The sequence below is a fragment of the Providencia sp. SP181 genome (assembly GCF_050446505.1).
GTDB classification, from domain to species: Bacteria; Pseudomonadota; Gammaproteobacteria; order Enterobacterales; family Enterobacteriaceae; genus Providencia; species Providencia vermicola.
On the sequence record NZ_JBBPXM010000007.1, the window covers coordinates 230685 to 288355 of the forward strand.

Sequence of the window (57671 nt, forward strand, 5' to 3'; positions counted from 1 at the left end):
CAATCAATCCCATTATGGCTAAAAGGTTTAGGTATCCCCTTACCGAAAATGAAAATTGAGCAAATTATAGCGCTAGAGGGCCTTTATAACAGTTCTGAAATTGAACGCTTAAAGCTAACCCAAAAGCAAAATGAAAAGTTAGAAAAATGGTTAGCTGAGCCTGAAGTTCAATCTGCGTTACAAGCCATACAGAAATTTAAAGCAAATGAGCCATTAACTGAATAAATTAATGGCTCAATAGAATAGAGGTTAATCTTGGTTTTCGTAGTTAAATATCGGTAATCCAAGTCGGTAGCGAATTGCGATTAAGCGTGCACTTAACCCGACAACAAGGGTAATAATAACGACGATATCTTGGGGGAGTGGGGTTTGTAACAAACCGATATAAATCCATGCGGCTGCGAAAGAGACCCCAGCATAGACTTCTTTTTGGAAAACCAAAGGAATGGTATTACACAGCATATCCCTGAGAACGCCACCAAATACACCAGTGATAACGGCAGCAATTGCGGCAATAATAGGGCTATAATTCATATCGAGCGCAATTTGAGCACCGAGAATAGAGAAAACGATTAGCCCAATGGCATCCAAAATAAGAAATAGGCGGCGCAAGTGTTTCATCATTGGCGCTATCCAAATGGTGACAACAGCTGCGCCAGCAACAGTTAGGATATATTCTGGGTGTGCGACCCAGCCTAATGGGTAGTGTCCAAGTAAGATATCACGCACAGAACCACCGCCTATAGCGGTTGCAGAGGCAATAATAATGACACCGAAGACATCCATTTTACGTCTACCAGCTGCCAGAGCGCCTGTCATTGCTTCAGCGGTGATACCTATAATATAAAGCACACTTAATAACATAATGGTTTTATTCAATATTAAAGTTATTGCTAAAGGGTAATATTACTTTTGAAATTTCTCGACTGAGATTTTCTAGTACCATGCAAATTAGATTAGTTAAAGTAATCCGATAGCTATATTAAATGATGTGAAAGGATAACAGATTGAATAGTAAATTGCCTTATAAAGAAACACGTTTAACAAACGATAATCGGAGCCACCAACTTACGAACATTAATGTATGGACACCTGATAGCTTGTGGATAGCTTATGACATTCGACCAAATGGCAGTTCATTTACGGGTTTATCGATAGAAAAAATTCATGTAAATACATTGGAAGAAGTCGAAATTTATCGAGCTAACTATGGGGCGCATGTTGGTGTCGTGACAGTAAGTTCACAACACCCCCCTCAATATGCATTCATTCATGGCCCAGAATACCCTGATGAGCAATGGTATTATGACTTTCATCATCGCCGTGGTGTATATGTCCATGACATTCAACTGAATGTGGCTTGTCCTATTGATGCGATGTGTATTTCACCGCCTTATATTGCAGGTGCACTGAGAGGGGGGACTCATGTCCATGTGTATAGTCCTGATGGTAAATGGTTAAGTTTTACGTATAACGACCATGTGATGCATGAGTTAGATGTGACGTTGGATCAACGGAATGTGGCTATTGCTGTACCCGCAGGGGCTGTTAATGTTGAGCCAAAAAAACATAAACGTGAGTATAATGGGGACTACTTTTGTTGTGTTGTGAGCCAGACGATTGCAGAACCTAAGCCTGATAGTGATGAAATTAGCCGTGCCTATGAAGAAGGTTGGGTTGGGCAACGAGGTTACCAAAAGCAAGATGGTCAATGGCAAGAAAGGGCACTTGTTTTTATTGGGGATACACATACTCAGGATGGTGAGGTCATTCCTGAAATTTTCATTGTGGATTTACCTTCACAGCCTCAATGTTGTATGGTTGCAGGGGAAAAACCACTTCAGGGGACGGAGTTGAGTCTGCCTGCACCACCAAAAGGTGTACATCAAAAGCGGCTTACTTATACGCATCAGCGTAAGTATCCAGGTTTAGCAAAACAGCCGAGGCATTGGCTTCGTACTTCACCAGATGGTAAATCAATAGCTTGTTTGATGCATGATGATTTTGGCAACGTGCAGTTATGGTTAGTTAATAGTGTAACGGGGGAGCTAAATCAAATCACTCATGGTGATTCTTCAATACAATCTGCATTTAATTGGGATAGTAAAGGTGAGCATATTTGCTTCGTGTACGACAACAGTGTGACCATTTGCCATGTTGCGACACAAACGTTAATTAGATTAACTGAGCGTACTGAACAAGCGCCTAGCGCTGATGCGGTCGTTTTTTCTCCGAATGATAAACTTATCGCATTCATGCGAGACATAGAAGGTTTTAGACAACTTTATATCGTAGAAACGGGTTTACATTGTTAGAATAATATCAGTAGGTCACTATAATTATGAATAAAAGAGAAGTAGTAAGCTATTTTATTCATAAATGACTTTATTTTATTCTGAATTATGCTCTAATTATTTTATATTTTAATAAGGTAATTTTTTAAGTTGGATATTCAACACGAAAATATTTCAGATAAGTGTCGTTAAATATTGCATTTTCGAAAATATAACAAGAAAAATTGGTGTCACTAATAAATAGAAAATAACGCACTATATATCCCATTTTTAATTAGGGATTAAGATAGATTTCCAACCTGAATGAGTATTATTCTTTATTTTCTTTATTATTCAGACCTTCTAATCGCTTCTTAGGTGAGTCCTCTTTTCCATCATCGCCTGATCTTGCATAGTCTAAAGGGATTAGAAGTGTATCCATAACAATAGAAAATGGGAGGTCAATCGCAAGTAGAGGCCTAACTACCCAGCCAGTTTCATCATCGTTCATCATTTTAATGCTATTTTTAGAGCCTGGGTAGTAACCATCAGAGGGACCTGCATGAGTCATAATACTTGAGCAGCCGCTTAAAAACAGCGGTGTGATAAGAGCAATTAATCGTGCTGCATGTAAACTCGGCATATGGTGGTTAACCTATATTTTGCTGATTATTCCTGATTTTCATTCATCATATCGAAAAACAAAAAATTCACAATCGCAGTGTTGTATTATTATTTAATTAAATGGCATACATTTTCTTAATTAATATTTAATTATATCTTATTGATGAAGATTGTTTCTTTTTTGTATTTATTTTATGAATTGTGAAGAACTTAGAAAAAGAAAGAATGATTATTTTGATATTTGTTATCAATCTGAAAATTCAAAGACATAGAGATTTTAATTCATTCTAAAGTGTGCTCTATGACACATCTTACTCTTTTTCTATTTGGCATAATCGATTCAGTAGTATGTTTTATCGCCGATATAGGCTTGGTTTCTGGGTAACTTGTCGTCAAAAGGATGCGGTCTATGAGTGAACTAGCTCTTACTGTAAGTTTGTTGGCGTTGGCTGCCGCTCTAGGGTTATGGATAGGAAACTGGAAAATCCGTAATGTTGGATTGGGAATTGGTGGTGTCCTTTTTGGCGGGATCATTGTCGGGCACTTCGCCCAAAGCTATGGCCTACAACTTAATAAGGACATGCTGCACTTTATTCAAGAATTCGGTTTAATCTTGTTCGTTTATACTATCGGTATTCAAGTTGGTCCTGGTTTTTTCTCTTCATTACGTGTTTCAGGTTTGAAGCTTAATGGTTTTGCATTAATGATTGTGGCTTTAGGCGCAATAGTTACAGCCATTATTTACAAAGTTGCCAATATTCCACTCCCCATTATTCTGGGTATTTTTTCAGGGGCAGTGACAAACACCCCATCTCTTGGGGCTGGCCAGCAAATTCTGACAGATTTAGGATCAGACCCAAACCTTGTAGGCCAAATGGGAATGGGTTATGCAATGGCCTATCCCATGGGGATCTGTGGAATATTACTGGTGATGTGGCTAGTGCGGATTATTTTCAGAATTTCAATCGATAAAGAAGACACTGCCTTTAATAGTACCAATATCCAACAGCGCGATACATTGCAAACCATGAATATTGCGATCCGTAATGCCAACCTTGATGGCTTAATGATGCAAGATATTCCATTGCTCGGTAGTGAAGCGATTGTGTGTTCAAGGCTAAAACGTGGCGATATGCTGGTTGTTCCCCAGCCAACAACAGAAATTCATTTAGGTGATTTACTGCATGTTGTTGGGCAAAAAGATGACCTAAACAAAGTACGCTTAATATTAGGAGAGGAAGTTGATGCCTCTTTATCTACATCAAGTTCCATTTTGCATTCTGTTCGCGTGGTGATTACTAATGATGCTGTATTGAGTAAAAGGCTTAAAGACCTGAACTTAAAACAAAAATATGATGTTGTTGTCACACGATTAAACCGAACAGGGATTGATTTAGTTGCGAATAATAATTCAGTACTGCAATTCGGCGACATTTTAAATATTGTTGGGCGGCCAGAGTCCATTGAAGCTGTCACAGCGTTGCTAGGAAATGCCAAACAAAAATTACAGCAGGTGCAAATGTTACCTGTCTTTCTAGGTATAGGACTTGGTGTGGTTCTTGGTTCAATTCCTGTTTTTGTGCCTGGTTTCCCAGCCGCATTAAAATTGGGGCTCGCTGGTGGACCGCTAGTTGTTGCACTGATTCTAGGTCGAATTGGTACTATTGGACGCCTGTATTGGTTTATGCCTCCAAGTGCTAATCTTGCATTAAGAGAGCTTGGCATTGTGATGTTCCTTGCTGTTGTTGGGCTAAATTCAGGTGGTGATTTTATTGAAACGCTGATCAGAGGCGATGGATTAACCTGGATTGGTTATGGGTTACTCATTACGTTTGTTCCCTTATTTATTACCGGTATTGTTGCCAGAGTGTTTGGTAAAATGAACTATTTGAGCTTATGTGGTGTATTAGCGGGCTCAATGACTGATCCTCCGGCGCTTGCATTTGCTAATAACATTCACCCAACGAGTGGTGCACCTGCGCTGTCTTACGCCACGGTATATCCATTAGCGATGTTTTTGCGGATTATTTCTCCACAATTAATTGCGATTCTATTTTGGACTCTTTAATGTTTACGATGATATGCGGAGTTTTTTCAATTGAAAGGTTAAAAATATTTAATATTTCAATTGGATAGTTAATCTGATGTAAGGTAGGGAGCACGACAGTGAAATGAGGTATCCGAACATATAGCAGCTAAAAGTGCTTTTGTTCAAGCTATAACCAAACAAAAAAGGTGTTCTAATAGATTTGAATGATATTCGTATTGAAAAAGTTATTTGATTTCAATTACGGAGTTCTCGCTAATTTTTCGCCCTCTCAATTTGAAAGGGCTTTTTTTTCTTAAAATTAGCGAGTCAGACGCAGTTAAAACAAGATTTCTATCTCGTCTAGCAAGTCACTTCTTGATATGCTTTTTCTAACTCTTCCGCTAATATTTTGATCCCTTGCTCTATTTTTTCTGGCTCAGGAACGTAATTCATTCGCATGCATTGGTGTGCATGTGGCCAGTCTTGTTCAATACCAGGGAAGAAATAGTGCCCAGGTACCATCAGGACACCACGCTTTTTCAAACGTTGGTATAACTCTAAGCTATTAATTGGTAAGTCTTTAAACCATAGCCATAAGAAAATAGCGCCTTCTGGTTTGTGAATGAGGCATTTATCTTCGGGTATATAACGGCGAATGATCTTAATAGCTTCTTCAACACGTTGCTGGTAGAAAGGGCCAATAACATTCTTAGATAATGAGATTAAATCATCCCTTTTCAGCATTTCCAGTGCTAATGCAGGGCCTACACCACCAGGGGCGAGGCTAATAATACCGTTCATATTACTAACGGCTTCAATGATTTCTTCATTGGCAATTATGATACCGCAGCGAGTACCTGGTAAACCAAGCTTAGATAAGCTCATACAAAGAATGACATTTTCATTCCAAAATGGTGTAGCTTCACTAAAAATAATACCTGGAAAAGGTACACCATAAGCATTATCTATCAGCAATGGGATGTTGTGTTGTTTTGCTAATTGATCTAAGTGCTCAACTTCTTCATCTGTGATCACGTTCCCTGTTGGATTTGTAGGGCGAGATACACAAATAACACCAATATCATCAGTGACTTCTAAAGTATTAAAGTCAACACGATATTTAAATTGGCCATTAGGTAAATATTCAATTTGTGGTTTGTTCGCAACAAACAGGTCGTCATCAAGGCCTGAGTCCGCATACCCGACATATTCTGGGGCAAGAGGAAAGAGGACTTTACGAGTGATACCATCTTCAAAGCGACCGGCTAGCAGGTTAAATAGGTAGAAAAAAGCACTTTGGCTGCCATTTGCTAGCGCGATATTTTTCGCACTGATGTTCCAGCCTAGTTTTGCTTTTAGCGTTGCTGCAAGCGCTTTCAACATGGCATCTTTGCCTTGAGGACCATCATAGTTGCATAAAGTGTCCGTCAATTGGCCATTTGCACACATTTCAGTTAATAATTCTTGGAAGTATTTATCCATCTCAGGGATATGGGCGGGATTACCACCACCAAGCATGATGGAGCCAGGGGTTCTGATACCCTCATTCAAGTCTTTCATTAATAATGAAATCCCTGAATTTTGAGCGAACTTATTACCAAATTTAGAAAATATCATTGCATTAATTCACATATGTCTATTAGGTTGTTAATGGAATTTAAAACATACTCTGCCCAATCCTAGAGTTCAACCGCTTATTTTTATTTAATTTCAATTTAAAATGTTGCAAATAAAGAAATAAATAGACATATAGTTTTTGATGTTGATGTTTTGATAGTTTATTTTTCTTTCCCAGCAGGGTGGTCCATCTATAAATTCTGAATCATTTAAATTGGTAACAGCTAATTAAGTGGTCATTTATCATGCCAGTGGCTTGCATGAAGGCATAACAGGTGATTGAGCCAACAAATTTAAATCCCCGTTTTTTGAGTGCGTTGGAGAGTTTTTTGGAAAGTTCTGTTTCCGCGGGGACTTGGGACGAGCTTTCCCAGCGGTTGATTATTGGCTGTCCGTCGACAAATTCCCATAGAAAAGTTGAGAAGTCTTCTCCATTTTTTTGCATTGCTAAATAAGCGTTTGCATTTGCAATTATCGCATTGATCTTTAAGCGGTTACGAATAATTCGTGGGTCTTGCATTAATCGCTCAACATCGTCTTCATTCATCAATGCAATACGTTGGGGATCAAATTGGTGGAACAATTCCCGATAGTTTTTGCGTTTTTTTAAAATTGTGTACCAAGATAACCCTGCTTGCTGCCCTTCTAAACAAAGCATTTCAAATAAATGCTGATTATCATGGTTTGGTTTGCCCCATTCATCATCATGGTAGGCAATATATTCAGGATCTTGATTGACCCAATGACAACGTGTCGGTGATGTATCCATTTTTCATCCTTTTTCCAATCACAATCAACTTGCCTCAAAAACACAATATTTATACTGTATAAATAACCAGTTTAAAAGGGATGAAAGGATATTTTTTTATTTTTAGAATAAATACAGACATATTCAATGCTGTATATCTGTCGGTCAAAGGGTATACTGGCGTACTTTCATTAAATTTAACGTATCGCGTGCGGATCTAACATGCAAAAGTTTGATACCAAAACCTTCCAAGGTCTTATCCTGACATTACAGGATTATTGGGCGCGTCAAGGCTGTACCATTGTTCAACCACTGGACATGGAAGTCGGCGCAGGAACCTCCCATCCAATGACGTGTTTGCGTGCATTAGGCCCTGAGCCTATTGCTGCGGCTTATGTTCAACCCTCTCGTAGGCCAACTGATGGTCGCTATGGTGAGAACCCAAACCGTCTGCAACATTATTATCAGTTTCAGGTGATCATCAAACCATCACCAGACAACATCCAAGAACTGTACCTCGGCTCGTTGAAAGAGCTAGGGGTAGACCCAACTATTCATGATATCCGCTTTGTTGAAGATAACTGGGAAAACCCAACACTAGGTGCTTGGGGACTAGGTTGGGAAGTGTGGTTAAACGGGATGGAAGTCACTCAGTTTACCTACTTCCAACAAGTTGGTGGGCTTGAATGTAAACCTGTAACGGGTGAAATCACTTATGGTTTAGAACGTTTGGCAATGTACATCCAAGGTGTCGACAGTGTGTACGACCTTGTGTGGTGTGATGGCCCGTTAGGCAAAACCACTTACGGTGATATTTATCACCAAAATGAAGTTGAGCAATCCACCTATAACTTCGAATATGCAAATGTTGATTTTCTCTTCAAATGCTTCGAAGAATATGAGAAAGAAGCACAACATTTGTTAGCATTGGAAACTCCTCTTCCATTGCCTGCTTATGAACGCATCTTAAAAGCCGCTCATACTTTCAACTTACTGGATGCGCGTAAAGCCATTTCTGTTACTGAACGCCAACGCTATATTTTACGAATTCGTACCCTCACTAAAGGGGTCGCAGAAGCGTATTATGCTTCACGTGAAGCGCTTGGATTCCCTATGTGTCATAAGAACTAAGAGGCTGTCATGACTCAACAGACTTTCCTTGTGGAAATCGGTACCGAAGAGTTACCGCCGAAGGCTCTTCGTTCATTAGCTGAATCATTCGCTGTAAACTTTACCGCAGAGCTTGATGGAGCTGACATTGCTCACGGCGCAGTAACTTGGTTTGCTGCTCCGCGTCGTTTAGCGCTTAAAATCGCCGATTTAGCGGCATCACAACCTGATCGTGAAGTTGAAAAACGCGGCCCTGCTATTGCCCAAGCATTTGGTGCAGACGGACAGCCGACTAAAGCGGCGGAAGGCTGGGCGCGTGGTTGTGGTATTACTGTTGATCAAGCAGAGCGTTTGACGACAGATAAAGGCGAATGGTTACTGTATCGTGCGCAAATGAAAGGCCAAGCTGTCAGCGAATTGTTGGTGGATATGGTCAGCCGTTCATTAGCGAAACTACCTATCCCTAAATTGATGCGTTGGGCAGATAAAGACACACAATTTGTGCGTCCTGTTCATACTGTTACACTGCTACTGGGTAGCGATGTTATTGACGGTGAAATTTTAGGCATTAAGAGCGCGAGAACGATTCGTGGTCACCGCTTTATGGGCGAACCTGAGTTTACGATTGATAATGCTGAGCAATATCCGGCTATTTTACGCGAACGCGGTAAAGTCATGGCGGATTACGAAGAGCGTAAAGCGGTTATCAAAGCCGACGCAGAAAAAGCGGCCCAAGCGTTGGGTGGAAAAGCAGACTTAACCGAAAGCTTATTAGAAGAAGTTGCTTCGTTGGTTGAATGGCCAGTGGTATTAACTGCTAAATTTGAAGAGAAATTCTTAGAAGTTCCTTCAGAGGCGCTGGTTTATACTATGAAAGGCGACCAAAAATATTTCCCTGTTTATGATAACGCTGGCAATTTAATGCCAAATTTCATTTTCGTGGCGAATATTGAATCTTCCGATCCACAGCAGATTATTTCTGGTAACGAAAAAGTCGTTCGTCCTCGTCTAGCCGATGCGGAGTTTTTCTTTAAAACTGACCGTAAGCAACGTTTAGAAGATAATTTACCACGCTTAGAAACAGTCTTGTTCCAAAAACAATTAGGGACATTGCGTGATAAAACGGATCGTTTAGAAGCTTTAGCGGGTTGGATTGCAGGTAAAATTGGTGCGGATGTTAACCATGCAACTCGTGCAGGGTTATTAGCGAAATGTGATTTAATGACCAACATGGTCTTCGAATTTACTGATACACAAGGTGTCATGGGAATGCATTATGCACGCCATGATGGTGAATCAGAAGACGTTGCATTAGCAATTAAAGAGCAGTATCAACCACGTTTTGCTGGTGATGAGCTGCCTTCTACTGATGTTTCTGCTGCATTAGCACTTGCAGAGAAGATGGACACATTAGCGGGTATCTTCGGAATCGGCCAGCACCCTAAAGGGGATAAAGACCCATTTGCTTTGCGTCGTGCTGCATTAGGTGTTCTGCGTATTATCGTTGAAAAAGGTTACCAGCTTGATTTAGTGGAAATGACTGAAGAGGCTGCACGTTTATACGGTGATAAATTAACCAACAAAGATGTAGTCAATGATGTGGTTGAATTTATGCTTGGCCGTTTCCGTTCTTGGTATCAAGAGCTAGGTTATAGCATTGATACCATTCAAGCGGTATTAGCGCGTCGTCCAACGCAGCCTGCTGACTTTGATGCACGCGTGAAAGCAGTTACGCATTTCCGTACATTGGAAGAAGCACAGGCCCTTGCGGCGGCAAATAAGCGAGTTTCAAATATTCTGAGTAAATCAGATGAGAAATTATCTGATACTGTTTTAGCCTCCGTGCTGAAAACGCCAGAAGAAGTGAAACTGGCGACACACGTTGTTGTTCTGCAAGATAAGCTAGCACCAATGTTTGCAGAAAGAAACTATCAAGATGCACTTGCTGAGCTCGCTTCTTTACGTGATGTCGTTGATGAATTCTTTGAAAATGTCATGGTAATGGATGAAGATCAAGCTGTTCGAGTGAACCGTTTAACACTTTTAAGCCAGTTACGTGAGCTATTTTTAAAGGTGGCAGATATTTCTTTACTACAATAAGGCCAAGTTGCACATTTAATGTGCAACTGAGTGTCTTTTTATAAAAGTTAATCTGTTTGATAAATAAGCGCTAAATTGTATTTAGCGCTTATTTTTGTAGTGAGTTTGGTAAAAAAACAAAGAAACCTTACATTTTTGGCGGTTTTATCAGCAAATGAACGAGATTCGATAAAAATGGGTTGACGCCCCCCATTCTTGGCAGTATTATTCACACCGTTTTCGGCGAGTAGCGCAGCTTGGTAGCGCAACTGGTTTGGGACCAGTGGGTCGGAGGTTCGAATCCTCTCTCGCCGACCAAATTCCAAAACCCACCTCATAGAGGTGGGTTTTCTCGTTTTAGCTCCTCGCAATTTTAAACCTTTCGATTATTATTTTTTCAGATTAACTTTGATTGCAACCTATTGCTATATTTGGTGTTATACACACCTACGGTTTGAGTTTTCCTCATGAATTACGTACTGGCTACAATAAAGCTTATTTATTAGCTCAAGTTGTTTATGGCGCTGATAAAGGTATTTTTCATGACAAGGACTCGTTAATGAAAACCAAACATGTTACCCCCTCTATTTTTCTTATCCTTTACTTTGTTGCCCTAATAGCGGTGATACCAAAAGGTTTTGCAGCGCCAAATAGGCAAAATGCGGATGTGAGCCAGCTTACGCCCCTATCTTGTATCATTATTAACGTTCTTAATTTAATGGGTATGGAGCGGTTACCCAAGATTAAACCTAAGCAGATAAAAATCTGGCGTGGGATGATTGAAGGTCGATGTATGACTCCGTCTGAGTTACTTACCTATGCGGATTATATAAATACAGAGCTGATTAAAGCAGGTTATTTAACGTCTTATCTGTCTTACCCTGAACAACCCTTGTTTTTGGACATTTTACAGGCCGAGGTTATTACAGGGGCTATTTCGAATATTCATTATCAGGGGGGAGCCAATATTTTTCCTTTTGAAACGGGCGATGTTCTAAATTTACGACATATTGAACAGGGTTTGTATAATCTACAAAATGCAGCTTTAGTTCCTTACCATATTAATTTAGCGCCTGATGAGATGAATCCTCAGGCAACTGAGATTATTGTTGTTGGTGGGAATCAACGTGCTCAAAGAGGAACATTGTCTATTGAATATCGTCCTTTTGATAGCCAGCCTAAAGCCGTCATCTCTCATGATGTTATTTTTGCTAATCCGTTACGGATAAATGATTCGCTGTATTTAAATGCAAATCATTCTTTAGGTTCTTCGAATGGAAATAAGCTACAAGCTATCGCGCTTGGTTATTCGCTACCATACCGTTATTGGTTGTTTTCTCTTTATAGTCATTACCAAAATAGCCAAACAAAGATACCAATTAATGACATCGCATTGAAGATGCAGCAACGTAATCGGGCATTATTACTGACCGCACAATATATTTTTAATCGCACTGAAAATAGCGTTACTTTATTTAATGTTAGTTCGCAAATTCAAACTATTGATACCTTTTTAGCAGGGCAACGCCTGGTAACGCAAAGGCGGCTAGCGAGCTATTTGTCTGGTGAACTGATTTACCAGCACACTTTTTCACGAGGCCAAGCGACGGTATCTCTGAAATACAAACAAGGGAACCGTTTGTTTGGCGCCAATGCGACACAAATTACAGGGTTAGAACGGCCTCAAATTTACCAGCTATCATTTTCATCAGCTTGGGGAAGCACACCTATTTATTATCAGAATAGTTTAGATATCCAATTGAGCCGCTCTAAACTCGATGGATTATTAGAGCGAGAGGTTTTTTTTGGAAGAAACGGCGTGCAGGGTTTTCCAAATACAGATGGTATTGAGTTGGGGGACAATAGCTTAAAGCTACACAATGAAGTGAGTTGGGATATACCGAGGGAACAAACTCAGTTGTATAGTTCTATTGGAATGGGGGTAACGGCAAATGATAGAACAACATTTTGGCGAAAAAATGCCTTATTAGGCTGCAAGGCTGGAGTGAGGGGTTCAATAGGGGCAATCAATTATCATGTTTTCCTTGAAGCGCCTATTTGGCAAGTTAATCAGGTTGTTGCTAATAGCCTCCATTCAGGTATCCAAGCGAGTATGCGTTATTAGCCAATAATTTAACAACAGCATGAGAGGGAGGGGAGCGCCTTAGCCAATTGTAGCTTTTATCAACAATATCATAGAATTTTATGTATACAGCTTGAATGATTAAAAGGAACGCATAAAAATTATTTTATTCTTTAAGTTATCAATTGGTTAAAATTATGTTTAGCATGAACAGGCGAATGTTTTTAATATGGATAAAAAATAAACTAAATAATAACATGCTAAAATAATTTCAATCCTCATTTCCTTCAGTGTTTTATTTCAGCAGCTATTGGGTAAAGCGCTATATTCGTTCAGTAATTCAGCACTTAATCACAAATATAAAAATAAATAACCCCAACACAAAACACTAATCATTACTAATAATATGGTTATAATACCTGCTTATTGGCTTCGTTATTGCTATTTTAGCCTAAATTAGCATGCTAATTGTTTCTAATATGTTACGAGTTTTGTGTGTAGTGAGTCAATGCAGCTATTGACGAAGTGAGTGACAGTTGATTAATTGCTCAATGAATAACAAAAATACAGATACTACTTCTGTCATTTTAATGGCGGGGTTAGTCATCGAGCAAAAACAACATGAACACCACAGGAGCATACAGATGCGCTCTATTAAAAAAACAGGTCTACTTTCAGTAGGATTAACACTAGCAGCATTAGCAGTGTCGGCATCAGTACAAGCTAAAACATTAGTGTACTGTTCAGAAGGTTCGCCAGAAGGCTTTAACCCTCAGTTATTTACGTCTGGTACAACATACGATGCAAGTTCAATTCCGCTGTATAATCGTTTAGTTGAGTTTAAATTAGGTACTACAGAGATTGAGCCAGGCTTAGCAGAGAGCTGGGAAGTGAGTGATGATGGAAAAGTGTATACCTTCCACCTACGCAAAGGCGTGAAATGGCACTCAAACAAAGAATTCAAACCAACTCGTGACCTCAATGCGGATGATGTTATCTATACATTCATGCGTCAAAAAGATGCAAACCACCCATATCATAAAGTTTCTGGCGGTAGCTATGAGTACTTCATGGGAATGGATATGGATAAAATTATCGATAAAGTTGAAAAAGTCGATGATAACACAGTAAAAATTACACTAACTCGCCCTGAAGCACCATTCTTAGCGGATATGGCAATGGACTTCGCTTCCATTTTGTCTGCGGAATATGCTGACCAAATGTTGAAAGCAGGAACCCCTGAAAAAGTTGACTTAAACCCTATCGGAACGGGCCCTTTTGTTTTACAACAGTATCAAAAAGACTCCCGCATTTTATATAAAGCGAATGACCAATATTGGGGAACAAAACCAAAACTTGACCGCTTAGTGTTTTCAATCACGCCTGATGCTTCAGTACGTTATGCGAAACTGCAAAAAAATGAATGCCAAGTTATGCCATATCCAAATCCAGCTGACTTAGAGCGCATGAAACAAGACAAAGATATTACCTTGTTAGAGCAACCAGGTCTGAACGTGGGGTACCTCTCTTATAACGTAGAGAAAAAACCACTGGATAATCAAAAGGTTCGTCAAGCATTGTCAATGGCAGTGAATAAAGATGCGATCATCGAAGCGGTTTACCAAGGTGCAGGCCAAAAAGCGAAAAACCTGATCCCACCAACCATGTGGAGCTATAACGATGCCGTGAAGGATTATGAATATAATCCAGAAAAAGCCAAAGCACTGTTAGCAGAAGCAGGTTTCCCGAATGGGTTTGAAATTGATTTGTGGGCGATGCCAGTTCAGCGCCCATATAACCCAAATGCACGCCGCATGGCCGAAATGATCCAAGCAGACTGGGCGAAAGTTGGCGTGAAATCAAAAGTTGTTAGCTATGAGTGGGGTGAATACCTCAAGCGTGCTAAAGACGGTGAGCCACAAACGGTCATGATGGGTTGGACGGGTGACAATGGGGATCCAGACAACTTCTTTGCCACATTATTTAGCTGTGCTGCGAAAAAACAAGGCTCTAACTACTCCAAATGGTGTAACGAAAGCTTTGAAAACCTGATCCAGCCTGCTCGTATGACGGCAGATCATAACAAACGTGTTGAACTGTACAAACAAGCACAAGTCGTCATGCATGACCAAGCGCCAGCGCTGATCATTGCTCACTCAACTGTGTTTGAACCAGTGCGTAAAGAAGTGAAAGGCTATGTGGTTGATCCACTAGGTAAGCACCACTTCGAAAACGTCGACATCGAGAAGTAATCGTATCTAATCTGTCTATGCCCTTCGTTGCTGGTTTGGAACGAAGGGCGTTTTCTTCTTTAAAAGAAGCAGAGAAGTTCAGTTGTTTGTGAGCACCCAGAAAAGTGATTTTCTGAGTAGCCAAACGGACTAAGAGCCGTCAACGGCATTATTAAAGAGATTCAGGATATGCTGCAATTTATCCTCCGACGATTGGGGCTTGTGATCCCCACGTTTATCGGTATTACATTACTCACATTTGCTTTTGTCCATATGATCCCTGGGGATCCAGTCATGATCATGGCGGGCGAAAGAGGGTTATCCCCCGAAAGACACGCCTATCTAATGGCTGAATTAGGGCTCGATCAGCCACTTTGGAAACAATACCTGCATTATATCAATGGCATATTTCATGGCGATTTAGGGATTTCCCTAAAAAGTCGCATTGGCGTATGGGAAGAATTTGTTCCACGCTTTTTAGCAACTGTCGAATTAGCCACCTGTGCCATGATTTTCGCGATTTCTGTTGGCATCCCTGTTGGGGTATTAGCCGCAGTTAAACGCGGGTCGATTTTTGACCACACCGCGATTGGACTTTCCTTAACAGGTTATTCAATGCCGATTTTCTGGTGGGGGATCATGCTCATCATGTTAGTGTCGGTACAGCTTGACTTGACGCCTGTTGCAGGGCGGGTAAGTGACACTGTTTTCCTTGATGATTCACAACCACTCACGGGTTTTATGCTTATTGATACCCTAATTTGGGGGGAAAGTGGTGATTTTGTTGATGCGTTAGAACACCTTATCTTGCCATCCATTGTATTGGGGACGATCCCATTAGCCGTTATTGTGCGAATGACACGTTCTTCCATGTTGGAAGTATTGGGTGAAGACTACATCCGTACCGCACGAGCGAAAGGCTTAGGCCGTGCAAGGGTTATCCTTATTCATGCTTTACGTAATGCTTTGTTGCCAGTGGTCACCGTGATTGGCTTACAGGTTGGGGTTATGCTAGCGGGGGCTATTTTGACCGAAACCATTTTCTCATGGCCAGGGCTAGGCCGTTGGTTAATCGAAGGGCTACAACGCCGTGATTACCCTGTTGTTCAAGGTGGTGTGTTGCTTGTTGCCACATTGATTATCTTCGTTAACTTAGTGGTCGACGTGCTGTACGGCATTGTAAACCCAAGAATTCGTCATAAGAAATAAGGAGCGCTAAATGTCTCAATCTACTGAGCCAACCGTTGTCAGCGCCCCACAGCCGATGACACCGTTACAAGAATTTTGGCACTATTTTAAACGCAACAAAGGGGCAGTTGTTGGGATGTTTTACATCATCCTGATGGTGCTAATCGCGATTTTTGCAGGAGTACTCGCCCCTCATGCTCCAGATGAACAATTCCGTGACTTTTTGCTTGCCCCACCAGTTTGGCAAGAGGGCGGAACGTGGCAATTTATTTTAGGCACCGATGACGTTGGGCGCGATTTATTATCTCGCTTGATGTATGGCGCCCGTTTATCACTGCTAGTTGGTTGCCTTGTGGTTGTGCTTTCACTGATCATGGGGGTAACAATTGGTGTGATTGCGGGTTACTTTGGTGGTGTCGTTGATGCGCTGATTATGCGTGTTGTCGATATCATGTTGGCGTTGCCAAGCCTGTTATTGGCCTTAGTGCTAGTGGCTATTTTTGGCCCTTCTATTGTGAATGCTTCTATTGCATTGACATTCGTGGCATTGCCTCACTATATCCGTTTGACGCGTGCAGCCGTTTTGGTCGAAGTAAACCGTGATTATGTGACCGCTTCACGTGTTGCTGGTGCAGGGGCTATTCGTCAGATGTTTGTCAATATTTTACCTAACTGCCTCGCGCCCTTGATTGTTCAGGCATCGTTAGGGTTTTCGAATGCTATTTTAGATATGGCTGCTTTGGGTTTCCTTGGTATGGGGGCTCAACCTCCAACGCCAGAGTGGGGAACAATGCTGTCTGATGTGTTGCAGTTTGCACAGAGCGCATGGTGGGTCGTGACGTTCCCAGGATTAGCAATTTTATTGACTGTATTAGCGTTTAACCTGATGGGCGATGGTTTGCGTGATGCATTTGATCCAAAACTCAAGCAGTGATGAGGTAATTTAATGGCACTGTTAAATGTAGAACAACTTTCGGTACATTTCGGCGACGACAAAGCTCCGTTTCGCGCCGTTGATCGGATCAGCTATAGCGTTGAAAAAGGCCAAGTCGTCGGGATTGTTGGCGAGTCAGGTTCAGGAAAATCGGTTAGCTCTTTAGCCATTATGGGGTTAATTGACTATCCTGGAAAAGTGATGGCGGACTCATTAAAGTTTGATGGCCGTGATTTATTGTCTATCCCTGAGAAAGAGCGCCGACAAATTGTCGGTGCCGATGTTGCGATGATTTTCCAAGATCCGATGACCAGCTTGAACCCGTGCTTTACAGTGGGTTATCAAATCATGGAAGCATTAAAAGTTCATCAAGGTGGTAATAAAGGTACTCGTAAGCAACGAGCGATTGATCTACTTGATATGGTGGGGATCCCTGATCCTGAATCACGCTTGGATGTGTATCCGCACCAGTTATCGGGTGGGATGAGCCAACGAGTGATGATTGCGATGGCGATTGCCTGTCGTCCTAAGTTATTGATTGCAGATGAGCCAACAACCGCACTGGATGTGACGATTCAAGCACAGATTATTGAATTACTGTTGGAATTACAACAGCAAGAAAATATGGCTCTGGTGCTGATTACTCACGACCTTGCATTGGTTGCTGAAGCCGCTCACCACATTATCGTGATGTATGCAGGGCAAGTTGTCGAGTCAGCAAAAGCGAGTGATATCTTTAAACATCCTCGTCACCCTTATACACAGGCGTTATTACGTGCGCTCCCTGAATTTGCGACGAATAAATCACGTTTAGCTTCACTCCCAGGCGTAGTTCCTGGTAAATATGACAGGCCAACGGGTTGCTTGCTCAATCCGCGTTGCCCGTATGCCACAGAGAAATGCCGCCAAGAAGAGCCAATGTTACAAACCGTTGGTGATCGCCAAGTTAAATGCCATATGCCGCTTGATGATATGGGGAGGCCAACACTATGAGTGACAAACATGCAGCACCACTGCTAAAAGCCGTGGACTTGAAAAAGTATTATTCCGTCAAAAAAGGTGTGTTTGGTGCAGAAAAAACGCTAAAAGCACTGGATGGCGTTTCATTTGAGCTCGAAAGGGGCAAAACATTAGCCGTTGTAGGTGAGTCGGGTTGTGGTAAATCCACATTAGGCCGCTTGCTGACGATGATTGAGCAACCTTCAGATGGCGAGTTGTATTACCAAGATCAAAACCTGTTAGTTAAAGATAAATCAGCTGAAAAATTACGTCGTCAAAAAATTCAAATCGTCTTCCAAAACCCGTATGGGTCTTTGAATCCACGTAAAAAAGTGGGACAAATATTGGAAGAGCCATTAGTGATTAATACATCGCTTTCGAAAGAAGAGCGGAAAGAAAAAGTATTATCGATGATGGCTAAAGTCGGTTTGAAAACAGAGCATTATAGCCGTTATCCGCATATGTTTTCAGGTGGTCAGCGTCAACGGATTGCAATTGCACGCGGTTTGATGCTTGACCCTGATATTGTGGTGGCTGATGAGCCTGTCTCTGCGCTAGATGTGTCTGTACGTGCTCAAGTGTTAAATTTAATGATGGATCTTCAACAGGATTTAGGCTTGTCTTATGTGTTTATTTCCCATGATTTATCCGTGGTGGAACACATTGCCGATGAGGTGATGGTGATGTATTTGGGGCGTTGTGTGGAAAAAGGGACGAAAGAGCAGATTTTTAACAATCCTCTGCACCCTTATACACAAGCGTTACTTTCGGCAACCCCAAGGCTGAACCCAGATTCACGTCGTGAACGCATTAAATTAACGGGAGAATTGCCAAGTCCGTTGAACCCACCTCCTGGCTGTGCTTTTGCTGCACGTTGCCGCCGTGCATTTAGCCAATGTACACAATTTCAACCGACACTGAAAGAATATGACCAGCAGCTTGTCGCATGTTTTGCTGTCGATGAAGACGAAAAACACACGATTGTTGTAAGTTAAATTTTTGAATGGCAGAAAGTCCCTCTTTCTGCCATTTTATTTGTGGAGTTAGTGCATAATTCTCTTCGAGCTGTATCTTATCTTAAATATCCAATCTTTCTTTTTAAATTACTCTTTTGCAGATAAAATCAAGTATACTGACAGATGTTTTTCGTTCTTCTTTAAAAAGCGACTTGATTAGGAAGGTTGTGGCCAAATGAATACGCAAGTCCAACGCTCACTAACATTAAAAAGTATGGTTGCATTTTTTGCGATTACATTACTCTCACTTGCGCTTTTTTTAGCTATTCAATTCAGTTACTTACTAGAGCAGCGCAAGCAGGATTACTTGGGTCAGCTCAGTAATGCTGTTGTGCAAATTCAAAAACCATTAACAGATTCTCTGCTAAGCTCAGATCTTAACGAAGCGAAAAAGTTGCTTGTGAGCTTAAAAACCTCTGGCATTATGGGAAAAGCGATAGTTACTGTTGATGATGCTACCGTCATGAATTTAAGTTTTGCGACGCCAAAGCCGATACCTGAATGGGTAGAGTATATTGTGGGCATTCCTGTGGAAATGACAGTGCCATTATATGCTTATGGCAATGTTGTGCTACAAGCCAAGCCTCAAGGCTATTTGACCTTACAGGTAGATTCGAACCGAGTTTATCGATTTGCACTAAATACGCTTGCTTTAATGACGACCACTTATTTGTTGTTGGTATTGATTATCGCAATTGCGATGACCTGGTGTGTTAGTCGTATGATTGTTAGGCCATTACGTAAAATAGCGATTGAATTGCAAACTAATGAATCGGTAAATCAAGTCACCGTATCTAGCTATCATCACGATGATGAGCTTGGTTTATTGGCAAAAGGTTATAATCGTCAAAGAAAACAACAAAATTCAGACTAAGCCATGAACATGCTTTCAGCTTTATGGTCTAATATCGTTAGAGTGGTGGCAATGAAAGATTGGATAAAGCCATACGATATCGTTTAACCCAGTAAGTTCGCGTTTTTCGTTAACTTATTCGTTGTAATTTGCGGTTAAATATAAAGATATAAAACACATAGGGGTTTACATGCAGGGCTTGAAAGTTCGGTATATTATCAGTGTTGTATTACTGTCAGTTGCGCAATTTGCGCAGGCTGAACCGTTACAACCCGATCCAGCATGGCAGCAAGGAAAGCTAGAAAATGGCTTTAGCTGGCAATTATTACAAACACCACAGCGCCCGAATGACCGTATTCAGCTCAGGTTAGCCATTAAAGCAGGTTCATTATCAGAAAAAGCGAGTGAAAAAGGTTATAGCTATTTAATCCCTAAAATGGCGCTACTTCACCAAACAGAAGCATTTCCGACGGCGACTTTACAAGAGTTTTGGCGACAGGCGACCGATCCAGATATGCCAATTCCTCCTGCCGTGGTTTCTTATGACTACACGATTTACAGCTTAAGTTTACCGAACAACCGTCCTGATTTAATTAAACAGGCGCTGAGTTGGCTGTCAACATCAGTAGCAGGTGCAACATACACAGAAGCAGCATTGCACAATGGGCTAGAAGCTCAAAATGTGCCTGTTGCAACGCTACCATTAAATGCGAATGATCCCGTTTGGCGTGCGCGTTTGAAGGGTTCAGCCATGATGGGATATGACCCAGGCCAGAAACCTAGTGGGAATGTTGATCTCGCAGGTGTGAATGATTTTTACCAAAAATGGTACACGCCAGATGTGATGACACTCTATGTGGCGGGGCATGTGGATTCACGGATGTTGTCCGATACAATCTCACAAACTTTCTCTGGGCTGCAAGGAAGACGTTCAGAACCTGTTTCTGTGGCGGTATTATCCACCGTTAAGCCGCAGTCTATTGATATCCTGCAGGATCAACCAGCACAAGATACCCTGTCTTTAATTTGGGATATTGATTGGTTACCAATTAATGATTCAAACATTTTATTGCGTTATTGGGCGAGTGATTTAGCGCGTGAAGCAGTTTACCGTACGTTACAAAAATCATTTAACCAAAAATTCAATCAAGATGAAGTTGTCCCTGGTTTAGATTGCCGAGTGCAATATCAAAAAGCGACTTGTACGCTTACCGTTACAGCAGCGCCAGAAAAAATGGCTGCAGTAACAGACCTTGTAGCGAGTGAACTGGCAGCAATTAATCAAAACGGGATTTCACCTGAGTTGTTCGATGAGATGATCAAAGAAAAACAGGTGCAGTTGTCTCAGTTGTTTGCTGCGTATGCACGCACCAGTACGGATGTCCTGATTAGCCAGCGTTTGATTTCCCAGCAAAATGGTGTTGTGGATATCGCACCAGAGCAATATCAACGCTTAAGGCAGGCTTTTTTAGCTGCACAAAGCCTTGAGCAAGTGAATATGGAAGCGAGACGTTTGCTGTCCCAAGAGGCTGCTTTTGTTTTAGCACAGCCTAAAGATAAGCAAACCATGGATGCAGAACAAATTCGCCAGAAATTCAATAAAGTTCTTTGGCCGAAAATTCCTACAACTCCAGAGCCAACTCCAGTTGCGCCAGCAACTCCAGCTGCCCAATAATCGATAAAAAGATAGCCTGCGTAAATACACAGGCTATATTTCTTCCCAATAATTATTGTTCAGTTAATAATGTTTCAATCACGCTAATCAGTGTGTCTCTTGATTCTTTGTCATCCACAAAGCCCGCAGCACTGGTTTTTGTTGCTGGTGAATAGTAGGCCACAGACCCCCAAAAACCTAAATGCGAATAAAGGGTTATACCGTTAACTTCACTCGCCATAATACCCAAGCGATAGCTTTCGGCATCTTTATGGGAACCGACACTTAACATAGTTTTTAGCGTTTCGTGTGAAGCAAAAACTTGCCCTTCAAATAAGGCTTCTAAAAATTGGGCCATTTGTTTGGCTGACATAATCAACCCGCCGCCGCCATAGACATCCATAGAGGCATGAATATGCGTCCCTTCAAACTTACCAAGGTATTGTTTTGCCCTTGGCGATGCACTTTGTGGTGGTTGTTCTAAATATTCCCAGTAAGCACTTTCTAGGCCGATTTTATCAAACTTGAGTAATTCTCGAACAGCTTGACCAAGGGATTGTCCTGTTATTCGCTCGATAATATCGCCGAGTAGAATGTATCCAGTATCTGAATAAATAAAAGACTCTGAGGGGGCGATAAAGGGGAACTGCTTACGTACATACATCTCAACTTGTTCAAGGCGGCTCCATTGGTAATCTGGGCGCTTTATAACCTCTTTAAGGTAATCTGCATCAGCGTGGTCGAGTAACCCGCTACTGTGGTTGAGTAAATGGCGAACGGTGATTTGTTGGGTGTTGTATTGAGTACTCAGTAATGAATCATATTGTGGGTCAATCAGCTTGGAAATAGCATCATCAATATTAATTTTTCCCATTTCAGCTAAACGTAAAATTGCCGCAGCGGTAAAGGTTTTCGTATTACTCGCTATGCGTAATGGGGTATCGACGGTAAGCGGGGCGTTATCCAGTGATGCACCTCTGGCACAAAATGTACCAACGCTTTTTTTAAGTTGGTTATGGTAGTAGAGAGCTACCCCGCAGGATAAGTTTTCCAGTTGTGGGATTACGTTTGTCATCAAAAGTCCTTATCAGGCCGTCAATTGGGAATTTCCCATATTACCCATTACGCGAAGACGTGATGCACGCTTTAAATGCGCTAAATGCGGGTACGTGGTAATTCTCACGATAAATCAACAGAGTGTTACAGGTGGTGATTGGAATACGGCCTAATCGCAATGGCGAAATTGGCATCGACTCGATAAGGTGTTTGGGCAATAGTGCGACACAGCTTCCCGCAGTGACGCAAGCAATCATGGCGTGGTAAGAATTCATCTCCTGAATATTCCAGTCTAAATTAGCGGGGATCCCCAACCACTGCTCGGCAATATTGCGATAACTGCATCCTTGGGTAAATGCGGCGAGTGAACGAGTCTTAATATCAGCATTATGGCGAGCACTGTGGTCGTGTTCAGGGAGTAACAATTGCAATTCTTCCTGCCAAATAGCCTCTGTTTTAATACCCATTTGTGAAAACTGACTAGGCTCATAGAGTGAAGAAGGTAGGGCAACAAAAGCACAATCCAGTTTTCCTGTATGCACTTGCTCAAGGAGCGATAGAGAAGACCCCGTGCGTAATAATAATCGCGTGGTTGGGTTTTGTTGGTGAAATTGCGCTAGTGGTAAAGGTAACCGACAAGCCGCTGTACTTTCCATACTCCCAATTCGTAATTGTCCACCATCTTGGCCACCGCTTATCACATGGCGAGCTTCTTCTTCTAATGCGAGCAGGCGCTGCGCATAATCAAGAAATTGCCTACCTGCTTCGGAAAGCTCAAGGCGTTTATTTTGACGGATAAAAAGTGACTCGCCCAAATCCGCTTCCAATTGTTGGATTCGGGTGGTGATATTTGATGGCACGCGGCCTAACCGAGTCGCCGCACGCGTAATGCTGAGCTCGACGGCAACAGTGCAAAATATTTTTAGAGATTCAGAGTTCATTTTCTTTTTATGTGAATATTATGCTATGTTTATTCTTTAAATAAGAACATAAAGTGTACCCTGACATTGAGACAAAGGAAAGATAATGAATAACTCAAATGCATTTCTACAGCGCTTAGGTTTACGCTATCCCATCATTCAAGCACCGATGGCGGTTGTTTCAACACCTGCATTGGCTGCTGCGGTTTCAGAAGCAGGTGGTTTGGGGTCATTAGCGTTAGGGGCCAGTTCTGTTGAACAAGCTCGGCAATTGATTACACAAACGAAAGCCCTAACAGACAAAGCGTTTAATGTGAATGTATTTTGCCATCTAACGCCCAAACGCAGCCAAGCAAATGAACAAGAATGGGTTGATTATTTATCACCACAATTCTCGCAATTTAATGCGCAGCCGCCTGAACAATTGGGTGAAATTTACCTCTCATTTCTCGACAATCCCGACATGTTGGCTTTGTTCCTTGAAATGAAGCCACCAGTAGTCAGTTTTCACTTCAATGTGCCATCAGCCGAGGTTGTTAGTCAGTTAAAAGCCCAGGGGATTTATACCATGGCTGCGGCAACCAATCTGCAAGAAGCTCAGGCGATTGAAAAAGTAGGTATTGATGCGATAGTTGCACAGGGGATTGAAGCAGGTGGTCATCGTGGGATGTTTGATGTAAAAGCGCCTGATGATGAACTTACTACGCAAGCGCTGGTGAAATTATTGTCACAGCATACCCATCTGCCAATTATCGCTACGGGTGGGATTATGAATGGCCAAGATATCAAAGCCGCATTAGGCAATGGTGCGGCAGCCGCACAGCTTGGCACCGCATTTTTGTTATGTCCTGAGTCTGCGACGAATGCGGGCTATCGTGCAAAATTAAAACAGCAAACAACAGATAATACCGCGTTAACATCGGCGATTTCTGGACGTCCAGCTCGTGGAATTATAAATTCGTTTATGGAAGCAGGAAAAAAATATGAACCGAGTAAATTGCCAGATTACCCAATCGCCTATGATGTGGGTAAGCAGCTGAATGCTGCCGCGACAAAAGCAGGGAGTGACGAATTTGCGGCTCACTGGGCAGGCCAAAATGTGGCGAAGGTACGTGAATTGCCCGCCGCTGAACTAGTCGAGATACTGGCTAAAGAGTTACAAACATCGTTTGATTAGGCAAATCAGGGGGATAGTTCCCCCTAATTAAATGATTAGAGTGTGGCTTCTTGTTGTGAGCCTTTGGGTTCGTCCGTCGCAATCCATGCGGCACAAAATAAGGTTAAGCGAGCAAAGAAGTAGAAGAACGCCATTAGACCCAGCACAGAACCAAATGCGGCACCTGAAGGTGATGACGCCAAATTTGGTAAAATCCACGTCATTACTGATTTAATAATTTCAAAGCCAATCGCGGCTAATAGTGTGCCTTTGAACAAGGAACGGCGGCGGTGTTGCATGCGTGGTAGGATCCAAAATATCCATAAAAACAACAGGAAGTTTGCTGTGATGGATATTCCTAAACCGATTAACGTCCACGCTGGTTTTAGCCACTCAATACCATCTAAGCCCAGTGTGCTGACGATGGTGGCTTGAGCTGAACCTGCAACGGATGTCAGGGTAATGGTGACAATCAGCGCAATTAATAGGCCAATTAAAGCAAAAAAATCACGAATGTAGCGGAAAACGATATTTTCTTGTTCATCTTCATTTCGTTCCCAAACAGGCCTTGATTGCGCCAAAATCGCTAACCGTAAGTTATTCACCCAGTTAACGCCTGAATACACGGCTAGTGCCAAACCTGTTAAACCAACTGTTGTCCGCTGGCGAATTGCGGTATCAATTGTTCTTTCTAATGTATTGGCGAGAGTAGGGTCAGTAATATTGGCAGAGATGCTGCGAACCAGTTTTTCAAGGAGTTCAGGATTACTGGCTAACACAAAACCTGCGGCAGCAAAGGAGAACATCAATACAGGAATTAATGAGAGAAAAGAGAAGTAAGTAATAGCAGCGCCAAACTGGTTGCCCATGCGGTCAGTAAAACGCTGTGCGGTACGAATTAAGTGCGCAATAAAAGGGATCGCGGTAATAAAATTCACCACACGCATTGAGAAAGTGAGGGCTTTTTTACTGCCATCAAGGCTTTTTGTCAGTGTCGCTTTCAGTTTGTTGGTTTCTTTTTGTTCGTCTTCCTGCATATCTGACATTGATGTCCCTCTTATTTTTACTGCTAAATTGATGCAGTATTTCGAGCAATTTGCTGTTTATTAACGATAACCTGCCATTACTATAGCGTAAATTTGGGGATAACTTTACTCCAACGCCTATTTTTCAATGAAAACAGGCATTGAAGCGCGGTTAATAATGAAATGAGAAAGACTAAAGAGCGTCTTTGTAGGTTTGTAATTCTGCTTGTGCTTGTTTCAGTTCTTCTTGCGCTTCGGCTAATTTACGTTCACGTTTTTCGATTTTACTGCGGTCGTTGCCTTTGATTTTTTCTTCTTGTAATTCCGCTTCGCGTTCTTGGACTTTTTCAGTTTTCTCAGCAACATTTTTTTGGCTATCACGGTATAAAGACTCTGGTGTGCAATAACGATTTACATTATCTAACGCCTGTTCTAAGCCATTAACACGATATTGGTTACCATGTTGTTTGGCGTATTTAATTTGTTCTTCAATATTTTGTTTTTTTATTTCGCAGCCATTTTGGCCTTTAGCCGCCATTGCTGAAGTGCTAGTAAAAAAAACAGCAGAAATTGCGGTGATGATGAGTAACTTTTTCATTTTTTTTCCCTTAAATGTGTCAAAATTTGTGTTTAGGATAGCGTTTTATCGCATTTAGGTCATGCGGATTTTACTGATTTTATGACTGTGACAATTATGACCAAATTTCGCTATAATGGCGCACAAGAATCAATACGGCCTATTTTTTATTCAAAAAGGCGCTCTTTTACGCATTTATTTAATAGTAACCACAATGGTGGTTAGTGTTGAATTTCCTCAGGAAATAAACGTTACATGTTAAGTTATCGTCATAGCTTTCACGCAGGCAACCATGCTGATGTGTTAAAACACACAGTACAGAGCTTGATCATCGAATCTTTGAAAGAGAAAGAAAAACCGTTTTTATATTTAGATACGCACTCAGGGGCGGGTCGTTATCAATTAACGGGTGAACATGCAGAAAAAACCGGTGAATACCTCGACGGGATTGCACGTATTTGGGAGCAGCCGGATTTACCTGAAGAATTACTGCCGTATATGAATATAGTGCGTCGCCTTAATGACGGCGGGCGTTTACGTTATTATCCGGGTTCGCCGTTATTAGCCAAATTTTTATTACGCGAACACGATAAACTGGTATTAACTGAATTACACACCAGCGACTATCCTTTATTACGTGGTGAGTTTTTGAAAGATAGGCGTGCGCAAGTTTCACGGGAAGATGGCTATCAACAGTTGAAATCAAAATTACCTCCGCACAGCCGCCGTGGTTTTGCTTTGATGGATCCGCCCTATGAGATGAAATCAGATTATGAAGCGGTCGTGAAAGCGGTTGCGGAAGGGTATAAACGCTTCGCAACAGGCACTTATGCAATTTGGTACCCAGTGGTATTGCGCCAGCAAATTAAGCGCATGGTCAACCAATTAGAAGCGACAGGCATTCGTAAAATTCTACAAATTGAGTTAGCTGTGCGTCCTGATAGCGACCAGCGCGGTATGACGGCATCAGGAATGATTGTTATTAATCCACCTTGGAAACTTGAACAGCAAATGAAAAATGTGCTGCCGTGGTTGCATAAAACGCTGGTTCCAGAAGGTACAGGACACACGTTAGTTGAGTGGATTGTGCCTGAGTAATTCACCTAATTAATAGGCCATACCAATTGAAATAACAGGCATGGACTATCGTAAATCGCTATTTATCTCATGACAATGAATAGCGACCTGCGAGAAAATGAATTAATAAGTCATTCAATAAATGGGAATAACCAAATTATGAGCAAACATTACGACTATATTGCAATTGGTGGCGGAAGCGGTGGTATTGCATCGATGAACCGTGCGGCGATGTATGGACAAAAATGTGCCTTAATTGAGGCGAAAGCATTAGGCGGAACATGCGTTAACGTCGGCTGTGTACCGAAAAAAGTGATGTGGCATGCTGCGCAAATTTCAGAAGCCATTCGCAACTATGGCCCTGATTATGGTTTCGACACAACCATTAACCATTTTGATTGGAAAACCTTAATTGAGAGTCGTACTGCTTATATTGATCGTATTCACCAATCCTATGACCGTGTATTAGGGAATAATAAAGTGGATGTGATCAGCGGTTTTGCGCGTTTTGTGGATGCGCATACTGTTGAAGTGGATGGTGAAACCTATACTGCCGATCATATTTTGATTGCAACAGGTGGTCGTCCTGTGATCCCTGCGATCCCAGGTGCAGAGTACGGCATGACTTCCGATGGTTTCTTCGAACTGGCGGATTTACCAAAACGCGTGGCGGTTGTTGGCGCGGGTTATATTGCCGTTGAACTGGCGGGTGTATTAAATGGTTTAGGGGCTGAAGCGCATTTATTTGTCCGTAAACATGCGCCATTGCGTTCATTTGACCCACTGATTGTCGAAACGCTGGTGGAAGTGATGAACACCGAAGGGCCAAAACTGCACACTGAATCAATTCCAAAAGAAGTGGTGAAAAATGCCGATGGTTCATTGACGTTGAAATTGGAAAACGGCCATCAACAGACTGTCGATGCATTAATTTGGGCTATTGGTCGTGAGCCAATGACAGATAACCTGAATATTGAAGCAACAGGTGTCGCGTTAAATGAAAAAGGCTACATCAAGGTCGATAAATACCAAAACACTAACGTTGCAGGTGTTTATGCGGTTGGTGATAACACGGGTGCAGTGGAATTAACACCAGTGGCGGTAGCCGCAGGGCGTCGTTTATCTGAGCGCTTGTTTAATAACAAGCCAGATGAGCACTTAGATTACAGTAATATCCCGACTGTTGTATTCTCGCATCCGCCAATTGGTACTGTCGGTTTAACCGAGCCAGAAGCCGTTGAAAAATACGGTGCAGACAATGTGAAAAGCTATAAATCATCGTTTACGGCGATGTATACCGCAGTGACTTCCCATCGCCAACCTTGCCGCATGAAGTTAGTTTGTGTTGGTGAAGATGAAAAGATTGTCGGAATTCATGGTATTGGTTTCGGTATGGATGAAATTCTTCAAGGTTTTGCGGTCGCATTAAAAATGGGCGCAACCAAGAAAGATTTCGATAATACCGTGGCTATCCATCCAACCGCAGCGGAAGAGTTTGTGACGATGCGTTAAGCATTGCCATCTAAATTTAAAAGCTTAACTTTGATGATCTTAGCTTGAGGTTGTTGACAAAGCAGGATAAAAGCGTCGTTTTTCCTGCTTTGTGTTATCAGCCGAAAATCAATAAATTGATTTTCCTAATTTGTTTTCAAAACCTATCCAACCTGCAGTCAAACCTAATCGGTTTGTCAGCAGTCAGAAGCTAAGCTTTGATGAGCTTAGCTTTTTTTGAAATTATTTTTCCAGTAGCTCTGCAATTGCAGGGATGGTTGCTAAGCTATCAAGGTATTTTTTCATTGCAGGAGTGGCTTCCATAATTTGGTATTTGACTAAAAACATCACAAATGCCCCGACATATACATCGACAGCGGTAAATTGTTCGCCACAAATAAATGGGTTAGCACTGTTTAAACCCACCTCTAAGCAGGCCATTGTGCGTTCAACAGAGCCAAAGCCAGACGACTTTTGCTGCTCTTCGTTTAATTGAATACCTAAGTCACTGACCGTAAAGGCTGATTCAATTGGCCCTGCGGTAAAGAAAAACCAACGATAATAAGCAGCGCGTTTTGGGTCATCCAGTGCAGGTGCTAAGCCTTTTTCAATGAACTTATCTGCTAAATAAGTACAAATCGCTGCAGTTTCAGTGACGATAGCATCTCCATCAACTAATGCAGGCACTTTAGCCATCGGGTTAATCGCGAGGTATTCAGCGGTGTGCATGTCTGCGCCATAGCCTAGCTCAATGCGTTTGTAAGGAACATCTAGGATTTTTAATAATAAATCGACGGTATTGCCGCGTGACATTGAGTTAGTAAAAAGGACGAGTTCGCTCATGGTTATTCCCTTATATGAAGTTGAGTACTTACTATAAGGGAGGGGAGTGTCAGAAATTGTCAGGAGAGACACACAACACGTCTTTTTGCCATCGTGCTAATAAATATTCCTTTGGATACGGTAGTTTATCGGAAAGTGCAAAATACGACTGAATACGATCCAAGCGAAAGTGACGGTAGCTTTCTCGTAATTCACACCATGCTGCTAAGACTTGGGACTCTTTCATATAACCAATGGCAATTGGCCAAATAACGCGTTCGGTTGATTGGTTTTGGCCATCAAGGTAAGTCATTCGGGCTTTGCACTCTTTTCGCAAACTTAAGCGTAAGTCCTTAGCAATTTTATCATTGATGTCATAATAATGGGTTGTAGGGGCAAATAAGGTATTTTGATTGAGGATCTTTTGGGCATTCCCCGCGACCACCGCATTGATTTTACTGATTGCACGTATGGCTGAATTTTTAAGTTCAGTATCTGCATTACTTTTTACCCAACGCAAACCTAAAATCAATGCTTCTAATTCATTTTCATCAAAGGTTAATGGCGGTAATAACAACCCTGTTTTGAGTTGGTAACCGATACCTGCTTCCCCAACAATTTCAGCCCCTTGATTTCGGAGAGATTCTATATCGCGGTAGACGGAGCGAATACTTACTTCCAGCTGGGAGGCAAGGGCTTCTGCCGTAATTGGATAACGGTTTTCTTTTAAGATTTGTAATAAGGTCAGCAAGCGTTGAGTACGAGTCATAAGTCTTGTTTATTTTCATTTAATACGTATTGCGCCTATTTATGCAACTAATAGGCGCAATGTGCGCAGTTATTGGCTTTTTTGCCACCAAGACACAATGTAATCAGCCACTTGTTCTGGGTTATTGATGTCAAGCTGTGGCACTTGAGTATCAATGATTTCATTACTGGCGACAGCGACTACATAGTTATCGATCAGGCCATTCAGTGGTTTTCCAACCTCAGATCGAAATAAAGCGATTTTATCGATCGTCTCATGTTTAAATCCTTCGACGAGAATCAAGTCTAAAGACGCAGGATCAAAACGGCTTGCTAAATAATACAGATCCATTTCTTTGGATTCTGGGGTTTCTGTCATAAGCGCCCAGCGCTTTTCGCTGGCGACAAGGGTTTGGTCAGCACCTGCTTTGCGTAATTCAAAGCTGTCTTTACCAGGTTTATCCACCTCCATATCATGATGGGTGTGCTTGATTAAACCGACACGGACGTTACGTTGCCTAAGCAGTGGAATGACTTTTTTTAATAATGTTGTTTTACCTGTGCCGCTGTAGGCGGTAATTCCGAGTAGAGGTAGCGTATTTTGTTTCATGGCTATTTTTGTTGTAACTCCCAGTTACGGCTATCTTCTGGCGTATTCAAGTTAGCGAATGAACCAGATTCTGATGAGAACGTGATGCCTTTTGCATTGATTTTCTGCATAAACAGCATCAATTTGCGATCACCTCTGGCGAGATAATCATCGAGTTGGGATTGGAGACTGCGGTGTAACAGGGCGAAAGTGGGGTGTTCGCGCTCGGTATCTTGAGCGTAACAGGCCAAATGCTGATCTTTTTCCATGAACATTTTTTCCGCTAAATTCAATGGGAAAGAAGGAACATCGCAAGGGACAAATAGCAGCCAATCGGTTTTGGCGCAACGAAGAGCTGCTTGCATACCTGCTAAAGGGCCTGAAAAATCCGCATTTAAATCCGTGATAACCGTCAATTGGCTTTGACGATATTCATCTTGATTGCGATTGGCATTAATCATCACTTGGTGAACTTGGGGGGATAAGCGTGCGAGGATATATTGGTACAAAGGCTTGCCTAACAAAGGCACTAAGCCTTTATCTTGCCCGCCCATACGTGTTCCTCGGCCACCTGCCAGTATGACCCCTGTAATTGACTGTCGAAATGACATATTCAATATCCTTGAATATCTTCAAGAAAATGTTTCAACTTACCTGCAAACACTTTCGCGTATAGTAATTGCTAAAATTTATTCTATTTTGCTATAAAATCAATGAATATTCGTACGTATTGGCGCTAAACTTTACGTAGATTGACAACAGTTCGCTTTTTCTCTTGTATGATTATTGATAACTTGTATCGAATATTCGTGATAAAGGAATAAACATGAAATGCCATCGCTTAAATGAAGTTATTGAGCTTCTGCACCCTGTTTGGAAAGATAACTCAGATTTAAACCTTGTTGAATTATTGCAGAAACTTGCTGATGAAGCGGGCTTTAAAGGCAGCTTATCTGAATTAACGGATGATGTATTGATTTATCATCTGAAAATGCGTGGCACTGACAGTAACGATGTGATCCCTGGGCTAAAAAAAGACTATGAAGATGACTTTAAAACGGCCATTTTGCGTGCTCGTGGGATCATAAAAGACTAAATCATGAATGAGATAGAACCTTCGAATTTCCATTTTAGTGGGATTTCACCTGACTTGATTTTAGACGCGCTAATGGAAGCGGGGATTTACCTAGAATCAGGGCTGACTGAATTAAACAGCTATGAAAACCGCGTTTTTCAGTTTCAAGATGAAAATCGTCAACGTTATGTGGTGAAGTTTTATCGGCCTGAACGTTGGAATCGGTCGCAAATTCAAGAAGAACATGATTTTACGCTAGAATTACATGATGAAGGACTTCCTGTTGCAGCCCCTCTTGAGTTTGCTGGGCAAACGGTGCTGGAGTTTGGTGGCTTTATGTTTGCTGTTTTTCCGAGTATCGGTGGGCGGCAATATGAAACAGACAACTTATTTCAGCTCGAAAGCGTAGGGCATTTATTAGGGCGCATTCATCAAATTGGTCAGCGTAAAAACTTTGTATTTCGTCCGACAATAGGCGTGGATGAATACCTTGATAAACCGCGCGATATTATTGTTTCAAGTTCATTGTTAAAAGAACGCGATAAAGAGCCATTTGTAACATCGTTGGATAAGCTGGTTGCGCAGGTCAAACTGCAATGGCCAACAAGCTTATCTACCCTAAGGCTGCAAGGGGATTGCCATCCAGGCAATATCTTGTGGCGTGATGAGGCTTGGATGGTGGATTTCGATGATGCGCGCAATGGCCCTGCGATTCAAGATTTATGGATGCTGCTCAATGGCTCACGCCAAGAGCAACTCATTCAATTAGATACGTTATTAGAAACTTATAATGAGTTTTCTGATTTTGATGTAAAACAGCTGAAGCTGATTGAGCCGCTTAGGGCGATGCGTATGGTTCACTATCTCGGGTGGATTATTCGCCGTTGGCAAGACCCTGCATTTCCTCGGGCGTTTTCGTGGCTACAGGCTGATGATTTTTGGCAAAAGCAATCTATTGAGTTTGCGCAGCAAATTGAACGGTTGCAGGATGCTCCTTTGCAATTAACCCCGCAGTTTTAACATTTAAGTCTTTGTTTTTGGAGAATGTAGTCTATGAAAAAAATTATGTTGGCTTTGCTTGGTATTGCCATGTCTTTTGGTGCTGCAGCGGCAAATTACACGGAAGGTAAAGAGTATACCGATGTTAAACCTGTGCAAAACCTGCCACAAGTTTTAGAGTTTTTCTCTTTTTACTGCCCACACTGTTACCAGTTTGAAAGTGTGTATAAAGTGCCACAAACGGTAGAAGCAAATTTACCGGAAGGCGTAAAAATGGAACGTTATCACGTTGATTTCTTAGGGCCTTTAGGCGCTGATTTAACGCAAGCGTGGGCAGTTGCTATTGTATTGAAAGCAGAAGATAAAGTGACGCCAATTCTGTTTGAAGGCATCCAAAAAACACAAACTATCAACAGCAAAGCTGATATCCGTAATGCTTTCATCAAAGCAGGTATCTCTGGTGATGAGTATGATGCAGCACTGAATAGCTTCGTGGTCAAATCTGTGGTGGCAAAACAGCAAAATGCTGCCCAAGATTTAAAACTGCGTGGTGTGCCAGCATTATTTGTTGATGGTAAATATCAAGTCCGCAACAACGGTATTTCAGCTGATAAAGCGGAAGACTATGGCAAAGAGTTCTCCAATGTGGTGAATTTCTTAGTGAATAAAAAGTAAGCCTTCTTGATGGTGGCAAATCATGCCGCCATCAAGCTATTTCCCCTCACTGCTGAATCAATATCCACAATTCGACGACTCTCTTCATCTTGTGTTAAATCAAAACATGTATTAGCTAACCCATTGATTTTTATTTCTTGTTTTTATATACAAACAACCTCTTTCTTATTGAATTCAATCAATAACATAAATATATACACACGGTTATCCACAGGATATTCCATTACGTAGTGTGATTAGCCATGGGGTAAATAATCACTTCGTTGGCTTGAATTAGCGATCATTTGTTTGAAATTGGTCGCGATTTCAACAGAATTTCGGCAGAGGGTTGGCGTAATGTAAAACTTGGGATGTATCCTAAGCCACATTATGGCATCCTATGGCTCTTCATTCCCGATTAACAAGATGATGACAGACTATGGCTCAGATTGCAGAAAACCCCCTTATTTTGGTTGATGGTTCTTCCTACCTATACCGTGCTTATCATGCATTCCCTCCGCTTACAAACAGCGCAGGTGAGCCTACAGGTGCCATGTATGGTGTGCTCAATATGTTGCGCAGTTTAATGCTGCAATATAAGCCTAGCCATGTCGCGGTTGTCTTCGATGCGAAGGGAAAAACGTTTCGCGATGAATTATTCGAAAGTTATAAATCACACCGCCCACCGATGCCTGATGACTTGCGGGCACAAATAGCGCCATTACATGAAATGGTTGAGGCGATGGGGTTACCGTTGCTGGTTGTTTCAGGCGTAGAGGCTGATGATGTTATCGGGACGTTAGCCCGTGAGGCGAGCCGTAAAGGTATACCTGTTTTGATTAGTACGGGTGATAAAGATATGGCGCAATTGGTTGAGCCAAATATCACTCTTATTAATACCATGAACAACACTATTTTAGGTCCCGATGAAGTTAAGGATAAGTACGGCGTGCCTCCTGAGCTTATTATTGATTTCCTCGCATTGATGGGTGACTCGTCAGATAACATTCCGGGTGTACCGGGTGTTGGCGAAAAAACGGCATTAGCACTGTTACAAGGTATTGGTAGTTTAGACGCCATTTACAACGACCTTGATGCTATCGCGCCATTAGGTTTTAGAGGTTCAAAAACCTTAGCCCCTAAAATGGCGGAAAACCGTGAACTTGCGTTTTTATCTTACCAACTGGCGACGATCAAAACCGATGTAGAGCTAGATAAAAAATGTGAAGAATTACAAGTGACTGAAATTGATGCAGATAAGCTTCATCAGTTATTTAGCCGCTATGAATTTAAACGTTGGTTAGCGGATGTTGAAAATGGCTCTTGGATGGATGGCAAAGGTGCCAGTACTAAAGCTGCTCCAACGCCAGCAATGGCAACGGTGAAAGCCGCGGCGCCTGCGACACCAACACTCAGCGCTGAAAACTACCAAACTATTTTAGAAAAAGCCGATTTAGACCGCTGGATTGAAAAACTGAGCGCCGCCTCTTTATTTGCTTTTGATACCGAAACTGACAGCTTAGACACGCAAGAAGCGCGTTTGGTCGGCATGTCATTTGCGATTGAAGCGGGTCATGCGGCCTATTTGCCTTTAGGCCACGATTACCTTGATGCACCCGCTCAGTTACCGCTTGATGAAGTCCTTCAAGCGATGAAACCGATTCTTGAGAGCGAAAAAATTCTCAAAATTGGTCAAAACCTGAAATATGACGCGGAAGTTTTAGAAAACTATGGCATTGAATTAAAAGGTATTGGCTATGATACCATGCTGGAATCCTATGTATTAAATAGTGTGGCAGGTATGGGACGTCATGATATGGACAGCCTTGCAGAACGCCACCTTAACCATAAAACGGTCAGTTTTGAAGAGATTGCAGGTAAAGGTAAAAAGCAGCTGACGTTTAATCAGATTGCGCTAGAAGAAGCCGCGAATTATGCAGCTGAAGACGCTGATGTTACCTTGTTGCTGCATCAAGCACTTTATCCGCAAGTAGAAGCGGAGCCAAAACTGAAGCACATTTTTGAAAATATCGAAATGCCGCTGGTGCCTGTGTTAGTTCGCATGGAGCGCAAAGGGGTATTAATTAATGCAGCGACACTGGCAGCACAATCCAAAGTGATCACGGCGCGTTTAGCTGAATTGGAAAAAGAAGCGTTTGAACTGGCGGGCGAAGAGTTTAATCTTGCATCACCAAAACAGTTGCAGACTATTTTATTTGAAAAACTGCAATTACCCGTGATTAAGAAAACGCCAAGTGGTGCAGCATCAACGAATGAAGAGGTATTGGAAGAGCTAGCGCTTAACCATGCGTTACCTAAATTGCTTTTGGAGCACAGAAGCTTAGCCAAACTGAAGTCGACCTACACAGATAAGCTGCCACTCATGATTAACCCGCGTACTGGCCGCGTTCATACTTCTTATCATCAAGCGGTTACGGCAACAGGGCGTTTATCTTCACGAGATCCTAACTTACAAAATATTCCTGTAAGAACAGAAGAAGGGCGGCGAATTCGCCAAGCGTTTGTGGCGCGTGATGGTTATAAAGTCATGGCGGCTGACTATTCACAAATTGAATTACGTATTATGGCGCATTTATCTCAGGATAAAGGCTTACTTACCGCGTTCGCAGAAGGGAAAGATATTCATAAAGCAACGGCAGCAGAGGTGTTTGGTATTCCTCTTGATGAAGTGACTAGCGATCAACGTCGCAGTGCAAAAGCAATTAACTTTGGCTTGATTTACGGTATGAGTGCTTTTGGTTTAGCGCGTCAGTTAGGCATCCCGCGGGGTGAAGCTCAGCGTTATATGGATTTATATTTTGAACGTTATCCAGGTGTTCTACGTTATATGGAAAATACGCGTTTACAGGCATCTGAACAGGGTTATGTTGAAACCTTAGAAGGGCGTCGATTATATTTAGCAGATATAAAATCCAGCAACGGTATGCGCCGTAAGGCCGCAGAGCGTGAAGCGATCAATGCCCCAATGCAAGGCACTGCAGCTGACATCATCAAAAAAGCGATGATTGCTGTCGATAACTGGCTACAAACGGAAAAACCACAAGCAGATATGTTAATGCAAGTACACGATGAATTGGTTTTTGAGGTCAAAGAGTCTGAGTTAGAGCGTGTTCAAGCTCAGGTACAAGCCCTGATGGAGCAAAGCTTGAAGCTTGATGTACCGCTCAAAGTGGAAGTTGGTATCGGGAATAACTGGGATGAAGCCCACTAGTTTTTGATGAGCTTAAAGTTGAGAAGCGCCTAATGAAATTTTATTAGGCGCTTTTTTTATGAATACGTTTCGGGTAGTTATGCGTTTGGTATTATTGACTGCAAATTGAACATAATTACTCGATAATTCACTGAATTTTAACTTGAAAAATTAAAAATAAATGACATATTTATGCGATGTAGCTCTCATAAATATGTAATAAAAATACGATTTTTTATCTTGATTTGAATATATGGGTAGCTGAATCGTAGTAAGCTTTGAAAAAAAACTACAAAAAGACTTTTTTTCGAGCGAAAAATAAAGTACATTAATAGGCGTAGGGTACAGAGGTAAGATGTTCTATCTTTCAGACCTTTTACTTCACGTAATCGGATTTAGCTGAATATTAGCTGCTCCAGTCAAAGTTTTTGACTGGAGCATTTTTTTATCTAAAATTCAGGCAATTAGATTTGAGGCAGGTTAGTGAGCCATCAGTGACTCACTTGTTTGGTCGGTTACGCTGGCGTGTTATACCAGCTATCTAGCTTAATTCGCAGTTTATCAACACCAATCTTTTTCAGTGCAGAGAAATATTCAACCTCAATATCCCCTTCTAATGGTGCCAGAGCTTCACGCACTTCTGTAAGCTGTTTCTTTCTTGCGCCTGATGCCAGCTTATCGGCTTTTGTCAGCAAGACTAAGACTGGCACATTCATCGCGACAGACCATTCAATCATCTGCATATCGAGATCTTTTAGCGGATGACGGATATCCATTAAAACGACGAGGCCTTTAATGCACTCTCTTTTTTGCAGATATTCGCCAAGTGCTTGTTGCCATTTGCGTTTCATTTCTTCGGGAACTTCGGCATAACCATAGCCTGGAAGATCAACAAGACGTACACCTTCTTCAACTTCAAATAGGTTGATGAGCTGAGTTCTTCCAGGTGTTTTACTGGTACGTGCTAAGCTTTTTTGCTGTGTTAATGCGTTTAACGCACTGGATTTACCTGCATTTGAGCGGCCAGCAAAAGCCACTTCAATACCCGTATCTTTGGGTAGATGACGAATATCGGGTGCACTGATGACAAATTTTGCCATCTGATAGTTATGATTCTTAATTGCCATTTGTCGTTCTCCCTGAGTTAGCCTCAAAAGGCGAGGGGATTATAGCTTTGCTTGGCCTCTTCCGACAACTCGAAATATTACCCGCGCTTGGGTAATCCTATAATGAATGACCAGATAAGAGTAGAAAAAGTAGGCAATGGATAAATAGTCACAATTATCGACGTTTTTTATCGAAATTGGTCTACAATCTAACGCAATTAGTGATTTTCAAGCTTTTGGAGTAAATATAGGTAAATCTTTAGCAATCTTGATGGCTTCGCTCTAGAATTGCCTAATTGCAGTTGTAATATGTCATAACGAAAGGGATCTTACATGTTAAAACGAATTTTTGTGCCACTTTTGGCCGTCTGCGCAATGAGCGCCTCCTCTTTTGCATTATCGGCGGGTGAGACTTACATCAAATTAGTCACGTCTGCGGGTAATATTGAACTAGAATTGAACAGTAAGAAAGCACCAGTGACGACAGAAAACTTTGTCCAATATGTTAATGAAGGTTATTACAACGGAACAACCTTCCACCGTGTTATTCCTGGTTTTATGATCCAAGGTGGCGGTTTCGATAAAGATTTACAGCAAAAACAAACTCGCGCACCTATCAAAAATGAAGCGGATAATGGCTTGCGTAACTTACGCGGTACCATTTCAATGGCCCGTACAGCAAATAAAGACAGCGCAACAAGCCAGTTCTTTATTAATGTTGCAGATAATGCATTTTTAGACCACGGTCAACGTGACTTTGGTTACGCCGTGTTTGGTAAAGTGGTTAAAGGCATGGATGTTGCAGATAAAATCTCTAAAGTGAAAACGGAGAATGTCGGCCCATACCAAAATGTTCCCGTAGAACCAATTACAATCATTTCAGCTGAAGTGATTAAAAAGCCTTAATGCTGTTTGGTGGGTAAGCGGATGAGTTTACCCACTTTTACTACTCAAAAAGCCGTTTTTTAAGTTCGCTATACATTTCATCACGCCTATCTACCGCAATAATGGTTACGGTGACATTAATATCACTGGAATTATCACTTTTCACTGTATAAGCAAGACGATATGCATCATTCTTAAGCTTAATTTTATAGCAATTATGCTGTAGTGAAATCCGGTTCTTTCATCACCGCTGCAGGATTTTTTTTAAATTTGCTTTTAGCTCTATTTTTAGTGCTAATTTTGGCTCTAATTTAATTTTTGTCTATTAAATCCACGAAAAGTTTGTCTGAATTTCATCGTTTTAGTCAATACTTTTACTCCCTTGTATTTAAAGTAATTCTTAATCTCATTATGAAATTGTTATGTGGGTGTAAATATAATTCCATGATTTTTATATGGAAATTTTTATGGATAAAAAGCATTCCTTGACTTAAATAGGCTATTTTCTTGCTTAGGCTGTGCTATGATAGCCGCCCTTTGTTATTTTTCGTGGTGTTTTAATCATCGTTCTGATTGTCAATATCCGAAAAATATGCATGGGATATAATATATAATGATAAAAATCAGTCGGATAGGCTACTATGCTTCTACTTATTGATAATTACGATTCATTTACTTACAACCTTTACCAGTACTTTTGTGAGTTAGGTGCTGAGGTTGTTGTAAAACGTAATGACGAAATTACCATCGAAGAAATTGAACAGCTTTCGCCTACGCATCTGGTGATTTCACCTGGGCCATGTACACCAGATGAAGCTGGGATCTCCCTTGAGGCGATAAAGTATTTTGCGGGGAAATTGCCTATTTTGGGGATTTGCCTTGGCCACCAAGCTATAGGGCAAGCTTTTGGCGCATCAGTCGTCAAAGCCCGTGAAGTGATGCACGGAAAAACATCCGCAATTCATCATAACCATCAAGGTGTGTTTAAAGGTTTGAACCGCCCGTTGACGGTCACTCGTTATCATTCTCTCGTTATTGCAGCAGAGACACTTCCTGTTTCTTTTGATGTATCAGCATGGTCACTGAATAACGGTGATGTAGATGAAATCATGGGAATACGGCACAAAACCTTACCAATCGAAGGCGTTCAGTTTCACCCTGAAAGCATTTTGAGTGAACAAGGCCATGAGTTATTGAACAACTTTTTAAAGTATTAGTCTGGCAATATTACTAATAATAAATTAATTATGCATATTTCCCCCTTGCCTATTGCTCTTTTGTGATTTTTTATTCATATTTGATGCTTATATTTTCACTTAAGCATCCAGTTAGAGCAGGTGAGGGGTATGACAGAACAACAATCAGTAAATCGGCAGACTTTTGACCAGGTCATGTTGCCTATATTTTCGCCCGCTGAGTTTATTCCAGTAAAAGGCGAAGGAAGCCGAGTTTGGGATCAGCAGAGCAAAGAATACATTGATTTTGCAGGCGGAATTGCCGTTTTAGCGTTAGGGCATTGCCATCCAAGTTTAGTCGCAGCAGTCCGCGAGCAAAGTGAAAAACTCTGGCATGTCAGTAATATCTTTACCAATGAACAAGCACTTAAACTCGCGCAAAAGATCACTCAAGCGACATTTGCCGATCGCGCATTTTTTGTGAACTCAGGTTCAGAAGCCAATGAAGCGGCTTTTAAGCTAGCGCGTCGTTATGCCATCACAAAATACAGTCCTTATAAAACCAAAATCATTGCATTCAAGCAGGGGTTCCATGGCCGCACACTATTTACCGTTTCGGTTGGTGGGCAAGCTAAATACGCAGACGGTTTTGGGCCAAAGCCTGCGGACATTATCCATGTACCTTTTAACGACCTTGATGCAGTTAAAGCGGTGATTGATGAAAATACCTGTGCCGTGGTGTTAGAGCCCGTACAAGGCGAAGGTGGCGTCACTGCCGCTACGTCAGAATTTCTGCAAGGTGTTCGTAAGCTGTGTGATGAAAATAACGCCTTATTAATTTTCGATGAAGTACAAAGTGGAATGGGGCGTACTGGTAAGCTATTTTCTTATATGCATTACAATGTGACGCCTGATATTTTAACCACGGCAAAAGCACTGGGTGGTGGTTTCCCTATCAGCGCCATGATCACTACAGAAGAAATTGCTAAAACGATGGAAGTGGGGTCACATGGCACCACATATGGTGGTAATCCATTAGCTTGTGCGGTGGGTAATGCGGCATTTGATATTATTAATACCGAAGAAGTGTTAAACGGTGTCGAAAAACGTCGCGAGTTATTTGTTGCACATTTAAATAAGCTGAATGATAAATATAACATTTTTTCTGAAATCAGAGGAATGGGGCTTTTAATTGGTGCAGAGCTTGACGGCAGGTTATTCAACCGTTCGAAAGATATCTTACAAGCCAGTGCAGTAGAAGGGCTAATGATGTTAAACGCTGGCACTAACGTACTGCGCTTTACGCCTTCGCTGATTATTTCGGAAGAAGAAATCAACAGTGGTATGGAGAAATTAGAGAAGGCGATTGGGAAGTTGTTGGGCTAATAGCTAATTGAAAGTTGCAGAGGGGAGAGCCCTCTGCAACTTATTTTAACCATATCATTTTTTATTATGGTTTCTGGCTTTTATTTTATTATTTCTTTCGGACAGTCTCGCTTGTAATTGTTCAGGTGTACTGAGTGTTGATATTCCCGCAGATAGGCAATTATCTTTGTGACGAGCTAGGGGTCCATTAATTTTCTTCTTATTGGATGTTGAACGTTGTTTGCTCGATCTTACAAGTTCTACCTTTTTGTTTACGTTACGAGATGAAGTGTCGCTCACTAAGCTATCATTTTCAGAATAGTAATCTGAAGTAGAATTTAGGCTAACATTACTTGCATATTTTTTTTCTGCGTTAGTTGGTTGGCTTTCATGATCACTATCTATTAACTTTAAGGCATCATCAATTAACTTATCAATATTGTGTGATTTTTCTGAGCTTTTAAGTTGTAATTTTGAATCAATACGTTGACTCAAATTACAGGTGATACTTTTCTTATGAGGTCGCTCATCTTTTTGCATGTTTTCTCTGCGTTTTAATAGCTTGGTGTTATTGTTTTTATTATTACTAGGTTGTTGTTTTTCTTTTTCGAGGTGTTCAACTAATCTAGCCAATATCTCTTTTTCTTTTATCAATTGAAGTTTTGAAAAATTTAACAGTTTATTATCATGTTGAAGTCTTATGTTAAATTCAATTAATTTTTCTTTTTCTTTCATAAGTCTATTTTTATCAATGTTTAATTTTTTGACTAAATTTTCTTTCTGATAATCGGAGGTTATGTTGTAAACTTTACCTTTGAGGTTTTTTAATTCTATTTTTAATAAATTTTTAATAGAGTTTTGTATTTTGATTAGATTTTCTAGTTTTTCATTTTTATCTTCTATATCAATCGTGTCTAATATTTCATCGTGTGATGATTTCAAGAATGAGTGTTTTTTCTCTAAATAGTTAAGACCTTTGATTTTTGACTCATATTTTATAGCTGACTTTAACTCTATAATGTCATCTTTAATTTTTTTGGATTTTCGTGTCAAAATTTCATTTTTATTTAACTCCTTTAGGCTATATGTATAATACTCTATTATATCTTTTTGTTTGTTCAGGGTTTCATTTGTAGCATAGTTTTTATCATGAATACTTTCAGATTTTAAAATGTTATTTATTTGTTTTTCTATGTCTTTTTTTAAATTTTTTACGGTTGATGTAATGTCGAATTTTTTTTGAATTAATATGTTTTCTAGTGAGTTTATTTTTTCTATATTAGAATTGAAAATATTTTTTTCTTCTGTAAGTGAATTTTTATTACTTAGTTTAGCCTGATTAGGCGAATTTTTTAGCTGTGTATTTTTAATTCCATTAATATGGCTTAAGGCAATTCTATTTTTTGTGTGTTGAGTGATTGGTGAGATTGGGGTGGTGATTTCTTCTCTTTTAGCTTTAATCATAGAGACTCCTGAATGAGAGATTAAATAAAAAATATTTTTACTGAATTTTAATGTATTAAAAAACGATTTTTGCTAATTTAATATGTTTTAGGCAATTACTACGATTCATTGGAAATGAAAATGTTTTACTGTTGATGTTACAGCAGTTGATTTTTAGTGGACTTTAAATTCTGTAGTAGCCGGTTATTGGTATCTATTTGAGATTGTATTTCTTCAATTTTTTTAATGTATCCACTCAGTTCTTGGGTCAGTTTTTTTTCTTTCTTTATATTTTTTTCTAAAAAAGTTAAATCAAGGTTCTCAATTGATGGTTTGCTTTTTTTCTGAATTTTTTTTTGTAAATTATATGTTGAGTTGGCCGATTGGCTGGATGAATAATAATTTTCTTTGATATGTTTTGCCCTCAATAATGAGGAGTTTGTCTGCGGTATATTTCCATTGAACGCAAAAGTGCTTTTTGGCAAAGGCGTTACTCTTTGATTAGGGGGATTCTTCTCGCAAGTTTTATAATGTATATAAACTAATTGTTTATTGAATTTGGTGTTTTTTTTGTATTTAATGCCCTCTGATGGTCGCGTGATTTGACGAATCGGTTCTTGAATGAACGCGTTTTTTAAAGGGAGCATTGAGCCCTTTTTATTAGTTAGGGGTTTAGGTAATGCAAAGTTTTTTATAATTTCACGTTTTTCTTTTTGGCTTTTATTATTAATACCAGGGATTTTAATATCGCGATATAAAAAATTAGCATATCCAGTTTTTTCGCTAGATAAATGTTTATATTGGTCAAGCGTAACTCTATTTTCTTTTATTAACGAGTCAGTATCTTGTTCCGTAAGGAAAATAGGTGAATATTTCTCGTATAGGCTAATTTTCAATTGATTGACTTTTTCGTAAAATTCACGACTGCTTAAACATTTAATGCTATAGACTTCTCCTGAGTCGCTCTCATAGGCCGAATCAATACTCTCTAAACTACAGGAACGTGTTGGTTTTGGCTGGTTATCAGCGCCAAGTGGGTTTTTTCCCAGTGAAGAGGTGACCGTAAAAATTTTTTTGATGAAATCATCAGAGTTAATAATTTTTTTGAATAATGTCGGATTATCCGATAAACCGCTTAGTGTGATACCCATAAATATTTCCCTAATTAATAAGATAATAATTATTATTTTATAGGGGCAATCGGTAGGAAGAATATAAAGAAGCGATTTTACTAGAATTTAATATGATAAATAATAGCCCAGCCAAAGGTGGCCAGGCTGAAAGGTTAATTAACGAGTACCGTAAACAACAATGGTTTTACCATGCGCGGAGATTAAGTTTTGATCTTCCAGCATTTTCAAAATACGGCCGACAGTTTCACGGGAACAACCAACGATTTGGCCAATCTCTTGACGGGTGATTTTGATTTGCATCCCATCTGGATGTGTCATGGCATCAGGTTGTTTGGCTAAATTCAGTAGCGTTTGTGCAATACGGCCTGTTACGTCTAAGAAGGCGAGGTTGCCCACTTTTTCTGACGTTGTTTGCAGGCGGCTTGCCATTTGCGCGGAAAGGCGCATTAAGATATCAGGATTAACCTGAATCAATTGACGGAATTTTTTGTAAGAAATTTCAGCAACTTCGCAGGCGATTTTTGCTCTAACCCACGCAGTACGTTCTTGCCCTTCTTCAAATAATCCAAGCTCACCAATGAAATCCCCCTGATTCAGGTAGGAGAGGATCATTTCTTTGCCTTCTTCATCTTTGATTAAAACAGCCACTGAACCTTTAACTATGTAGTAAAGGGTTTCTGCTTTCTCACCCTGATGGATCAGTGTGCTCTTGGATGGATACTTATGAATATGGCAGTGTGACAAAAACCATTCAAGAGTAGGGTCTGTTTGTGGCTTGCCGAGAACCATTAGCGTTATCCTCTGTATGTTATTGCAGCCATCCGGAAAAAGCGTACCAGAAAGGCTGGCTTTAAAGTCACTAGCTTAGCATATTAACTTGTCTTATATACCCTAAATAACAGGAAGAGCAACATTGCATCAATCGCTTTTCATGGTTAGGGTAAACAAATTGATATCAACACTATAATATAATCAAATAAAACGTTGAGTTTTGATCTTAATCCTATCAACTAAGTATTGTTTGTAGCATATCCGATACAGAAAGTCTTCCCTGTATCGCTTCAGCAGAATAAAGCTGATATAACATTCTTTATATCTATGGAACAATGTAGCCTTTAAATCGATTTCATTTCAAGGGGAATAAAATGGAAGCAAGAGTTAAATGGGTGGAGGGGCTCTCTTTTTTAGGTGAGTCAGCGTCAGGCCACCAAGTGATGATGGACGGCAATGCAGGCGATAAAGCACCAAGCCCAATGGAAATGGTGTTAATGGCTGCAGGTGGTTGCAGTGCAATTGATGTGGTATCCATCTTACAAAAAGGCCGTAATGATATTACCGACTGTGAAGTGAAATTAACCTCTCAGCGCCGTGAAGAAGCGCCTCGTTATTTCGTTAAAATCCATTTGCATTTTATTGTAACAGGGAATGAATTAACGGATAAAGCGGTTGAACGTGCAGTTCAGCTTTCTGCTGAAAAATATTGTTCAGTCGCGTTGATGTTAGAAAAGACCGTCGAAGTGACACATAGCTTTGAAATTAAAAATTAAAAATAAATTTAATAGTTATTGATATATTTTAAAAATAAGATGCTTATTCTAATTAATGGTAAGCATCTTATTTAATAATCAAAAAAACAATTTAGTCATGTTTCTGAGTAATTAGCTTTTCGACTATTGGCATCATAATTAATTCCATTGCTAAGCCTAATTTCCCCCCTGGCACGACAATCGTATTCATCGCGGAGATAAACGAGCCAGATATCATTGACAGTAGATAGGGAAAATCAATCTGTTCAAGTCCACGAAAGCGAATAACAATAAAACTTTCATCTTGTGAAGGAATAGCTTTCGCTGAAAATGGGTTTGAGGTATCTACAGTAGGTACGCGTTGGAAGTTAATATGGGTACGGGAAAATTGTGGTGTGATGTAGTTAATATAATCCCCCATTGAACGTACCACCGAATCCATGACTGCTTCTCTAGAGTGCCCACGTTCAGTGGTGTCACGGATGAGTTTTTGTATCCACTCTAAGTTCACAATAGGCACAACACCTACCAGTAAATCAACATGTTGCGCGACATTGTGCTCAGGTGTCACAATCCCACCGTGTAAGCCTTCATAAAACAGCACATCCGTTTTTTCAGGTAACGATTCCCAAGGAGTGAACGTACCTGGTTGTAAGCCATAAGGTACTGCTTCATCATAGGTATGTAGGTATTTACGCGATTTCCCACAGCCCGTTTTGGCGTAATCCACCAGTGTTTGCTCAAGTAGCGCAAAGTCATTGGCTTCTGGACCAAAATAACTAATATGGCGGCCTTGCTCTCTGGCTTTGCGAATCGCCATATCCATTTCAGGGCGCGTGTAACGGTGGAAGCTGTCCCCCTCTAGTGTGGCTGATTGGATATTTAATTGGTGGAATATTTTACGAAAGGCTTGGCTAGTTGACGTTGTGCCAGCACCGCTTGAACCAGTGATGGCAATAATCGGGTGTTTTTTGGACATAGCGGACTCCCTGTGTTGCGCTTATGGCCACTATTTCAGAAACAGCGAACGAAGCGGGTTAGCGGGCTTTAGGCATGAAATTAACGGATTCATGCAATTCTGACCAGACTAGCACAATTTCGCCAGAAACTAACTGCCGTTTCACATCGTTCACTTTATCTTGCAGGCTTTTTTCTTGGGCACCATAGTCAGTGCCTTCGCGTAACACATAGCTTTCAATTAGATTTTCCAGTGTTTCAGGCGTAAGTTCTTGCCAAGGAATAATCATTTTTTTTCCTTATTTAGATAAGGGATTAGCCATTGTGGAATGCGGGTTTCTAGCCACATTTTGGGCTTTCTTAATGTGCCACTCACAAAGCCCACATGACCACCGTGTTCCGTCATCTGGTACTCCACATTTTTAGGTAAATGTGATAGATCAGGAACTACTTCTGGCGCCATAAACGGATCATCTTTGGCATGAATAATTAACGTTGGTTTGGTGATATAGGCAAGCTTAGGGAGCGCGCTACATTTTTGATAGTAATCCGTCGCATCATCAAAGCCATGAATACGAGCGGTGATCACATCATCAAATTCACGGATCCGTTTAAGTTGCTTTAGCTGTAACAGATTTAATGGTAATGAACCTGGATAGCGAACGAGTTTGCGAGTCGCATTGCGTTTTAAGCCATTGAGTAAATAGCGTTGATAAAATTGGGAAATCCCTTTTTCCATCCGCAATGAACAGGCTTCCAACATGAGCGGTGCAGAGACCACGACACCTGCATCCACATCTGCATTTTGACCACTTTCGGCTAAATAACACGCTAACATATTGCCACCAAGGGAATAACCCACCGCTGCTGTTGGCGCATCACCAAAGGTGTGCTTTAGCCAACGTAAAAAATAACGTGCATCACTGGTTTCACCTGAATGATAGATACGCTGCTGGCGATTCGGTTCGCCGCTGCAACCCCGAAAATGCATGATGACACCTAACCAACCTTGGTTTTGTGCGCTTTCTAGCATGCCGTGGGCATAAGGGCTTTTAAAATTGCCTTCTAACCCATGAAAAATAACTAAACGCGGCTTATGTGCAGCGAGCTCAGGTTTTTCGCTCCAAGCAAGATCGATAAAATCGCCATCAGGCAATTCAAGTCTCTGCCAAAGAGGTTTAATTTTCGGTGTCCTGCGAAAAATTCTTGGCAACAAAGTTTGGAGGTGTGGATTCTTAGCCCAACTTATCGGACGAAAGTTTTCTGACATAGCCTTATTTTATTTAATGGGGACTCTTGTGAGTCACATAACATACTGTTATTTTTTTGTGATGCAAGTAAACAAATTTGAGTTTGAGGATTAAAGTATAAATGACACTGGGGCTGATTTTTTCACTTTTTACATTTCTATTCATTGCCGCAGTCACACCTGGCCCTAACAACATGTTGTTGACCTCAAGTGCAGCAAACTATGGTTTTCGTCGTACTATCACATTATGCCTTGGGATCATGCTAGGTATGCAGCTCATACTTTACCTCTCTGCATTTGGGATTGCTGCGCTTTTACTGCTATATCCTGCGATCCATATCGTGTTAAAAATTGCGGGCAGTATTTACTTATTGTGGCTTGCATGGAAAACCGCCACGGCAAATTATGCACCACTTAAAGCAAATAGCGAAGTGGCAAAAAGCGTCACTTGGTATCAAGGCGGTTTATTGCAATTTTTAAACCCAAAAGCATGGATGATGGGTTTAGGTGCCGTTGGTGGGTTTAGTCTACCTGGTGAGTTATTCACTCAGTCAATTATTATGATGAGTATCGCTTTTGTGGTTGTGAATTTGGCGGCAGGGCTTATTTGGATGGGGTTTGGCTCGTTAATTAGCCTGTTTCTTCGTAGCCGGCGTGCATGGTTTATCTTTAACTGGACAATGGGATTGCTGACCGCACTGTGCGTACCATTGATTTGGTTAGAGTAATGCCTATAGCCAAGAAGCTAATCATATTTAGCTTCTTGGCATCTCTATATATGAAAAGTACGGTCGTGATCCGTTAGTAATTCGATGGTTAGGCTAAGTTTTCCCTCGCATCGCACCTACATGCGGCTTTTGCTTAGGGAGTGATTAACTTAAATCGACGCCTTTACTGCCAAATAGGTAAGTAAAGAGGAAACCGCAGACATACGAAACCAGTATGCCGCCCGCATACACTGCCATCCCTGCGAGTACGCCTTGCCCTGAGGTCATTAAGGGGATCGCGATTAATCCAGATGGGCCAAACACAGTATTTAAACCTACGGGCAAACCCATCCATGCTACCGCACCGATAAAGAACCCTCCTGCTGCGCCACCTAAACATGCTGTCACAAACGGTTTGACGCGAGGGAGTGTGACACCGTAAATCAACGGCTCGCCAATCCCTAAGAACCCAGGGAATAGCGCCCCACCAATTTGTCCGCGGGTTACAGAGCCTTTTTTGGCTTTCACGTATAAGGCAAGCGCCGCACCGACTTGGCCTGCACCCGCCATCGCCAGTATTGGGAATAGCGAGTTAAACCCTTGTGCATCCACTAAGGCAACATAAACAGGGATAAACCCTTGATGAACCCCAAACATGACCGCAATTAAGAACAACCCAGCTAAGACCGCGGTACCAATCGGGTTACCGTTTAAGTGCATAAATAACCAAGACATTCCATCGAACAGCCAAACACCAATCGGCATGATAAAGATAAAGGTTGCTGCACCGACAATTAACAGAGTAATAGTTGAGGTCAGAATAATATCAAGGCTGGATGGAATAATTTTGCGGACTTGTTTTTCAACCCATGCACCAAAGATACAAGCAATTAAAATCCCAATAATGTTGCCGCGGGGGTCGATGTGCCAACCAAAGAAGTTAGACATCCCCGAATAGAAGCCTTTTGTTGCTTCTGGGTCGTAACCTAAAATAAATAAGGCGGCAATAATTGCGCCATTAACGCCACTTCCACCAAAGGCTTTTTGGGCGTTGTAGCCAATTAATAACCCCATAAAGGTAAATAAACCTTTACCAAATATGGCTAGGTAAGCAATGGCACTTTTTAACCAAGCCAGCTGCTGGGAGTCTGGTGGGAACACGTTTTCATTGGTGACTAATAACCCAAGTAATGATGCGATCCCCATCAACAGACCTGCACCAATAAACCCTGGAATTAGGGGAGTAAAGATGGTGGCAAACTTTGATAGAAAGCGGTGTACCGCGCTAGTTTGTTTCTTTTTCAACTGCTGCTTATTGGCAGAGGCAATTTCGTTCAGATCTTGAGTTTGATGAGGTGATTCATCGTGCTCATCTTCTTCATCCTCTAGCATTTTGTTCATTAAGTCCGCGGCGGTTTGGGCTTTACCTGGGCCTAGGACAATTTGTAGCTGCTCGTCACTTTCGATAACACCAAGCACGCCTGGGATTTGTTTCAGTGCGGCTTTATCGACGAGTTGGTCACTGTTGAGTGTCAGTCGTAAGCGAGTCATGCAGTTACCCGCTAGTTTTATATTGCGACGACCCCCTACTTGTTGCAGGATCTGCTGCATCATTTCTATTGTTATTTTAGCCATACTATTTTTCTCATTAAAATCCGCATATTAGGCGGAAGATGCCATATTGAGTGCTGTACGAATAAAACCGTTATTGTTGGTGAGCAGCTGACGAGCCTCATCGGCATTCAAGCCTGATAACACCATCAAAATTGCCGTCTTACAGTGCCTGTCACATTGTTGAAGTGCGTTTTCAGCTGTGGTTCGGTCACAGTCAGTTGCCTCCATAACAATTTTAGTTTGTCTTTCAATTAACTTGGCATTCGTGGCTTCAACATCCACCATCAAGTTGCCAAATACCTTACCGATACGGATCATCGCGCCCGTGGTGATCATATTCAGCACTAATTTTTGGGCCGTTCCCGCTTTCATTCGTGAAGAACCAGTGACCACTTCTGGACCAACAATAGGGGTAATTGCGATATCTGCTGCATTGGCGATGGGGCTATTTGGGTTACAGCTAATGGCTGCTGTCGTGGCGCCGACAGAGCCTGCATAAGCTAAAGCGCCTAACACATACGGAGTACGTCCACTTGCTGCGATACCAACGAGTACATCTTTTTCATTAAATTGGATATTTTTCAGGTCTTGTTCACCTAACTCAGGTTTATCTTCTGCGTTTTCGACGGCACGAAAAATGGCTTGGTGACCGCCTGCAATGAGGCCGATGACTTGCTCATGAGGAGTTCCATAAGTTGGTGGGCACTCACTGGCATCAAGTATGCCTAAACGCCCAGAGGTACCAGCGCCCGAGTAAACTAATCGACCACCGTTTAGAAATGCGTCTGCGACTTTATCAACTAACTGTGCAATTTCAGGCAAGACTTTTTCGACAGCTAAAGGGACTTGTTTGTCTTCGTTGTTAATCACTTGCAGCATTTGCAAGGTAGGAAGTTGGTCGATATGTGTACTTGCGGAATTGCGGCTTTCCGTTACCATTTTGCTTAAGTCGATAGTCATGAAAATAGCTCCTAAATCAGATATTGTGCCAATATTATGGAATTATTTATTCCTTTGGTGTGATTGAAATCACGGTGTTATCTATTCTAACTTGCGAATATAAAGGAATATTTTGTCATTTATTTCAAATTAAAGGGTCGCTTTTCATTGAATTTATTCGATTATTTTTAACGTATCGATTAAGTTTTATTGGAATAATTTATTATTATTATTTTTTTGATGGCTTGAAATTTACACCTTTTGGGGGCTCACTATGACATTATTGGATGTCATCACGTATTCACTACCGCGATTAGCAGAAAATCAGCGGAAAATTGCGCAATTTATCCTGGAAAATCCAGAAAATATATTGAGTTTGTCTTCATCTCAACTGGCTGAGAAGCTAAATGTCAGCCAGTCCGCTATTGTGAAGTTTAGCCAAAAAGTGGGCGTTAAGGGGTACCCTGCGCTGAAATTGGCGCTAAGTGAAATTATTGGGCGCCAGAAACTTAATGAAGGGACGGCTCATACTGCATTGCATAATCGAATTGCACCGAATGATAATTTGATGGTGGTGGCGCAAAAGCTTGCGATGGAGAAAAACCATTCGATAACAGAGACAACAAAGCATATTGATTTCAAGCAGTTTGAAAAGGTCGTTGCGTTAATCGATAAATCTCAGCGGGTGCAGATAGTCGGCATTGGCGGCTCAGGGCTCACGGCAAAGGATTTAAGTTATAAGCTGCAAAAAATTGGGATTACTACCTTGGTCGAATTTGATCATCATGTGCAAATTGCAGCGGCATTAACGTTAAATTCCAATGATGTACAGATTGTTATCTCGTTTACGGGCAAGCGAAAAGACATGCTGAGTGCAGCGAATATCGCTCGTAAGCAAGGAGCATCGGTTATCGCGATAACGCGTGACCGACATTCACCACTGGCGCAACTCTCTGATTACGTTATTGAAAGTATTGCGGAAGAAGATGAGTGGCGTAGTTCGTCTATTTCATCTCGAACAGCTCAAAACACTATAACCGACCTCATTTTTATGGCATTGCTACAAAAACGTGAGGCTAAAGCCAAGTCTTTAGTTATGAATGCGAGAATGGCAATTAATAATTTAGATGAATAGCCTTTAGTCTTATAACTCATCGATAACTTTGCAATACATACCTATTTGCGTTAAGACTAAAGTTATAAGTATTTAAATTTGAAATATTCAAAGGGGAATTATTGATGAGAGCACTCATTGTTTATACTGAGTTAACTGACGAAGATTCCGTTATTAGCCACGCAGTAGCAAGACTGGCAAGCGAATTGAACGATGAACATGTTGAAACCGTGATTATTCGGGATTTTGAAGATGGGATGGCTTACATCCGTTCAAATACGAGCATCGATTGCTTGCTATACGGCCGCGATATGTCAGATAAGCAAGAACAAACCCAAGCTCATCAATTAATTACTCAGCTTCACCGTCGACAAGAAGATGTCCCTGTTTTTTTACTGAGCGATCGTGAAGAAGCGCTAACCGCTTTTGACCGAAAAATGATGGAGCAAGTCGATGAATTTGCTTGGATTTTAGAAGATTCAGCCGACTTTATTGCAGGGCGTGTACTTGCGGCGATTATTCGCTATCGTGCACAATTGTTGCCGCCATTAATGAAAAGCTTAATTAAATACAGTGACATACATGAATATTCGTGGGCGGCCCCAGGGCACCAAGGTGGGGTTGGTTTTACCAAAACACCTGCGGGGCGTATTTATCACGATTTTTTTGGTGAGAATTTATTTCGTACAGATATTGGGATTGAGCGAGTTGCAGTGGGCTCATTGCTAGACCATACAGGGGCATTTGGTGAATGTGAAAAAAATGCCGCGCGTATCTTTGGTGCTGACCAATCTTATTCGGTGGTTGTCGGGACATCGGGTTCCAATCGAACGATTATGCAAGCTTGCATGACTGATGATGATGTCGTCGTCATCGACCGAAATTGTCATAAATCGATTGAGCAGGGGTTGATCCTGACAGGGGCTAAACCTGTGTATATGACACCTAGCCGTAACCGCTATGGTATTATCGGTCCAATTTATCCGAAAGAGATGACACCCGAAGCCATTGCTGAAAAGATCGCTAAGAATCCATTAACATTGGACAAAATCGGTAAACGCCCTACCTATAGTGTTGTCACTAACTGTACCTACGATGGTGTCTGCTACCATGCACGCAAAGTTCAAGATTTACTGGATAAATCATTGGATAGAATTCATTTTGATGAGGCATGGTATGGGTATGCACGTTTTAATCCGATTTATCATAACCACTTTGCTATGCGAGATGAGCCGAGAAATGGCGATGAGCCGACGATTTTTGCCACTCACTCCACACATAAGTTGTTGAATGCGTTATCCCAAGCATCATTCATTCACATCCGAAATGGTCGTAACTCGATTGATTTCAATCGCTTTAATCAGGCTTATCATATGCACGCCACCACCTCGCCGCTGTATGCCATTTGTGCCTCAAACGATATCGCGGCGGATATGATGGATGGTAATAGTGGGCGTTCACTCACCGACGAAGTTATTCGTGAATCTATCGATTTCCGCCAATCATTGGGTTATTTGTATAAAGAGTTTCTCAATGATGACGAATGGTTCTTTAAGCCATGGAATCAGGAAATGGTGAAGGACCCTGCGACAGGGAAACGCTATGCTTTTGAAGATGCCCCTGTTGAGTTGCTGATGAAAGAGCAGAGCTGCTGGGTAATGAACCCTGAGGATAAATGGCACGGTTTTAAAGATATCCCTGAAAACTGGGCAATGCTAGACCCAATTAAGGTCAGTATTTTATCACCAGGAATGGGGGACGATGGCAAACTGCAAGACACTGGCGTACCCGCAGCACTGGTGACTGCATGGTTGAACCATTATGGGATTGTGCCAACACGGACAACGGATTTCCAGATTATGTTCTTGTTTTCCATGGGGATCACTAAAGGGAAGTGGGGGACTTTAGTTAATGCGCTACTCTCCTTTAAACGCCACTATGACAATAACACCAGTTTGAAAAAGGTGTTACCTGAAGTGGTGGAAAGTGCCCCTGAAATATATGGCCACATGGGGTTACGTGACTTAGGCGATAAAATGTTTATCTATCTACAGAAAAATAACCCTGCTGGGCAGCTGAATCAAGCGTATGAACAATTGCCTGAAGTGGTGATGAGCCCACGAGATGCGTACCAAGAAATTGTCGCTAACCGCGTGGAAGCAGTTCCGCTCGATAAACTCGCCGGGCGTATCGCTGCCAATTCGATTATTCCGTATCCACCAGGTATCCCGATGTTGCTATCAGGGGAAAGTTTTGGGGATAAAAACAGCCCACATATCGGTTACTTACACAGCCTGCAGGCGTGGGATAGTGAGTTCCCTGGCTTTGAACATGAAACCGAAGGAACCGAAATTATCGATGGGCAGTATTATGTGATGTGTGTGAAACACTAATGACATCAAGCTAGAAAACGAAAAAGGCGCTTGATTTTAATAAGTCAGGCGCCTTTTTGCGTGTTAATTAATGGCAGAATAACTAGTTGGCCTCAAACTCACTGGTCATCACTTCCAGTTTTTCTTGTAGCTCCATCCATTCCATTTCAACCGCTTCAAGGGCGGATTTTTGCTCCGTTTGTTTTTTCAAACATTCAGTCAGCTCTGCTTTTTTATCTTGCTCATAAATTGCTGCGTCAGAAAGCTTCGATTCTAACTCGCCCAGTGACCTAGAGTATTTCTCCATCTGCTTTTCCAACTCCGTGATTTTTTTACGGATTGGTTGAGTTAGCTGGCGGAACTCCGCTTCACGACGTTTTTGATCTTTCCTATCTTGCGCGGTGACTGTTGCCGCAGCGGCGGGTTTGTCTTTCTCTTGCTGGTCACGCACTTGCTGCAATTCGAGCTTGTTTTGCTCGGCAAGCCATTGTTGGTAATCTTCTAAATCACCATCAAATTGTTCTACTGCACCGCCGTGAACTAAATACAGCTCATCAGTGGTGGTTCTTAGCAAGTGCCTATCATGGGAAACCACGACTAATGCGCCTTCGAATGCCATCAAGGCTTCGGTGAGGGCTTGGCGCATGTCCAAATCCAAGTGGTTGGTTGGCTCATCGAGTAACAACAGATTTGGGCGTTGCCAGACGATGAGTGCTAGCACCAAACGTGCTTTCTCTCCACCAGAGAAACGGCCGCTAGGGTCTGTCACTTGGTCGCCTTTAAAACCAAAGCCACCTAAATAGTCGCGCAGCTGTTGCTCCGTTTGCTCTGGGGCAAGGCGTGCAAGGTGTTGTAATGGAGATTCTTCAGGGTGCAGGTATTCCAACTGGTGCTGGGCGAAATAACCCAGTTTGATGCCTTTAGCGAGGGAAATTTCACCCTGTAATGGCGGTAAATCACCTGCTAGCATCTTAATTAACGTGGATTTACCCGCGCCATTACGCCCCAGTAACCCAATGCGTGAACCTGGCACTAAGTTCAGCTTAATTGATTGCAAAACGATTTTTTCACCGTAGCCCGCGCTGACTTTTTCCATCTTTAATAATGGATTTGGCAAACTTTCAGGTTTACGGAATGAAAAATGGAATGGGTTATCCACGTGTGCAGGTGCCACCATTTCCATTCTTTCCAACATCTTAATACGGCTTTGTGCTTGCTTTGCTTTGGTTGCTTGCACTCTAAAGCGGTCGATATAGCTTTGTAGGTGTGCGGCCTTAGCCTGTTGACTTTCATACAGCGCTTGTTGTTGGGCCAGTTTTGTTGCGCGCTGGCGTTCAAATGAAGAGTAGTTGCCCGTGTATTCGAACATAGTTTCTTGTTCAATATGCAACACTTTATCAATAATTGGGTCGAGGAAATCCCTATCATGGGAAATCAAGATTAACGTGCCTTGGTAGCTTTTCAGCCATTTTTCCAGCCAAATCACCGCATCTAAATCAAGGTGGTTAGTTGGTTCATCAAGTAGCAACAAATCAGAGCGGCAAAGTAGCGCTTGCGCGAGGTTCAAACGCATCCGCCATCCACCCGAAAATGATTTTACGGGAGAGTCTAATTGCGCTTGGCTGAAACCTAAACCATGAAGCAAACTTGATGCACGCGAACGGATTGTCCACGCATCGATAGCATCTAATTGCCCATGGACGACCGCAATGGCATTACCATCATTTTTTTCATTAGCTTGGGCAAGTTTTTGTTCAAGGGCGCGAAACTCACGGTCACCGTCAATGACATATTCGAGAGCGGGCACATCTAATGCAGGGGTTTCTTGGTTGACCCATGCCATAGACCAGTTGCTTGGAAACGTTGCAGAGCCTGCTTCAGCTTGTAATTCGCCTTTCAATAGCGCAAGCAGCGTCGATTTACCGCAGCCATTTTTACCCACTAAACCAACTTTTTGGCCAGGGTTAATCGTTGCCGTGGCATTGTCCAAAAGAACACGAACGCCTCGACGAATTTGGAGTGAAGAGAAAACAATCATAGCAACCGTCTATTAAAAATATGTTAAATTATCAACGTATATACTCTAAATAATTCACAGTGCAGTTAGGCGACAAGCAAATGAGTCGCGAGGAGCCTACTTAAGTAGGTGACTAGTGCGAATGCGCGTAGTCAACAACACTGCAACGTGAAGTAAGACGAGTATAGCAGGCTGCATGGTAACGGAAAATGTTCCGTCTGACACGCCTTTGAGGAGGGAAAGATGTCAAATATACCAAAAGTGCTGGTGGTCTATGCCCATCCAGACCCTGATGAATCTATCGCCAACAAGGCATTGCTTGATGCGGTGCGTGATTTTGAACATGTCACGGTACATGATTTATACGCGACATACCCCGACTATTTTATTGATGTGACCGCGGAGCAAAAGCTGTTGTGCTTGTATGATGTGATTGTTTTTCAGCACCCGCTCTATACTTATAGTTGCCCCGCATTGTTGAAAGAGTGGTTTGACCGCGTATTAACTCGCCGTTTCGCCACCGATATGGGGTATCAAAAATTAAAAGGCAAATATTGGCGCTCGGTGATTACAACAGGGGAACCTATCCATGCCTACCAACACGATGGGTACAACCGTTACCCTTTAACAGAAATACTTCGTCCATTTGAATTGACCGCATTAATGTGTGATATGCAATGGCTGGAGCCGACTATTATTTATGCGGCACGTCGGCAGCCTAAAGCCCATTTTCAACAGCTTATTGATGACTACCGTCAATGGATACAACAACCGCTGAGTGCGGGAGGGCTTTCCTAATGTCAGATATGGGGCTATTTGAATCTGTTATCATTTTCCTCTGCGCGGGTGTCATCATGGTACCCATTGCCCAGAAAATTCGTTTGGGCGCGGTACTTGGGTATCTATTGGCAGGGATTATGATTGGGCCATTTGTACTTGGCTTTATCCATAATGTTGATGATATTTTGCATTTCTCTGAAATGGGCGTCGTGTTTTTAATGTTCTTAATTGGCTTAGAGTTAAAACCCTCTAAGTTATGGGAGCTGCGGCGTTCGATTTTTGGTGTGGGCACCGTTCAAGTTGTGGTCACCGCAGCAATCATGGCATCACTACTGTTTCTTGCCAAATTTTCATGGCAAGCCGCCATTGTGGGTGGGCTGGGGATGGCAATGTCATCAACAGCGATGGCACTGCAACTGATGAACGAAAAGGGCATGTCCAATAAAGAGAGC

General features: G+C 41.6%; 51 protein-coding genes and 1 tRNA gene (2 of these 52 cut by a window edge). 30 read left to right on the top strand and 22 right to left on the bottom strand.

The window, feature by feature from the left end; genetic code table 11:
• Window positions 1-225, top strand: the end of a protein-coding gene (gene ligB, locus AABS66_RS13990) for an NAD-dependent DNA ligase LigB (protein ID WP_430225055.1). 1482 nt of this gene lie to the left of the window's left edge; the window shows 225 of its 1707 coding nt (coding positions 1483-1707); the start codon falls outside the window, past its left edge; the stop codon is at window positions 223-225.
• A gap of 24 nt (window positions 226-249) precedes the next feature.
• On the opposite strand, the gene AABS66_RS13995 is transcribed toward ligB, so the two are convergent.
• Entirely contained in the window at window positions 250-864 is a 615-nt protein-coding gene (locus AABS66_RS13995; RefSeq protein WP_206085224.1) for a trimeric intracellular cation channel family protein, read from the bottom strand.
• 143 nt (window positions 865-1007) lie between these two features.
• On the opposite strand from AABS66_RS13995, the gene AABS66_RS14000 reads away from it, so the two are divergent.
• The gene (locus AABS66_RS14000) at window positions 1008-2315 is read left to right on the top strand and encodes a DUF3748 domain-containing protein (protein WP_241016857.1); all 1308 of its coding nucleotides are present in this window, start codon (window positions 1008-1010) and stop codon (window positions 2313-2315) included.
• Window positions 2316-2604: 289 nt separating this feature from the next.
• On the opposite strand, the gene AABS66_RS14005 is transcribed toward AABS66_RS14000, so the two are convergent.
• The gene (locus tag AABS66_RS14005) at window positions 2605-2916 is read right to left on the bottom strand and encodes a YceK/YidQ family lipoprotein (RefSeq protein WP_206084861.1); all 312 of its coding nucleotides are present in this window, start codon (window positions 2914-2916) and stop codon (window positions 2605-2607) included.
• A 390-nt stretch (window positions 2917-3306) separates the two neighbouring features.
• Here AABS66_RS14005 and AABS66_RS14010 point away from each other — a divergent pair, with 390 nt between their 5' ends.
• Entirely contained in the window at window positions 3307-4965 is a 1659-nt protein-coding gene (locus AABS66_RS14010; protein ID WP_430225056.1) for a putative transporter, read from the top strand.
• 321 nt (window positions 4966-5286) lie between these two features.
• Here the strand turns inward: AABS66_RS14010 and AABS66_RS14015 are convergent, their stop codons facing one another.
• Together AABS66_RS14015 and AABS66_RS14020 are read right to left on the bottom strand one after the other, a co-directional pair.
• Complete coding sequence (locus AABS66_RS14015; RefSeq protein WP_206084856.1) at window positions 5287-6543, bottom strand: valine--pyruvate transaminase; 1257 nt, start codon at window positions 6541-6543, stop codon at window positions 5287-5289.
• A 205-nt stretch (window positions 6544-6748) separates the two neighbouring features.
• Window positions 6749-7312 carry a DNA-3-methyladenine glycosylase I gene (locus AABS66_RS14020; RefSeq protein WP_206084855.1) on the bottom strand — a complete coding sequence of 188 codons (564 nt, stop codon included), beginning with the start codon at window positions 7310-7312 and terminating at the stop codon, window positions 6749-6751.
• Between the two features lie 201 nt (window positions 7313-7513).
• On the opposite strand from AABS66_RS14020, the gene glyQ reads away from it, so the two are divergent.
• The 11 genes from glyQ to AABS66_RS14075 all read left to right on the top strand — a co-directional run bounded on the left by glyQ (window position 7514) and on the right by AABS66_RS14075 (window position 21459).
• Window positions 7514-8422 carry a glycine--tRNA ligase subunit alpha gene (gene glyQ, locus AABS66_RS14025; protein ID WP_206084853.1) on the top strand — a complete coding sequence of 303 codons (909 nt, stop codon included), beginning with the start codon at window positions 7514-7516 and terminating at the stop codon, window positions 8420-8422.
• 9 nt (window positions 8423-8431) lie between these two features.
• Window positions 8432-10501, top strand: coding sequence for a glycine--tRNA ligase subunit beta (gene glyS, locus AABS66_RS14030; protein ID WP_206084851.1), 2070 nt, complete (start codon window positions 8432-8434; stop codon window positions 10499-10501).
• A gap of 220 nt (window positions 10502-10721) precedes the next feature.
• Window positions 10722-10798: transfer RNA gene (locus AABS66_RS14035), tRNA-Pro, on the top strand.
• Window positions 10799-11039: 241 nt separating this feature from the next.
• On the top strand, window positions 11040-12605 hold the full coding sequence (locus tag AABS66_RS14040; protein WP_430225057.1) for a ShlB/FhaC/HecB family hemolysin secretion/activation protein: 1566 nt from the start codon (window positions 11040-11042) through the stop codon (window positions 12603-12605).
• A gap of 602 nt (window positions 12606-13207) precedes the next feature.
• Window positions 13208-14815, top strand: a complete 1608-nt coding sequence (dppA, locus tag AABS66_RS14045; RefSeq protein ID WP_272538933.1) for a dipeptide ABC transporter periplasmic-binding protein DppA — start codon at window positions 13208-13210, stop codon at window positions 14813-14815.
• 168 nt (window positions 14816-14983) lie between these two features.
• Window positions 14984-16003 carry a dipeptide ABC transporter permease DppB gene (gene dppB / locus AABS66_RS14050; protein WP_206084845.1) on the top strand — a complete coding sequence of 340 codons (1020 nt, stop codon included), beginning with the start codon at window positions 14984-14986 and terminating at the stop codon, window positions 16001-16003.
• A 10-nt stretch (window positions 16004-16013) separates the two neighbouring features.
• Window positions 16014-16916 carry a dipeptide ABC transporter permease DppC gene (gene dppC / locus AABS66_RS14055; RefSeq protein ID WP_206084844.1) on the top strand — a complete coding sequence of 301 codons (903 nt, stop codon included), beginning with the start codon at window positions 16014-16016 and terminating at the stop codon, window positions 16914-16916.
• Window positions 16917-16928: 12 nt separating this feature from the next.
• Window positions 16929-17909, top strand: a complete 981-nt coding sequence (gene dppD / locus AABS66_RS14060; RefSeq protein WP_206084843.1) for a dipeptide ABC transporter ATP-binding protein — start codon at window positions 16929-16931, stop codon at window positions 17907-17909.
• Window positions 17906-18910, top strand: coding sequence for a dipeptide ABC transporter ATP-binding subunit DppF (dppF, locus tag AABS66_RS14065; protein ID WP_206084842.1), 1005 nt, complete (start codon window positions 17906-17908; stop codon window positions 18908-18910). The genes dppD and dppF overlap by 4 nt, the downstream gene beginning before the upstream one ends.
• Window positions 18911-19106: 196 nt before the next feature.
• Window positions 19107-19805 carry a HAMP domain-containing protein gene (locus AABS66_RS14070; protein ID WP_206084841.1) on the top strand — a complete coding sequence of 233 codons (699 nt, stop codon included), beginning with the start codon at window positions 19107-19109 and terminating at the stop codon, window positions 19803-19805.
• Between the two features lie 169 nt (window positions 19806-19974).
• Window positions 19975-21459 carry a M16 family metallopeptidase gene (locus AABS66_RS14075; RefSeq protein ID WP_206084840.1) on the top strand — a complete coding sequence of 495 codons (1485 nt, stop codon included), beginning with the start codon at window positions 19975-19977 and terminating at the stop codon, window positions 21457-21459.
• 52 nt (window positions 21460-21511) lie between these two features.
• Here AABS66_RS14075 and AABS66_RS14080 read toward each other — a convergent pair whose 3' ends face one another.
• Both AABS66_RS14080 and AABS66_RS14085 read right to left on the bottom strand, forming a co-directional pair.
• Window positions 21512-22513 carry a serine hydrolase domain-containing protein gene (locus tag AABS66_RS14080; RefSeq protein ID WP_206084839.1) on the bottom strand — a complete coding sequence of 334 codons (1002 nt, stop codon included), beginning with the start codon at window positions 22511-22513 and terminating at the stop codon, window positions 21512-21514.
• 40 nt (window positions 22514-22553) lie between these two features.
• Complete coding sequence (locus AABS66_RS14085; protein WP_206084838.1) at window positions 22554-23435, bottom strand: LysR family transcriptional regulator; 882 nt, start codon at window positions 23433-23435, stop codon at window positions 22554-22556.
• An 85-nt stretch (window positions 23436-23520) separates the two neighbouring features.
• On the opposite strand from AABS66_RS14085, the gene AABS66_RS14090 reads away from it, so the two are divergent.
• Window positions 23521-24591 carry an NAD(P)H-dependent flavin oxidoreductase gene (locus tag AABS66_RS14090; RefSeq protein ID WP_206084837.1) on the top strand — a complete coding sequence of 357 codons (1071 nt, stop codon included), beginning with the start codon at window positions 23521-23523 and terminating at the stop codon, window positions 24589-24591.
• 35 nt (window positions 24592-24626) lie between these two features.
• Here the strand turns inward: AABS66_RS14090 and yhjD are convergent, their stop codons facing one another.
• Together yhjD and AABS66_RS14100 are read right to left on the bottom strand one after the other, a co-directional pair.
• Window positions 24627-25616 (bottom strand): inner membrane protein YhjD, encoded by a 990-nt coding sequence (gene yhjD, locus AABS66_RS14095; protein ID WP_430225058.1) that lies wholly within the window; start codon window positions 25614-25616, stop codon window positions 24627-24629.
• A 172-nt stretch (window positions 25617-25788) separates the two neighbouring features.
• Window positions 25789-26193, bottom strand: coding sequence for a DUF1090 domain-containing protein (locus tag AABS66_RS14100; protein ID WP_206084835.1), 405 nt, complete (start codon window positions 26191-26193; stop codon window positions 25789-25791).
• A 234-nt stretch (window positions 26194-26427) separates the two neighbouring features.
• Between AABS66_RS14100 and AABS66_RS14105 the strand changes: the two genes are divergently transcribed.
• Window positions 26428-27270, top strand: coding sequence for a 23S rRNA (adenine(2030)-N(6))-methyltransferase RlmJ (locus tag AABS66_RS14105; protein WP_206084834.1), 843 nt, complete (start codon window positions 26428-26430; stop codon window positions 27268-27270).
• A 138-nt stretch (window positions 27271-27408) separates the two neighbouring features.
• Window positions 27409-28761: a glutathione-disulfide reductase gene (gene gorA / locus AABS66_RS14110; protein WP_206084833.1), complete on the top strand. Its 1353-nt coding sequence runs from the start codon at window positions 27409-27411 to the stop codon at window positions 28759-28761.
• Window positions 28762-28983: 222 nt separating this feature from the next.
• Here gorA and AABS66_RS14115 read toward each other — a convergent pair whose 3' ends face one another.
• The 4 genes from AABS66_RS14115 to mobA form a co-directional block, all read right to left on the bottom strand.
• Complete coding sequence (locus AABS66_RS14115) at window positions 28984-29583, bottom strand: glutathione S-transferase family protein (protein ID WP_272538938.1); 600 nt, start codon at window positions 29581-29583, stop codon at window positions 28984-28986.
• Between the two features lie 49 nt (window positions 29584-29632).
• Window positions 29633-30331: a helix-turn-helix transcriptional regulator gene (locus tag AABS66_RS14120; protein ID WP_206084831.1), complete on the bottom strand. Its 699-nt coding sequence runs from the start codon at window positions 30329-30331 to the stop codon at window positions 29633-29635.
• Window positions 30332-30400: 69 nt separating this feature from the next.
• On the bottom strand, window positions 30401-30919 hold the full coding sequence (gene mobB, locus AABS66_RS14125; protein WP_206084830.1) for a molybdopterin-guanine dinucleotide biosynthesis protein MobB: 519 nt from the start codon (window positions 30917-30919) through the stop codon (window positions 30401-30403).
• Between the two features lie 2 nt (window positions 30920-30921).
• Window positions 30922-31509 (bottom strand): molybdenum cofactor guanylyltransferase MobA, encoded by a 588-nt coding sequence (gene mobA / locus AABS66_RS14130; protein WP_206084829.1) that lies wholly within the window; start codon window positions 31507-31509, stop codon window positions 30922-30924.
• Between the two features lie 215 nt (window positions 31510-31724).
• On the opposite strand from mobA, the gene AABS66_RS14135 reads away from it, so the two are divergent.
• The 4 genes from AABS66_RS14135 to polA all read left to right on the top strand — a co-directional run bounded on the left by AABS66_RS14135 (window position 31725) and on the right by polA (window position 36858).
• A complete protein-coding gene (locus AABS66_RS14135) occupies window positions 31725-31994 on the top strand; it encodes a YihD family protein (protein WP_206084828.1) in 270 nt (89 codons plus the stop codon).
• 3 nt (window positions 31995-31997) lie between these two features.
• The gene (locus AABS66_RS14140) at window positions 31998-32993 is read left to right on the top strand and encodes a serine/threonine protein kinase (RefSeq protein WP_430225059.1); all 996 of its coding nucleotides are present in this window, start codon (window positions 31998-32000) and stop codon (window positions 32991-32993) included.
• Between the two features lie 33 nt (window positions 32994-33026).
• The gene (dsbA, locus tag AABS66_RS14145; RefSeq protein ID WP_206084827.1) at window positions 33027-33647 is read left to right on the top strand and encodes a thiol:disulfide interchange protein DsbA; all 621 of its coding nucleotides are present in this window, start codon (window positions 33027-33029) and stop codon (window positions 33645-33647) included.
• Window positions 33648-34065: 418 nt separating this feature from the next.
• On the top strand, window positions 34066-36858 hold the full coding sequence (gene polA / locus AABS66_RS14150; protein ID WP_430225060.1) for a DNA polymerase I: 2793 nt from the start codon (window positions 34066-34068) through the stop codon (window positions 36856-36858).
• Window positions 36859-37352: 494 nt separating this feature from the next.
• Here the strand turns inward: polA and yihA are convergent, their stop codons facing one another.
• Complete coding sequence (gene yihA / locus AABS66_RS14155; protein WP_206084825.1) at window positions 37353-37964, bottom strand: ribosome biogenesis GTP-binding protein YihA/YsxC; 612 nt, start codon at window positions 37962-37964, stop codon at window positions 37353-37355.
• A gap of 312 nt (window positions 37965-38276) precedes the next feature.
• On the opposite strand from yihA, the gene ppiA reads away from it, so the two are divergent.
• The 3 genes from ppiA to AABS66_RS14170 all read left to right on the top strand — a co-directional run bounded on the left by ppiA (window position 38277) and on the right by AABS66_RS14170 (window position 41389).
• Complete coding sequence (ppiA, locus tag AABS66_RS14160; RefSeq protein ID WP_206084824.1) at window positions 38277-38849, top strand: peptidylprolyl isomerase A; 573 nt, start codon at window positions 38277-38279, stop codon at window positions 38847-38849.
• 620 nt (window positions 38850-39469) lie between these two features.
• Window positions 39470-40045 carry an aminodeoxychorismate synthase component II gene (locus AABS66_RS14165; protein ID WP_004265957.1) on the top strand — a complete coding sequence of 192 codons (576 nt, stop codon included), beginning with the start codon at window positions 39470-39472 and terminating at the stop codon, window positions 40043-40045.
• Between the two features lie 129 nt (window positions 40046-40174).
• Window positions 40175-41389: an aspartate aminotransferase family protein gene (locus AABS66_RS14170; protein ID WP_430225061.1), complete on the top strand. Its 1215-nt coding sequence runs from the start codon at window positions 40175-40177 to the stop codon at window positions 41387-41389.
• 54 nt (window positions 41390-41443) lie between these two features.
• Here the strand turns inward: AABS66_RS14170 and AABS66_RS14175 are convergent, their stop codons facing one another.
• The 3 genes from AABS66_RS14175 to crp all read right to left on the bottom strand — a co-directional run bounded on the left by AABS66_RS14175 (window position 41444) and on the right by crp (window position 44733).
• Window positions 41444-42832 (bottom strand): hypothetical protein, encoded by a 1389-nt coding sequence (locus AABS66_RS14175; protein WP_430225062.1) that lies wholly within the window; start codon window positions 42830-42832, stop codon window positions 41444-41446.
• Between the two features lie 137 nt (window positions 42833-42969).
• Window positions 42970-43962, bottom strand: coding sequence for a hypothetical protein (locus AABS66_RS14180; RefSeq protein WP_206084821.1), 993 nt, complete (start codon window positions 43960-43962; stop codon window positions 42970-42972).
• A 138-nt stretch (window positions 43963-44100) separates the two neighbouring features.
• Window positions 44101-44733 carry a cAMP-activated global transcriptional regulator CRP gene (crp, locus tag AABS66_RS14185; protein ID WP_004262556.1) on the bottom strand — a complete coding sequence of 211 codons (633 nt, stop codon included), beginning with the start codon at window positions 44731-44733 and terminating at the stop codon, window positions 44101-44103.
• A 356-nt stretch (window positions 44734-45089) separates the two neighbouring features.
• Here crp and AABS66_RS14190 point away from each other — a divergent pair, with 356 nt between their 5' ends.
• Window positions 45090-45491, top strand: a complete 402-nt coding sequence (locus AABS66_RS14190; RefSeq protein WP_206084820.1) for an OsmC family protein — start codon at window positions 45090-45092, stop codon at window positions 45489-45491.
• A 91-nt stretch (window positions 45492-45582) separates the two neighbouring features.
• Here AABS66_RS14190 and AABS66_RS14195 read toward each other — a convergent pair whose 3' ends face one another.
• Genes AABS66_RS14195 through AABS66_RS14205 form a run of 3 tightly spaced genes read right to left on the bottom strand, consistent with a single transcriptional unit; the run spans window position 45583 to window position 47697 of the window.
• Window positions 45583-46449 (bottom strand): phosphoribulokinase, encoded by an 867-nt coding sequence (locus tag AABS66_RS14195; protein WP_206084819.1) that lies wholly within the window; start codon window positions 46447-46449, stop codon window positions 45583-45585.
• 58 nt (window positions 46450-46507) lie between these two features.
• Window positions 46508-46717 (bottom strand): YheU family protein, encoded by a 210-nt coding sequence (locus AABS66_RS14200; protein WP_206084818.1) that lies wholly within the window; start codon window positions 46715-46717, stop codon window positions 46508-46510.
• Window positions 46714-47697 (bottom strand): hydrolase, encoded by a 984-nt coding sequence (locus AABS66_RS14205; RefSeq protein WP_206084817.1) that lies wholly within the window; start codon window positions 47695-47697, stop codon window positions 46714-46716. The genes AABS66_RS14200 and AABS66_RS14205 overlap by 4 nt, the downstream gene beginning before the upstream one ends.
• A 101-nt stretch (window positions 47698-47798) precedes the next feature.
• Here AABS66_RS14205 and AABS66_RS14210 point away from each other — a divergent pair, with 101 nt between their 5' ends.
• Window positions 47799-48404 (top strand): LysE family translocator, encoded by a 606-nt coding sequence (locus tag AABS66_RS14210; RefSeq protein WP_272538943.1) that lies wholly within the window; start codon window positions 47799-47801, stop codon window positions 48402-48404.
• Between the two features lie 144 nt (window positions 48405-48548).
• Here AABS66_RS14210 and murP read toward each other — a convergent pair whose 3' ends face one another.
• Together murP and murQ are read right to left on the bottom strand one after the other, a co-directional pair.
• Complete coding sequence (murP, locus tag AABS66_RS14215) at window positions 48549-50018, bottom strand: PTS N-acetylmuramic acid transporter subunit IIBC (RefSeq protein ID WP_206084815.1); 1470 nt, start codon at window positions 50016-50018, stop codon at window positions 48549-48551.
• 27 nt (window positions 50019-50045) lie between these two features.
• The gene (murQ, locus tag AABS66_RS14220) at window positions 50046-50957 is read right to left on the bottom strand and encodes an N-acetylmuramic acid 6-phosphate etherase (RefSeq protein ID WP_206084814.1); all 912 of its coding nucleotides are present in this window, start codon (window positions 50955-50957) and stop codon (window positions 50046-50048) included.
• A gap of 253 nt (window positions 50958-51210) precedes the next feature.
• Between murQ and AABS66_RS14225 the strand changes: the two genes are divergently transcribed.
• Both AABS66_RS14225 and adiA read left to right on the top strand, forming a co-directional pair.
• Window positions 51211-52071 carry a MurR/RpiR family transcriptional regulator gene (locus tag AABS66_RS14225; protein WP_206084813.1) on the top strand — a complete coding sequence of 287 codons (861 nt, stop codon included), beginning with the start codon at window positions 51211-51213 and terminating at the stop codon, window positions 52069-52071.
• 104 nt (window positions 52072-52175) lie between these two features.
• A complete protein-coding gene (adiA, locus tag AABS66_RS14230) occupies window positions 52176-54443 on the top strand; it encodes an arginine decarboxylase (RefSeq protein WP_206084812.1) in 2268 nt (755 codons plus the stop codon).
• Between the two features lie 82 nt (window positions 54444-54525).
• On the opposite strand, the gene AABS66_RS14235 is transcribed toward adiA, so the two are convergent.
• Window positions 54526-56460, bottom strand: coding sequence for an ABC transporter ATP-binding protein (locus tag AABS66_RS14235; RefSeq protein ID WP_206084811.1), 1935 nt, complete (start codon window positions 56458-56460; stop codon window positions 54526-54528).
• Window positions 56461-56682: 222 nt separating this feature from the next.
• Between AABS66_RS14235 and kefG the strand changes: the two genes are divergently transcribed.
• Together kefG and kefB are read left to right on the top strand one after the other, a co-directional pair.
• Window positions 56683-57237 carry a glutathione-regulated potassium-efflux system ancillary protein KefG gene (kefG, locus tag AABS66_RS14240; RefSeq protein ID WP_206084810.1) on the top strand — a complete coding sequence of 185 codons (555 nt, stop codon included), beginning with the start codon at window positions 56683-56685 and terminating at the stop codon, window positions 57235-57237.
• Window positions 57237-57671, top strand: partial view of a glutathione-regulated potassium-efflux system protein KefB gene (kefB, locus tag AABS66_RS14245; RefSeq protein WP_206084809.1) — the beginning only. It continues 1374 nt past the right edge of the window; 435 of the gene's 1809 nt are visible here — the first part of the coding sequence; the start codon lies at window positions 57237-57239; its stop codon lies off the right edge, out of view. Before kefG ends, kefB begins: the two co-directional genes overlap by 1 nt.

Excerpts from the sequence above, each read along its gene's own strand:
- AABS66_RS13995 (WP_206085224.1), bottom strand. The coding sequence starts at position 864 with ATGTTATTAAGTGTGCTTTATATTATAGGTATCACCGCTGAAGCAATG.
- AABS66_RS14005 (WP_206084861.1), bottom strand. The coding sequence starts at position 2,916 with ATGCCGAGTTTACATGCAGCACGATTAATTGCTCTTATCACACCGCTG.
- AABS66_RS14010 (WP_430225056.1), top strand. The coding sequence starts at position 3,307 with ATGAGTGAACTAGCTCTTACTGTAAGTTTGTTGGCGTTGGCTGCCGCT.
- AABS66_RS14015 (WP_206084856.1), bottom strand. The coding sequence starts at position 6,543 with ATGATATTTTCTAAATTTGGTAATAAGTTCGCTCAAAATTCAGGGATT.
- AABS66_RS14020 (WP_206084855.1), bottom strand. The coding sequence starts at position 7,312 with ATGGATACATCACCGACACGTTGTCATTGGGTCAATCAAGATCCTGAA.
- glyQ (WP_206084853.1), top strand. The coding sequence starts at position 7,514 with ATGCAAAAGTTTGATACCAAAACCTTCCAAGGTCTTATCCTGACATTA.
- glyS (WP_206084851.1), top strand. The coding sequence starts at position 8,432 with ATGACTCAACAGACTTTCCTTGTGGAAATCGGTACCGAAGAGTTACCG.
- AABS66_RS14040 (WP_430225057.1), top strand. The coding sequence starts at position 11,040 with ATGAAAACCAAACATGTTACCCCCTCTATTTTTCTTATCCTTTACTTT.
- dppA (WP_272538933.1), top strand. The coding sequence starts at position 13,208 with ATGCGCTCTATTAAAAAAACAGGTCTACTTTCAGTAGGATTAACACTA.
- dppB (WP_206084845.1), top strand. The coding sequence starts at position 14,984 with ATGCTGCAATTTATCCTCCGACGATTGGGGCTTGTGATCCCCACGTTT.
- dppC (WP_206084844.1), top strand. The coding sequence starts at position 16,014 with ATGTCTCAATCTACTGAGCCAACCGTTGTCAGCGCCCCACAGCCGATG.
- dppD (WP_206084843.1), top strand. The coding sequence starts at position 16,929 with ATGGCACTGTTAAATGTAGAACAACTTTCGGTACATTTCGGCGACGAC.
- dppF (WP_206084842.1), top strand. The coding sequence starts at position 17,906 with ATGAGTGACAAACATGCAGCACCACTGCTAAAAGCCGTGGACTTGAAA.
- AABS66_RS14070 (WP_206084841.1), top strand. The coding sequence starts at position 19,107 with ATGAATACGCAAGTCCAACGCTCACTAACATTAAAAAGTATGGTTGCA.
- AABS66_RS14075 (WP_206084840.1), top strand. The coding sequence starts at position 19,975 with ATGCAGGGCTTGAAAGTTCGGTATATTATCAGTGTTGTATTACTGTCA.
- AABS66_RS14080 (WP_206084839.1), bottom strand. The coding sequence starts at position 22,513 with ATGACAAACGTAATCCCACAACTGGAAAACTTATCCTGCGGGGTAGCT.
- AABS66_RS14085 (WP_206084838.1), bottom strand. The coding sequence starts at position 23,435 with ATGAACTCTGAATCTCTAAAAATATTTTGCACTGTTGCCGTCGAGCTC.
- AABS66_RS14090 (WP_206084837.1), top strand. The coding sequence starts at position 23,521 with ATGAATAACTCAAATGCATTTCTACAGCGCTTAGGTTTACGCTATCCC.
- yhjD (WP_430225058.1), bottom strand. The coding sequence starts at position 25,616 with ATGTCAGATATGCAGGAAGACGAACAAAAAGAAACCAACAAACTGAAA.
- AABS66_RS14100 (WP_206084835.1), bottom strand. The coding sequence starts at position 26,193 with ATGAAAAAGTTACTCATCATCACCGCAATTTCTGCTGTTTTTTTTACT.
- AABS66_RS14105 (WP_206084834.1), top strand. The coding sequence starts at position 26,428 with ATGTTAAGTTATCGTCATAGCTTTCACGCAGGCAACCATGCTGATGTG.
- gorA (WP_206084833.1), top strand. The coding sequence starts at position 27,409 with ATGAGCAAACATTACGACTATATTGCAATTGGTGGCGGAAGCGGTGGT.
- AABS66_RS14115 (WP_272538938.1), bottom strand. The coding sequence starts at position 29,583 with ATGAGCGAACTCGTCCTTTTTACTAACTCAATGTCACGCGGCAATACC.
- AABS66_RS14120 (WP_206084831.1), bottom strand. The coding sequence starts at position 30,331 with ATGACTCGTACTCAACGCTTGCTGACCTTATTACAAATCTTAAAAGAA.
- mobB (WP_206084830.1), bottom strand. The coding sequence starts at position 30,919 with ATGAAACAAAATACGCTACCTCTACTCGGAATTACCGCCTACAGCGGC.
- mobA (WP_206084829.1), bottom strand. The coding sequence starts at position 31,509 with ATGTCATTTCGACAGTCAATTACAGGGGTCATACTGGCAGGTGGCCGA.
- AABS66_RS14135 (WP_206084828.1), top strand. The coding sequence starts at position 31,725 with ATGAAATGCCATCGCTTAAATGAAGTTATTGAGCTTCTGCACCCTGTT.
- AABS66_RS14140 (WP_430225059.1), top strand. The coding sequence starts at position 31,998 with ATGAATGAGATAGAACCTTCGAATTTCCATTTTAGTGGGATTTCACCT.
- dsbA (WP_206084827.1), top strand. The coding sequence starts at position 33,027 with ATGAAAAAAATTATGTTGGCTTTGCTTGGTATTGCCATGTCTTTTGGT.
- polA (WP_430225060.1), top strand. The coding sequence starts at position 34,066 with ATGGCTCAGATTGCAGAAAACCCCCTTATTTTGGTTGATGGTTCTTCC.
- yihA (WP_206084825.1), bottom strand. The coding sequence starts at position 37,964 with ATGGCAATTAAGAATCATAACTATCAGATGGCAAAATTTGTCATCAGT.
- ppiA (WP_206084824.1), top strand. The coding sequence starts at position 38,277 with ATGTTAAAACGAATTTTTGTGCCACTTTTGGCCGTCTGCGCAATGAGC.
- AABS66_RS14165 (WP_004265957.1), top strand. The coding sequence starts at position 39,470 with ATGCTTCTACTTATTGATAATTACGATTCATTTACTTACAACCTTTAC.
- AABS66_RS14170 (WP_430225061.1), top strand. The coding sequence starts at position 40,175 with ATGACAGAACAACAATCAGTAAATCGGCAGACTTTTGACCAGGTCATG.
- AABS66_RS14175 (WP_430225062.1), bottom strand. The coding sequence starts at position 42,832 with ATGATTAAAGCTAAAAGAGAAGAAATCACCACCCCAATCTCACCAATC.
- AABS66_RS14180 (WP_206084821.1), bottom strand. The coding sequence starts at position 43,962 with ATGGGTATCACACTAAGCGGTTTATCGGATAATCCGACATTATTCAAA.
- crp (WP_004262556.1), bottom strand. The coding sequence starts at position 44,733 with ATGGTTCTCGGCAAGCCACAAACAGACCCTACTCTTGAATGGTTTTTG.
- AABS66_RS14190 (WP_206084820.1), top strand. The coding sequence starts at position 45,090 with ATGGAAGCAAGAGTTAAATGGGTGGAGGGGCTCTCTTTTTTAGGTGAG.
- AABS66_RS14195 (WP_206084819.1), bottom strand. The coding sequence starts at position 46,449 with ATGTCCAAAAAACACCCGATTATTGCCATCACTGGTTCAAGCGGTGCT.
- AABS66_RS14200 (WP_206084818.1), bottom strand. The coding sequence starts at position 46,717 with ATGATTATTCCTTGGCAAGAACTTACGCCTGAAACACTGGAAAATCTA.
- AABS66_RS14205 (WP_206084817.1), bottom strand. The coding sequence starts at position 47,697 with ATGTCAGAAAACTTTCGTCCGATAAGTTGGGCTAAGAATCCACACCTC.
- AABS66_RS14210 (WP_272538943.1), top strand. The coding sequence starts at position 47,799 with ATGACACTGGGGCTGATTTTTTCACTTTTTACATTTCTATTCATTGCC.
- murP (WP_206084815.1), bottom strand. The coding sequence starts at position 50,018 with ATGGCTAAAATAACAATAGAAATGATGCAGCAGATCCTGCAACAAGTA.
- murQ (WP_206084814.1), bottom strand. The coding sequence starts at position 50,957 with ATGACTATCGACTTAAGCAAAATGGTAACGGAAAGCCGCAATTCCGCA.
- AABS66_RS14225 (WP_206084813.1), top strand. The coding sequence starts at position 51,211 with ATGACATTATTGGATGTCATCACGTATTCACTACCGCGATTAGCAGAA.
- adiA (WP_206084812.1), top strand. The coding sequence starts at position 52,176 with ATGAGAGCACTCATTGTTTATACTGAGTTAACTGACGAAGATTCCGTT.
- AABS66_RS14235 (WP_206084811.1), bottom strand. The coding sequence starts at position 56,460 with ATGATTGTTTTCTCTTCACTCCAAATTCGTCGAGGCGTTCGTGTTCTT.
- kefG (WP_206084810.1), top strand. The coding sequence starts at position 56,683 with ATGTCAAATATACCAAAAGTGCTGGTGGTCTATGCCCATCCAGACCCT.